Origin of the sequence: Actinomadura litoris (assembly GCF_009733595.1) — a bacterium.
GTDB classification, from domain to species: domain Bacteria; phylum Actinomycetota; class Actinomycetes; order Streptosporangiales; family Streptosporangiaceae; genus Spirillospora; species Spirillospora litoris.
Genome location: NZ_WOFH01000003.1, coordinates 626362 through 681242, shown reverse-complemented (window position 1 = coordinate 681242; position 54881 = coordinate 626362). Strand labels below are relative to the sequence as shown.

The 54881-nt window shown below is 72.4% G+C and carries 60 protein-coding genes and 2 riboswitches (2 of these 62 only partly in view); of the genes, 27 read left to right on the top strand and 33 right to left on the bottom strand.

The window, feature by feature from the left end:
- Nucleotides 1-1410 carry the 3' portion of a glycoside hydrolase family 3 protein gene (locus GNZ18_RS10850; RefSeq protein ID WP_156216094.1) on the top strand. The gene continues 345 nt to the left of window position 1, outside the view, so 1410 of the gene's 1755 nt are visible here — the last part of the coding sequence; its start codon lies off the left edge, out of view; its stop codon occupies nt 1408-1410.
- 77 nt (nt 1411-1487) lie between these two features.
- The gene (locus GNZ18_RS10845; RefSeq protein WP_156216093.1) at nt 1488-1886 is read left to right on the top strand and encodes a VOC family protein; all 399 of its coding nucleotides are present in this window, start codon (nt 1488-1490) and stop codon (nt 1884-1886) included.
- Here GNZ18_RS10845 and GNZ18_RS10840 read toward each other — a convergent pair.
- Nucleotides 1883-2134: a hypothetical protein gene (locus tag GNZ18_RS10840; RefSeq protein WP_156216092.1), complete on the bottom strand. Its 252-nt coding sequence runs from the start codon at nt 2132-2134 to the stop codon at nt 1883-1885. The two genes, GNZ18_RS10845 and GNZ18_RS10840, sit on opposite strands and share 4 nt — an antisense overlap.
- 67 nt (nt 2135-2201) lie before the next feature.
- Here GNZ18_RS10840 and GNZ18_RS40800 point away from each other — a divergent pair, with 67 nt between their 5' ends.
- On the top strand, nt 2202-2615 hold the full coding sequence (locus GNZ18_RS40800; protein WP_312874423.1) for an MmyB family transcriptional regulator: 414 nt from the start codon (nt 2202-2204) through the stop codon (nt 2613-2615).
- On the opposite strand, the gene GNZ18_RS10830 is transcribed toward GNZ18_RS40800, so the two are convergent.
- Genes GNZ18_RS10830 through GNZ18_RS10820 form a run of 3 tightly spaced genes read right to left on the bottom strand, consistent with a single transcriptional unit; the run spans nt 2577 to nt 3584 of the window.
- Nucleotides 2577-2903, bottom strand: coding sequence for a MerR family transcriptional regulator (locus tag GNZ18_RS10830; RefSeq protein ID WP_156216091.1), 327 nt, complete (start codon nt 2901-2903; stop codon nt 2577-2579). The genes GNZ18_RS40800 and GNZ18_RS10830 overlap by 39 nt on opposite strands.
- Entirely contained in the window at nt 2900-3268 is a 369-nt protein-coding gene (locus GNZ18_RS10825; protein ID WP_156216090.1) for a hypothetical protein, read from the bottom strand. Before GNZ18_RS10825 ends, GNZ18_RS10830 begins: the two co-directional genes overlap by 4 nt.
- Before the next feature lie 7 nt (nt 3269-3275).
- Entirely contained in the window at nt 3276-3584 is a 309-nt protein-coding gene (locus GNZ18_RS10820; RefSeq protein ID WP_156216089.1) for a hypothetical protein, read from the bottom strand.
- 253 nt (nt 3585-3837) lie between these two features.
- On the opposite strand from GNZ18_RS10820, the gene GNZ18_RS10815 reads away from it, so the two are divergent.
- Both GNZ18_RS10815 and GNZ18_RS10810 read left to right on the top strand, forming a co-directional pair.
- Nucleotides 3838-4740 (top strand): helix-turn-helix domain-containing protein, encoded by a 903-nt coding sequence (locus GNZ18_RS10815; protein WP_156216088.1) that lies wholly within the window; start codon nt 3838-3840, stop codon nt 4738-4740.
- The gene (locus tag GNZ18_RS10810; protein WP_156216087.1) at nt 4737-5030 is read left to right on the top strand and encodes a DUF397 domain-containing protein; all 294 of its coding nucleotides are present in this window, start codon (nt 4737-4739) and stop codon (nt 5028-5030) included. The genes GNZ18_RS10815 and GNZ18_RS10810 overlap by 4 nt, the downstream gene beginning before the upstream one ends.
- Nucleotides 5031-5386: 356 nt before the next feature.
- On the opposite strand, the gene GNZ18_RS41145 is transcribed toward GNZ18_RS10810, so the two are convergent.
- The gene (locus GNZ18_RS41145) at nt 5387-5608 is read right to left on the bottom strand and encodes a hypothetical protein (protein ID WP_216651232.1); all 222 of its coding nucleotides are present in this window, start codon (nt 5606-5608) and stop codon (nt 5387-5389) included.
- A 1151-nt stretch (nt 5609-6759) separates the two neighbouring features.
- Complete coding sequence (locus tag GNZ18_RS10800; protein ID WP_156216085.1) at nt 6760-7128, bottom strand: VOC family protein; 369 nt, start codon at nt 7126-7128, stop codon at nt 6760-6762.
- Nucleotides 7129-7191: 63 nt separating this feature from the next.
- Here GNZ18_RS10800 and GNZ18_RS10795 point away from each other — a divergent pair, with 63 nt between their 5' ends.
- Entirely contained in the window at nt 7192-7644 is a 453-nt protein-coding gene (locus GNZ18_RS10795; RefSeq protein ID WP_156216084.1) for a MarR family winged helix-turn-helix transcriptional regulator, read from the top strand.
- An 11-nt stretch (nt 7645-7655) separates the two neighbouring features.
- Here the strand turns inward: GNZ18_RS10795 and GNZ18_RS10790 are convergent, their stop codons facing one another.
- From GNZ18_RS10790 to GNZ18_RS10755, 8 genes are all read right to left on the bottom strand, one after another.
- Nucleotides 7656-8153 carry a hypothetical protein gene (locus tag GNZ18_RS10790; protein ID WP_156216083.1) on the bottom strand — a complete coding sequence of 166 codons (498 nt, stop codon included), beginning with the start codon at nt 8151-8153 and terminating at the stop codon, nt 7656-7658.
- The gene (locus GNZ18_RS10785) at nt 8150-9550 is read right to left on the bottom strand and encodes a serine/threonine-protein kinase (protein WP_173390722.1); all 1401 of its coding nucleotides are present in this window, start codon (nt 9548-9550) and stop codon (nt 8150-8152) included. The genes GNZ18_RS10790 and GNZ18_RS10785 overlap by 4 nt, the downstream gene beginning before the upstream one ends.
- A gap of 21 nt (nt 9551-9571) precedes the next feature.
- Nucleotides 9572-10621: a family 2 encapsulin nanocompartment cargo protein polyprenyl transferase gene (locus GNZ18_RS10780; protein ID WP_156216081.1), complete on the bottom strand. Its 1050-nt coding sequence runs from the start codon at nt 10619-10621 to the stop codon at nt 9572-9574.
- Nucleotides 10622-10638: 17 nt separating this feature from the next.
- Entirely contained in the window at nt 10639-12009 is a 1371-nt protein-coding gene (locus GNZ18_RS10775) for a family 2B encapsulin nanocompartment shell protein (RefSeq protein WP_156216080.1), read from the bottom strand.
- The gene (locus GNZ18_RS10770) at nt 12006-14258 is read right to left on the bottom strand and encodes a terpene synthase family protein (RefSeq protein ID WP_312874422.1); all 2253 of its coding nucleotides are present in this window, start codon (nt 14256-14258) and stop codon (nt 12006-12008) included. The genes GNZ18_RS10775 and GNZ18_RS10770 overlap by 4 nt, the downstream gene beginning before the upstream one ends.
- Nucleotides 14258-15667 carry a family 2B encapsulin nanocompartment shell protein gene (locus tag GNZ18_RS10765; RefSeq protein ID WP_308165993.1) on the bottom strand — a complete coding sequence of 470 codons (1410 nt, stop codon included), beginning with the start codon at nt 15665-15667 and terminating at the stop codon, nt 14258-14260. Before GNZ18_RS10765 ends, GNZ18_RS10770 begins: the two co-directional genes overlap by 1 nt.
- A 286-nt stretch (nt 15668-15953) precedes the next feature.
- Nucleotides 15954-17339, bottom strand: a complete 1386-nt coding sequence (locus tag GNZ18_RS10760) for an MFS transporter (protein WP_156216079.1) — start codon at nt 17337-17339, stop codon at nt 15954-15956.
- Between the two features lie 76 nt (nt 17340-17415).
- Nucleotides 17416-17883, bottom strand: coding sequence for a hypothetical protein (locus GNZ18_RS10755; RefSeq protein WP_156216078.1), 468 nt, complete (start codon nt 17881-17883; stop codon nt 17416-17418).
- 328 nt (nt 17884-18211) lie between these two features.
- On the opposite strand from GNZ18_RS10755, the gene lpdA reads away from it, so the two are divergent.
- The 4 genes from lpdA (at nt 18212) to GNZ18_RS10735 (ending at nt 22495) form a co-directional block, all read left to right on the top strand.
- Nucleotides 18212-19615: a dihydrolipoyl dehydrogenase gene (lpdA, locus tag GNZ18_RS10750; protein WP_156216077.1), complete on the top strand. Its 1404-nt coding sequence runs from the start codon at nt 18212-18214 to the stop codon at nt 19613-19615.
- 217 nt (nt 19616-19832) lie between these two features.
- Nucleotides 19833-20693: a dimethylargininase gene (gene ddaH / locus GNZ18_RS10745; protein WP_376766265.1), complete on the top strand. Its 861-nt coding sequence runs from the start codon at nt 19833-19835 to the stop codon at nt 20691-20693.
- A gap of 10 nt (nt 20694-20703) precedes the next feature.
- Complete coding sequence (locus GNZ18_RS10740) at nt 20704-21723, top strand: transcriptional regulator (RefSeq protein WP_156216076.1); 1020 nt, start codon at nt 20704-20706, stop codon at nt 21721-21723.
- A 94-nt stretch (nt 21724-21817) separates the two neighbouring features.
- Nucleotides 21818-22495, top strand: coding sequence for a uracil-DNA glycosylase (locus GNZ18_RS10735; protein WP_156216075.1), 678 nt, complete (start codon nt 21818-21820; stop codon nt 22493-22495).
- Between the two features lie 193 nt (nt 22496-22688).
- On the opposite strand, the gene GNZ18_RS10730 is transcribed toward GNZ18_RS10735, so the two are convergent.
- On the bottom strand, nt 22689-23558 hold the full coding sequence (locus tag GNZ18_RS10730) for a hypothetical protein (protein WP_246249563.1): 870 nt from the start codon (nt 23556-23558) through the stop codon (nt 22689-22691).
- 138 nt (nt 23559-23696) lie between these two features.
- Between GNZ18_RS10730 and GNZ18_RS10725 the strand changes: the two genes are divergently transcribed.
- Together GNZ18_RS10725 and GNZ18_RS10720 are read left to right on the top strand one after the other, a co-directional pair.
- Complete coding sequence (locus tag GNZ18_RS10725) at nt 23697-24464, top strand: lysophospholipid acyltransferase family protein (protein ID WP_156216073.1); 768 nt, start codon at nt 23697-23699, stop codon at nt 24462-24464.
- Between the two features lie 84 nt (nt 24465-24548).
- Entirely contained in the window at nt 24549-25700 is a 1152-nt protein-coding gene (locus GNZ18_RS10720) for a DUF5925 domain-containing protein (protein WP_214617181.1), read from the top strand.
- A 317-nt stretch (nt 25701-26017) separates the two neighbouring features.
- Here the strand turns inward: GNZ18_RS10720 and GNZ18_RS10715 are convergent, their stop codons facing one another.
- On the bottom strand, nt 26018-26827 hold the full coding sequence (locus GNZ18_RS10715) for a DUF2470 domain-containing protein (RefSeq protein ID WP_216651231.1): 810 nt from the start codon (nt 26825-26827) through the stop codon (nt 26018-26020).
- 67 nt (nt 26828-26894) lie between these two features.
- Between GNZ18_RS10715 and rpsD the strand changes: the two genes are divergently transcribed.
- Nucleotides 26895-27500: a 30S ribosomal protein S4 gene (gene rpsD, locus GNZ18_RS10710; protein ID WP_156216072.1), complete on the top strand. Its 606-nt coding sequence runs from the start codon at nt 26895-26897 to the stop codon at nt 27498-27500.
- Between the two features lie 13 nt (nt 27501-27513).
- On the opposite strand, the gene GNZ18_RS10705 is transcribed toward rpsD, so the two are convergent.
- Entirely contained in the window at nt 27514-28041 is a 528-nt protein-coding gene (locus tag GNZ18_RS10705) for a MarR family winged helix-turn-helix transcriptional regulator (protein WP_156216071.1), read from the bottom strand.
- Nucleotides 28042-28217: 176 nt separating this feature from the next.
- Between GNZ18_RS10705 and GNZ18_RS10700 the strand changes: the two genes are divergently transcribed.
- Nucleotides 28218-29072 (top strand): aggregation-promoting factor C-terminal-like domain-containing protein, encoded by an 855-nt coding sequence (locus GNZ18_RS10700; protein ID WP_156216070.1) that lies wholly within the window; start codon nt 28218-28220, stop codon nt 29070-29072.
- A gap of 34 nt (nt 29073-29106) precedes the next feature.
- A complete protein-coding gene (locus GNZ18_RS10695) occupies nt 29107-29751 on the top strand; it encodes a TetR/AcrR family transcriptional regulator (protein ID WP_156216069.1) in 645 nt (214 codons plus the stop codon).
- Between the two features lie 9 nt (nt 29752-29760).
- Here GNZ18_RS10695 and GNZ18_RS10690 read toward each other — a convergent pair whose 3' ends face one another.
- On the bottom strand, nt 29761-30072 hold the full coding sequence (locus GNZ18_RS10690) for a hypothetical protein (protein ID WP_156216068.1): 312 nt from the start codon (nt 30070-30072) through the stop codon (nt 29761-29763).
- Between the two features lie 10 nt (nt 30073-30082).
- Here GNZ18_RS10690 and GNZ18_RS10685 point away from each other — a divergent pair, with 10 nt between their 5' ends.
- The 3 genes from GNZ18_RS10685 (at nt 30083) to GNZ18_RS10675 (ending at nt 33612) form a co-directional block, all read left to right on the top strand.
- Nucleotides 30083-30589, top strand: coding sequence for a hypothetical protein (locus GNZ18_RS10685; RefSeq protein ID WP_156216067.1), 507 nt, complete (start codon nt 30083-30085; stop codon nt 30587-30589).
- A gap of 397 nt (nt 30590-30986) precedes the next feature.
- Nucleotides 30987-31634, top strand: a complete 648-nt coding sequence (locus GNZ18_RS10680; RefSeq protein WP_156216066.1) for a TetR/AcrR family transcriptional regulator — start codon at nt 30987-30989, stop codon at nt 31632-31634.
- 10 nt (nt 31635-31644) lie between these two features.
- Nucleotides 31645-33612 carry a WD40 repeat domain-containing serine/threonine protein kinase gene (locus GNZ18_RS10675; RefSeq protein WP_156216065.1) on the top strand — a complete coding sequence of 656 codons (1968 nt, stop codon included), beginning with the start codon at nt 31645-31647 and terminating at the stop codon, nt 33610-33612.
- Here the strand turns inward: GNZ18_RS10675 and GNZ18_RS10670 are convergent.
- The gene (locus tag GNZ18_RS10670) at nt 33590-35059 is read right to left on the bottom strand and encodes a flavin-containing monooxygenase (RefSeq protein WP_156216064.1); all 1470 of its coding nucleotides are present in this window, start codon (nt 35057-35059) and stop codon (nt 33590-33592) included. The two genes, GNZ18_RS10675 and GNZ18_RS10670, sit on opposite strands and share 23 nt — an antisense overlap.
- Nucleotides 35060-35184: 125 nt before the next feature.
- On the opposite strand from GNZ18_RS10670, the gene GNZ18_RS10665 reads away from it, so the two are divergent.
- Both GNZ18_RS10665 and GNZ18_RS10660 read left to right on the top strand, forming a co-directional pair.
- The gene (locus GNZ18_RS10665; protein WP_156216063.1) at nt 35185-35760 is read left to right on the top strand and encodes a TetR/AcrR family transcriptional regulator; all 576 of its coding nucleotides are present in this window, start codon (nt 35185-35187) and stop codon (nt 35758-35760) included.
- A 91-nt stretch (nt 35761-35851) separates the two neighbouring features.
- Entirely contained in the window at nt 35852-36715 is an 864-nt protein-coding gene (locus tag GNZ18_RS10660) for an SDR family NAD(P)-dependent oxidoreductase (RefSeq protein WP_156216062.1), read from the top strand.
- A 415-nt stretch (nt 36716-37130) separates the two neighbouring features.
- Here GNZ18_RS10660 and GNZ18_RS10655 read toward each other — a convergent pair whose 3' ends face one another.
- Nucleotides 37131-37907, bottom strand: a complete 777-nt coding sequence (locus GNZ18_RS10655) for a hypothetical protein (RefSeq protein ID WP_156216061.1) — start codon at nt 37905-37907, stop codon at nt 37131-37133.
- A gap of 117 nt (nt 37908-38024) precedes the next feature.
- Between GNZ18_RS10655 and GNZ18_RS10650 the strand changes: the two genes are divergently transcribed.
- Nucleotides 38025-39566: an ATP-dependent DNA ligase gene (locus tag GNZ18_RS10650; RefSeq protein ID WP_312874421.1), complete on the top strand. Its 1542-nt coding sequence runs from the start codon at nt 38025-38027 to the stop codon at nt 39564-39566.
- 18 nt (nt 39567-39584) lie between these two features.
- On the opposite strand, the gene GNZ18_RS10645 is transcribed toward GNZ18_RS10650, so the two are convergent.
- Nucleotides 39585-40499: a hypothetical protein gene (locus tag GNZ18_RS10645; protein WP_246249562.1), complete on the bottom strand. Its 915-nt coding sequence runs from the start codon at nt 40497-40499 to the stop codon at nt 39585-39587.
- A 102-nt stretch (nt 40500-40601) separates the two neighbouring features.
- On the opposite strand from GNZ18_RS10645, the gene cds1 reads away from it, so the two are divergent.
- Nucleotides 40602-41705, top strand: a complete 1104-nt coding sequence (gene cds1 / locus GNZ18_RS10640) for an L-cysteine desulfhydrase Cds1 (protein ID WP_156216060.1) — start codon at nt 40602-40604, stop codon at nt 41703-41705.
- Nucleotides 41706-41711: 6 nt separating this feature from the next.
- Here the strand turns inward: cds1 and GNZ18_RS10635 are convergent, their stop codons facing one another.
- A complete protein-coding gene (locus GNZ18_RS10635) occupies nt 41712-43010 on the bottom strand; it encodes a M50 family metallopeptidase (protein WP_156216059.1) in 1299 nt (432 codons plus the stop codon).
- A gap of 241 nt (nt 43011-43251) precedes the next feature.
- Nucleotides 43252-43347: riboswitch (glycine riboswitch) on the top strand.
- A gap of 4 nt (nt 43348-43351) precedes the next feature.
- Nucleotides 43352-43443, top strand: a riboswitch (glycine riboswitch).
- A gap of 74 nt (nt 43444-43517) precedes the next feature.
- Here GNZ18_RS10635 and gcvT point away from each other — a divergent pair.
- The 4 genes from gcvT to GNZ18_RS10615 are packed head-to-tail and all read left to right on the top strand — an operon-like array spanning nt 43518 to nt 47749.
- Nucleotides 43518-44621 (top strand): glycine cleavage system aminomethyltransferase GcvT, encoded by a 1104-nt coding sequence (gene gcvT, locus GNZ18_RS10630; protein WP_156216058.1) that lies wholly within the window; start codon nt 43518-43520, stop codon nt 44619-44621.
- A 20-nt stretch (nt 44622-44641) separates the two neighbouring features.
- The gene (gcvH, locus tag GNZ18_RS10625) at nt 44642-45046 is read left to right on the top strand and encodes a glycine cleavage system protein GcvH (RefSeq protein WP_214617188.1); all 405 of its coding nucleotides are present in this window, start codon (nt 44642-44644) and stop codon (nt 45044-45046) included.
- Nucleotides 45047-45048: 2 nt separating this feature from the next.
- Nucleotides 45049-46320: a serine hydroxymethyltransferase gene (glyA, locus tag GNZ18_RS10620; protein ID WP_214617189.1), complete on the top strand. Its 1272-nt coding sequence runs from the start codon at nt 45049-45051 to the stop codon at nt 46318-46320.
- A gap of 55 nt (nt 46321-46375) precedes the next feature.
- Nucleotides 46376-47749 carry an L-serine ammonia-lyase gene (locus GNZ18_RS10615; RefSeq protein ID WP_156216056.1) on the top strand — a complete coding sequence of 458 codons (1374 nt, stop codon included), beginning with the start codon at nt 46376-46378 and terminating at the stop codon, nt 47747-47749.
- Between the two features lie 15 nt (nt 47750-47764).
- On the opposite strand, the gene GNZ18_RS10610 is transcribed toward GNZ18_RS10615, so the two are convergent.
- From GNZ18_RS10610 to GNZ18_RS10560, 11 genes are all read right to left on the bottom strand, one after another.
- A complete protein-coding gene (locus tag GNZ18_RS10610; RefSeq protein WP_156216055.1) occupies nt 47765-48211 on the bottom strand; it encodes a winged helix-turn-helix transcriptional regulator in 447 nt (148 codons plus the stop codon).
- Nucleotides 48212-48396: 185 nt separating this feature from the next.
- Nucleotides 48397-48645 (bottom strand): hypothetical protein, encoded by a 249-nt coding sequence (locus GNZ18_RS10605; protein ID WP_156216054.1) that lies wholly within the window; start codon nt 48643-48645, stop codon nt 48397-48399.
- A 566-nt stretch (nt 48646-49211) separates the two neighbouring features.
- Entirely contained in the window at nt 49212-49778 is a 567-nt protein-coding gene (amaP, locus tag GNZ18_RS10600) for an alkaline shock response membrane anchor protein AmaP (protein ID WP_156216053.1), read from the bottom strand.
- The gene (locus GNZ18_RS10595; protein WP_156216052.1) at nt 49778-50344 is read right to left on the bottom strand and encodes a DUF6286 domain-containing protein; all 567 of its coding nucleotides are present in this window, start codon (nt 50342-50344) and stop codon (nt 49778-49780) included. The genes amaP and GNZ18_RS10595 overlap by 1 nt, the downstream gene beginning before the upstream one ends.
- Nucleotides 50341-50712: an Asp23/Gls24 family envelope stress response protein gene (locus GNZ18_RS10590; RefSeq protein WP_156216051.1), complete on the bottom strand. Its 372-nt coding sequence runs from the start codon at nt 50710-50712 to the stop codon at nt 50341-50343. The genes GNZ18_RS10595 and GNZ18_RS10590 overlap by 4 nt, the downstream gene beginning before the upstream one ends.
- Complete coding sequence (locus GNZ18_RS10585) at nt 50709-50906, bottom strand: hypothetical protein (RefSeq protein WP_156216050.1); 198 nt, start codon at nt 50904-50906, stop codon at nt 50709-50711. Before GNZ18_RS10585 ends, GNZ18_RS10590 begins: the two co-directional genes overlap by 4 nt.
- A 5-nt stretch (nt 50907-50911) precedes the next feature.
- Complete coding sequence (locus GNZ18_RS10580) at nt 50912-51193, bottom strand: hypothetical protein (RefSeq protein ID WP_156216049.1); 282 nt, start codon at nt 51191-51193, stop codon at nt 50912-50914.
- Complete coding sequence (locus GNZ18_RS10575) at nt 51190-51660, bottom strand: Asp23/Gls24 family envelope stress response protein (RefSeq protein ID WP_156216048.1); 471 nt, start codon at nt 51658-51660, stop codon at nt 51190-51192. The genes GNZ18_RS10580 and GNZ18_RS10575 overlap by 4 nt, the downstream gene beginning before the upstream one ends.
- 145 nt (nt 51661-51805) lie before the next feature.
- On the bottom strand, nt 51806-51970 hold the full coding sequence (locus GNZ18_RS10570) for a hypothetical protein (RefSeq protein ID WP_156216047.1): 165 nt from the start codon (nt 51968-51970) through the stop codon (nt 51806-51808).
- A gap of 61 nt (nt 51971-52031) precedes the next feature.
- Nucleotides 52032-52703, bottom strand: coding sequence for a response regulator (locus GNZ18_RS10565; RefSeq protein WP_156216046.1), 672 nt, complete (start codon nt 52701-52703; stop codon nt 52032-52034).
- Nucleotides 52700-54325, bottom strand: coding sequence for a sensor histidine kinase (locus tag GNZ18_RS10560; protein ID WP_312874420.1), 1626 nt, complete (start codon nt 54323-54325; stop codon nt 52700-52702). The genes GNZ18_RS10565 and GNZ18_RS10560 overlap by 4 nt, the downstream gene beginning before the upstream one ends.
- Before the next feature lie 150 nt (nt 54326-54475).
- Between GNZ18_RS10560 and GNZ18_RS10555 the strand changes: the two genes are divergently transcribed.
- A protein-coding gene (locus GNZ18_RS10555; protein WP_214617200.1) for a cation:dicarboxylate symporter family transporter crosses the window boundary here: on the top strand, nt 54476-54881 show its 5' end (the start). It continues 962 nt past the right edge of the window; only the first 406 of its 1368 coding nucleotides appear in the window; the start codon lies at nt 54476-54478; its stop codon lies off the right edge, out of view.

The following is a 54881-nucleotide window of genomic DNA, read 5'->3' as shown; positions in this document are numbered from 1 at the left end:
CTGCCGCTGCTGATGTCGGGCGACTTCGAGTTCGGGACGACGCACAACGTCCGCGAGGGCACGACGCCCCTGCCCAACGCGATGGGCCTCGGCGCGGCCCGCGACGCCCGGTACGCGCGGGAGGCGGCGGCCATCACCGCCGCCGAGGCGCGCGCGATGGGCTTCCACTGGAACTACGCGCCGGACGCCGACGTCAACACCAACCCCGCGAACCCGATCATCGGCGTCCGCTCGTTCGGGGAGCGGACCGAACTCGTCCAGGAGCTGGTCGAGGCCCAGGTGCGCGCCTACCGCCGGGCCGGGCTGATCTCCACGCCCAAGCACTTCCCCGGGCACGGCGACACCAAGACCGACAGCCACCTCGGCCTGCCCGCCGTGGAGTACGACCGCGCGACGCTCGACCGCGTCCACCTCCCCCCGTTCCGCACCGCGATCACCGCCGGCGTCGAGTCGATCATGACGGCGCACGTCGTCGTGAAGGCCATCGACCCGGACCTGCCCGCGACGCTCTCCGCGAAGGTGCTGACCGGCCTGCTGCGCGGCGACCTGGGCTTCAAGGGCCTGATCGTCACCGACGCGATGGACATGGACGCGATCGCGAAGAACTGGGGCGTCCGCGAGGCCACGGTCATGGCGGTCAACGCGGGCGCCGACATCATCATGTCGACCGGCGAGTTCTCCACCCACGTGGACGCGGTCGGCGCGCTGCTGGACGCGCTGCGCGCGGGCAGGCTCTCCCGCGCCCGGGTGGACGAGTCGGTCCGCCGCATCCTGGCCCTGAAGTGCGACTACGACGTCTTCGACCACCGCTACGTGAGCCCCCGCGCGGCCGAGCGCGTCTGCGGGAACACGGGCTTCCATAGCCGCGCCCTCGCGATGGGCGTCGCGGGCACGACCCTCGTCCGCAACGAGGACGGCGTGCTGCCGTTCGACCCGGTCGCCCGCGACCACACGTTCGTCGCGGGCGCCGCGCAGGTCGAGCCGTTCGCGAAGGAGGTGGCCGCCGCGTCCGCGGGCGCGGTGACCAGTTGGCAGTCGGCGACGACAAACCCGTCCGACGCCGAGATCACCGAGGCCGTCCGCCGCGCCGAGGGGGCCGACCGCGTCCTCGTCGCGACGTACTCCTCGGGCGAACTCCCCGAGGGGCAGGCCAAACTCGTCCGCGCGCTCCAGGCGACCGGCAGGCCCGTGGCCGCGATCGCCATCGGCCTGCCCTACGACATCAGGTCCTATCCGCACGTCAAGGCGTACGTGGCGACCTACGGCACGACGGCCCGCATCCTGCGCGTCGACCAGACCATGCACGAGGCCGCGGCCAAGGTCGTCTTCGGCACCCAGCCCGGCGGCCGCCTCCCCGTCACCATCGCGGGCCTCTACTCCTACGGCCACGGCCTCCGCTACGAAGGCTGAGTGCCAGCGCTCGTCCCGGTGGGGCCCGCCTCCGGCGCCCCGCCGGGCGGCCGCGGCCGCACTAGAGTCGAGCCACGATGCCCGATCTCCACGGAATCAACCACGTGACGCTGTCCACGACCGACCTCGACCGGCTCGTGGCGTACTACACCGATCTGCTCGGAGCACGGCTCGCGTTCGAGCGCGCCGCGACTCCCCCCGACCCCCGGGTCGCGGTCCTCGACGTCGGCGAGAACGACCACCTGATGATCGTCGAAACCGCCACCGCCCCCACCACGGGCCTCGACCCCCTGAGCAGAGCGGGCTGGGGACTGCGGGTCGGAACCTACGAAGAACTCCATGAGGTCCGCGAGCGGATCCTGGGCTCCGGCAACCCGGTCGCGGAGATCGAGACACTGCCCACGCAGTGGACGATGACGGCCCGCGACCCCGACGGCCGCCCCGTGGACATCCGAGCCCACCGCCCCCGCCGCTAGGGCCAGCGGAAGTCCGCGCCGAGGGACGGCACATGGTGCGGCAGGTAGCACTTGGTCGTCACATGCTCGTCCCGGCAGGCGAGGCACAGGTACGTGCGGTGCCCGCGCAGCCCCCGGCCCCGTCCGGAGCAGGGCGGGCACACGCACGGCGACCACCCGACGATGACCCGTCCGGCCTCCAGCCGGTGCCCCCGCGGGCACAGGAACGGAACGTGTTCGCGGGTGCCGCCCGCCCCTTTGACCAGCACGACAGCACACCCTACTCGAACACACGATCGACCGCGTCGGCCGCACGGATCACCGATACCGGGGACCGTGGATCGTGCACGGCAGCTCAGCGAGTTCCTCAAGACCCGGCGCGCCCGCCTGCGTCCCGACAGATTCGGGGGCCGGCGGCGGGTACCCGGCCTGCGCCGGGAGGAACCGGCGCTGCCCGCCGGGGTCAGCGTCGACCACTACACGCGGCCGGCGGCCTTGGTCGGCGAGTTGTCCCAGCACAGCGCCGACTTCCGCCGCCTGCGGGCCGACCACGGCGCGCATGGCAAGACCCGCGGCCGCAAGCGCTTCGCCCACCCGCGACTCGGCGAACTCTCCCTCGACCACGTCGCCATGCGCGCCCCCGACGGCCCCGACCCGACCATGATGATCTACAGCGCCCCCACCGGCTCCGACACCGCGGCCTCCCTCCGCCTACCGGCCGACCTCTCCGCCACCTCCCCTTCGCCCTGACCTGCGCACGTGTCGGCGGAGGGCGTAGATCGTCGGAGGGTCCCCGTCGACGCCCAGGCCGGACACCACCAGCAGTTCCTCCCGGAGGTAGCGGCGGTGGGCGCCGGGCCTCCGCTGCTGGTACGACAGCAGGCCGACGGCGGCCCACCGGTTGAGCCGGGTGGGATTCACCCCGACCAGCATCGCCGCGAAACGGGGCGTCATCCATGCGTCCGCGTCGATGCCGCTGGCCTGAGCGACCAACCCGTATTTCTTGACGGGATACTCCTCGGCTTCCTGCCCGATCACGCCGCCACCACCGTTTCCATTTGTGTTCCGATCTCCCGCGCCGTCGCGGCCAACTCGTTCGCGGGACGGATGATCTGATCCGCCCGAACGTCGTAGAACCACCACTGGCCCTGCTTATAAACACACCCGACCGTCCTTGCCCCCCGGGGCTGTCGCACCGGAATGACGCGGAGGACCACGAACCCGTCAATGACGGCGAAGACGGCCATCAACCCGTGCAACCGCTCGAACAGCTGCGCCAGATGGAACAGATAGCTGAGCCGTTCGCGCTGCGGAATGAAGGTCACCGGGCCGCGCCCCCTCTCCACGTCACGCGGAGGCGACGCGGCCTGACGGGTTCCCGGCACCTTCGCGTGCGTCCCCACGGCGCGGTCACATCCTCGGGCGGACGACCTTGCCGATCGCCTTGGCCGCGACCTGCGGGTCCCCGTCCCCCTCGATGTCCTCGCCCCACGACCAGACGCCCCGAAGCCCCGCCCCTTCCCGCCGGACGCGGATGACCTCGGCGAGCCGAGGGCCTTCGTCACCCACGACGTCGAGAAACGGCCCCGCTTCGCCGTACGGCCGGTGCAGCGACAGCTTGAACCCGCCGACCACCTCCAGCGCCCTGACCACGTCCCGAAGCCACGCGACCGCCCTCCCGTCCGGCGGCGGAGCGCTTCTTGGGGTGTCGTTGCCCATGTGCGTGTCCTTTGCGTGTTGGGACAAGGTCCACATTTAACGGCGAAACGGACTCGCGAGCCCGGTCTGCCGACTTTCCATTCGATCGTGGAAAGTTCGAAATCGCCTCCGTGCCGAATCCGAGTAGAGCACCATGAAAGCGAGACGAGCAAGGGGTCACGCGGAATCTCACCTACGAATTTCCGCAGGTCAGAGGCCCATTGCAAATCGCGCGGGCAGATGCTTTCATTTCGAGTGAAAGGCTGCCCCCGAGATGGAGGTGGTGCAGGTGCAGGAAGCCTCTACGGGTTCGACCGTGCCCCGGAGACAGCTCGGTCGGTATCTCCGCGAGCTTCGGACAAAAGCGCGCCTAACGGTGCAGGCTGCCGCGATGGCCCTGGAGTGGTCCGAGGCGAAGATGTGGCGGATCGAGACCGGGCAGACGTCGCTGAGGTCTCACGACGTCGAGACCATGTGCCGCGTGTACGGGGCACCCGACGGCCTGAAAGAGGCTCTGATGGGTCTCGCCAAGGAGACCAAGGGGAAGGGCTGGTGGCACGCCTACGGCGACGTCATCCCGGGCGGCTTCGATCTGTACATCGGTCTGGAGGAAGCGGCGGCGACCCTGGAGGAGTACTCGCCCGAGCTGATCCCCGGCCTGCTCCAGACGAAGGACTACCACCGCGCCCTGCTCAGGAAGAGCAGGCCCGACCTCCAGGCGGAAGAGATCGAGCGCCGCGTGCAGCTGCGCGTCCAGCGACAGATCCTGGTCACCCGCAGCCTGGATCCGCCTGTCCTCCGGACCGTCCTGAACGAAGCCGTCGTCCGCCGCCCTGTCGGCGGCCCCTCGGTCATGGCGGCCCAGGTCGACCGGCTGGTCGAGGTGAGCGCGCTCCCCAACGTGTCCCTCCGCGTCCTCCCCTACACGGCGGGCGAGCACCAGGGGCTCAACACCGGACCGTTCATCCTCATGCGGTTCCCGGTCAGGGGCGACGGACGCAGCCACGAACCACCCGTCGTTTACGTGCAGGGCTTCACCGGGGCGCTCTACCTGGACAAACCCCACGAGATTCACCGCTACGCGGAAGCGTTCGCGGAGATCTGGGACGACGCCCTGCACGAGGAGCAGAGCACAACGATGTTCCGGCAGATCGCAAGGGAGATGAACGGACCATGAGAGCCGACTTCACCGCCGCCACCTGGCGCAAGAGCAGCCGCAGCAACGCCGAGCAGGAGTGCGTGGAGGTGGCCCAGGCACCGGCCATCATCGGAACCGAAGACACTGCCGCCACCTGGCGCAAGAGTAGGCGCAGCAACGCCGAACAGGCATGCGTGGAGGTGACGCAGACATCGGCCGCCATCGGCGTCCGAGACAGCAAGAACCCCGAGGGTGGCCACCTCACCCTCGCCCCCACCGTGTTCGCCGGGCTGCTCGCCCGCGTGAAGTCAGGCGACCTGGACCTCTGAGCGAGCGGCGCGGTGGCCCCGGCGGCTGATCCCGCCGGGGCCACCGCCCTGCCCTCAGGTCCCTTTTCCCGCGCCGAAGCGAAGCGCAAGGTCATCCATGTCGCGCCCCTTGAGAGCGTTGATCCCGTCGGCATCGCCTACCCGCGAGCGACTCCGAGCACCACCTCTTCGGGTGCGCCCTCGCGCATGGACGATCGATCACTGCGTCACTCGGCGGGTCGCGCACGGGCGGCCGGGGCGGGGATGATCGTCCGCAGCCGACCCCGCCCCGCATGCGGCCTCCTCGGCGGCACGACCAGCGCGGGTTGCGATCGGCTCGTCGCTCCGGCCCGGCCGCCGCCGTGCTCCAGGCGCCGTCAGCCCGTTTGGGTCACGGGGATGCATACGGCATAGACCGTGTAGGAGCCGCTGGTGCTCGCCGAGTTGTTGAAGGACACCGTCCACGTGTCCCTGGCGGACGGGAAGGACTCATACTGCTGGACGGTGAGGTTGTTGCCTCCCAAAGGCGTCACCAGTCCGCCGCCCGTGATGACGGTTCCCGACGGGCAGGTCGCCGTTCCCGTGTTGAGCCCGGCCACCAGTGTGTGGGTCTCCTGGACGATCTGGGTCGGCCGGGTCGGCCCCGCTGGCCCCGCTGGCCCCGCTGGCCCCGCCGGTCCCGCCGGTCCCGCCGGTCCCTCAGGACCTGCCGCCCCTGCCGGTCCCGCAGGTCCCTCAGCCCCCGCCGGTCCTGCCGCCCCTGCCGGTCCCGCCGGCCCCTCAGGACCTGTGGCCCCCGCCGGCCCAGCCGCCCCCTGGGGCCCCGCCGGGCCCGCCGCCCCCGCCGGGCCCGCCGGTCCTGCCGGCCCTGCCACCCCCTGGGGCCCCGCCGGGCCCGGAGGTCCTGCCGGTCCGGGAGGCCCCGGCTTCCCCTGTGGGCATTTTTCCTGGCAGTGGCCCGTTTTGTCGCCGTTACCGCCGCCGGTCGCCGCCTCCCCCGGCGATGCGGCCCCCATCACCAGCGCCGAGGCCAGCGCCGGTAGGGCAGCACTCCGTAGCAGGGTTGCACATTTTCGTCTCATTCCACTCTCCTGAGCCGCTCGCCTTTCGTTCCTTGCTCGCAAACGAATCGATCCCCAGGCCGCCCCGGCCCTGACGCCTTCGCTTCAACGATCCTGCGGCGGACGGGGAGACCGACCTGTCACGTCGAGTATGAGAGAGCACGAGCAAATCGATCGAAAAGACTCAGGCACGGCAACTTCCCCTATCCCCAAGACCGAGCATTTTTCCTTCCAGCCCCCAATCCACCTCTGACCGCTGTCTTTAGCGACAATTCACCCGATACACCTTCAGAGATATAAATAGGAGGATTCGGGCTGATATCGCCCAAGTTGCGGGTTTGACCGCCCGGCGGCGCGCACGTGCGGTCCGGGCCGGAGCGCCGAGCGGGTTGAGATCATCTGGCTCGACCTCGTGGACCACTTCGTCGCGGGGGGCGGCTCCCGCCGTCGTTGCGCCTGTGAGCGACAAGATCGGCGCCTTGGGGAGCGCCGCGTCCTGGCTCCACCGGCGCTGGGATCTTCCTCGCCGATCTCGACGTTCGCTCGATCCGCCGCGCGGTCGGCGCACCCGCTGGACGCCGGTTGACCGCCCGGTTGCGCACGCCGGGCCGAACTACACAGGCCGGCCTGCCATCGACTCGTTCTACGCGCCGTTCCAGGCCGCCGACTCGGGAGCGAGTGACGGTTGGTCAGGGGCGGTCGTGGAGGGTGATCCGGTAGCCGTCGGGGTCGGCGAAGGTGAACGTCCGGCCGAAGGGGCCGTCGATCGGTGCGGAGACGATCGTGTGGCCGTCGGCGACCAGGGCGTCGTGAATGGCTTGGACGTCTGTGGCGTGCAGCCAGATCGCGGCGCCGACGCCGGGCCAGGCGGCGGACCCGAGATCGGTGCCGGGGACGACGGCGCGGAGCGCGAACGCGATCGGCTTCGTCTCGAAGACGACGGCGTGCGGAGGCCCGGTCTGCGAGCGGACGAGGCCGAGGTAGCGCTCGTAGAACGCCTGCGACGCGTCGAGGTCGCGCGCCTGGAGCGAGATGAAGTCGGGGCCGGTGGCGGGCATGGCGATACTCCTTCGGTTCGTGTCAGTTTCCTGACACGAACGACGCTATGTCAGAATACTGACATGAGTCAAACCGACGGCGGCGTCGACCTGCGGACGTCACTGGGCTACCTGCTGAAAGAGGCGTCGAGCGCCCTCCGCGCGGCCATGGAGGAGGTGCTGCGGCCGCTCGGGATGAGCGTGACGCACTACTCCTGCCTCGAACTGCTGGCCCAACGGCCGGGCCTGTCGAACTCCGAGCTGGCGCGGGGCGCGTTCGTGACCCGGCAGACCATGAACGTGCTGCTCCAGACCCTGGAACAGGACGGCTACGTGACCAGGCCCGCGGAGGCGCCCGTCGGAAAGGCGCTTCCCGCGAGGCTCACCCCCCGCGGCCGGCGGAGCCTGGAGAAGGCGACCGCGGCGGTCCGGTCCGTCGAGGTCAGGATGCTGGCGGGCATGACCGAGGCCGAGCAGGCGGACGCGTTCCGTCTCCTGAAGGGCATGATCCACTCCCTGCGCGACGGCACGACGTAGGTCCGGACGGGCTAGCCGAGGGCGCAGTTGGTCTGTTTCAGGCAGGCTTGGTGGACCAAAGTGACCAGTTCCTTCTTGGGGCGTCCCCATCCGCCGTCCCACTCGTCGCGGAGTGTGTAGAGGGAGCCGAGGGGCGGCTCTAGGTAGTCGTCCCGTTCGGAGCCGACCACGAGTGCTTCGACCTCGGTGAGCAGGCGGCCGGTGTCGATCTTGGCTGCGAGGTAGAGGACGGCGAGGTCGTCGTAGATCCGCATGGCGGCGTTGGGGTCGTCCGGCATGGGGGCCTGTGCGTCGTCGAGGGCGGCGGGGAGGATGTCGTAGACCTCGCGGCTGTCGGTTCCGTCCAGTCCGGCCAGCATTCGGAGCGTTTCGCCGTCCATGCCGTCGGCGATCCAGTGCGCCGCCCAGAGCGGTACCTGTTCCGCATTCAGGACGTGGGCCTTGAACCAGGCCGCGACCAGGCGTGGCGGAGGGATGGTTCCGCCGGGGCCGTAGTGGGGGATCCTCATTGGGTGGGTTTCGTTGTGTAGCAGTAGTTGGACTTGCCCTTGAAGTAGTGGCGGGCGCGGGGGTCGGTGAAGCGCCAGCGGCAGCCCGCGTCCAGTTGGGGTCCTGTCAGGCGCATGGTGGCACCCTTGCGCTTTATGCAGTACGCGCCGGGGGTTGGCGTCTCGCGATATTCAACCCATTCCCAGCCTAGTTTCACGCAGTACGCACTGAAGTGGCCGGGGCCCAACTCCACACGTGTGAGTTTGGGTCTGCGAGCCGGTGATTCCGACGGAGAAGGTGAGGAGGACGGGCGCGACGTTCGCGGTGTCGCGCTCGGTGCAGGTCTCGCGGTTCGCTTCGTCGGTGTGGCGGACGGGCGGGCCGCCGCCGCTGCGCCGCTCGGGCTTTGTGGAACCACCCTGGCGGTGTCGTCCGGGGAGTCGCCGCCTGCCAGGCGAGCCACCACGAGGACGATCGCGGCCGTCGCTATCGCCGCCGCGATTCCGGCGGCGACCAGGGGCTTCTTGCGTTTGCTCGGGGCGGGGCCGTGGGGGGTCGTCGTCGCGTCCGGCGACACGGGGGCGGAGGACGGCGCCATGGGGACGGGTGGCGGTGACGTGCTGCCCGCGGGGCGGACCAGGCGGTCCAGGAGTTCGTGTGCGGAGGGGCGGTCCGCGGGGTGCTTCGCGAAGCAGGAGGTGAGGAGGCTTCGGAGAGGCTCCTCGATGGTGCCCAGGTGTGGGGGCTCGTGGGCTATCCGGTTGAAGACGATCGGGATCGACTCGTTGCCGAACGGGGGACGGCCGGTCGCGGCGAACACCATTGTCGACGCCCACGCGAAAACGTCCGCCGCCGGGCCCAGTTCGCCCGGCTGGAGTTGTTCCGGCGCCATGTACGCCGGGGTGCCCACCGCGCGGCTCACCATCGTCTGGGCGCCGGTGAGGGCGCGGGAGATGCCGAAGTCGATGACGCGTGGGCCGTCCGCGCCGATCAGGACGTTCTGCGGCTTGAAGTCGCGGTGGACGACGCCCGCGTCGTGCAGGGCGACCAGCGCGGTGGCGGTCGCGATGGCCAGGCGGTCGAGGGTGCTGCCCGTGCGCGGGCCCTGTTCGGCGACGATCCGGCTGAGCGGGGGCCCGTCGATGTACTCGCTGACGATGTAGCGGCGGCTCCCGATGGTGCCGGAGTCCAGCACCTGGGCGGTGCAGAAGCGCGCGACCTGTTTGGCGGCCTCCATCTCGCGGCCGAACATGTCGTCCGGGTCGTCCGGCGGCTGCGTGTGGAACAGCTTGACGGCCACCTGCGGGCCGCCGTCGGTGTGCCCGAGGTAGACGACGCCCTGGCCGCCCTCCCCGAGCCGCGCGGTGAGCTTGTAGACGCCCAGCCGCCGGGGGTCGGTGGGTTCCAGGGGCGGCACGCCCAGCAGTGTAGGGGCGTGTCAGTGGTCGCGGTGGGTGATGAGGTGGGCGAGCGTCCGCAGTTCGGCGTCGGCGGCGGGTGCGGCCTCGGCGGCGTCGAGTTCGGCCAGGGCTTCGGCCAGCAGCTCCCCGGCGCGGGTGGTCGCCCAGGCGCGGCCGCCCGCGTCCTCGACCAGGGACGCGGCGCGGGCGGCGGCGGTGTCGGTCAGCGGGTCGTCGCGCAGGTAGAGGGCGGCCAGTTCGGCGCCCGCGGGGGTGCCGGAGGTGAGGGCGGCGACGACCGGCAGGGACTTCTTGCGGCTGTGCAGGTCGGAATGGACGGACTTGCCGGTGACGGCGGGGTCGCCCCAGATGCCGAGCAGGTCGTCCACGAGTTGGAAGGCCAGGCCGAGGCGCTCCCCGAACGCGCGGAGCCGGGCCGTGACGGCCGGGGACGCGGCGGCGTGCACGGCGCCGAGCGCGCAGGCGCCGCCGAGCAGCGCGCCGGTCTTGTGGGCCGCCATCGCCAGGCACTCCTCCAGCGTGACGTCCGCGCGGTTCTCGAACGCCAGGTCGGCGCTCTGCCCTTCGACCAGGTCGAGGACGGCGCGGCTCAGCACCCGCACGCCCGCGGCCGGGGCGGGCCCGGCGGCGAGCGCCTCGAAGGCGGCGGCGAGCAGCGCGTCCCCGGCGAGGATCGCGGCGTTCACGCCGAACACGCTCCACGCGGTGGGACGGTGCCGGCGGGTGCGGTCGCCGTCCATCACGTCGTCGTGCAGGAGCGAGAAGTTGTGCGCGAGTTCGACCGCGACGGCGGCGGGCAGCGCGGACTCGGCCGCGGCGCCCGCCGCCTCGGCCGACAGCAGCGTCAGCGCCGGGCGGATCGCCTTGCCGCCCGCCCCGGCGTCCGGACGGCCGCGCTCGTCCCGCCAGCCGAAGTGGAAGGCGACGATGCCGCGCATCGAGTCGGGCATGGTGTCGACGGCGAGCCGCAGCGCGGGATCGAGCAGCCCGCGGCTCCAGGCGAGGATCTCCGCGGCGGACGGCTGGGCCTCGTCCCGGATGGAGTGGCTTGATCGTGCGACGGCCATGTCCGTCCCTCCTCTCGTCAGCGGGCGATCTCGACGTTCTCCAGCACACCGAGCGCGTCGGGCACCAGCACGGCGGCCGAGTAGTAGGCGCTGACCAGGTAGGTCGCGATCGCCCGCTCGTCGATGCCGGTGAAGCGCACCGACAGGCCCGGCCGCACCTCGTCGGGGATGCCGGTGCGGTGCAGCCCGATCACGCCCTGGTCGTCCTCCCCGGTGCGCACCACGAGGATCGAGCTGGTCCCCGCCGCGGTGACCGGGATCTTGTCGGACGGGTAGATCGGCACGCCGCGCCACGCCGGGACGCGGCGCCCGTCCCGCTCGACGCCGGAGAAGTACACGCCGCGCCGGGTGCACTCGCGGCCGAACGCCGCGATCGTCTTCGGGTGCGCGAGGAAGAACCGGGACTTGCGGCGCCGGGAGAGCAGCTCGTCCAGGTCGTCGGGGGTGGGCGGGCCGCCGCGGGTCTGGACGCGCTGGCGCGGATGGCAGTTGTGCAGCAGGCCGAAGTCGCGGTTGTTGAGCAGCTCGTGCTCCTGCCGCTCCCTGATCTCCTCGATGATCAGGCGGAGCTGCTGTTCGAGCTGGTCCATCGGCTGGTTGTAGAGGTCGGTGACGCGGGTGTGGACGTTCAGCAGCGTCTGCGTCACGGCCAGCTCGTACTCGCGGGGGGATGCCTCGTAGTCGACGAACGTGCCGGGGATGAGCGGCTCGCCCTCGTGCCCGGACGCCAGCTCGATCTCCGCCTCGCCGTGCCGGGTGCGCGGCGGGACGGGCGCGTCGCGGTAGGCCGCCAGGTGGGCGCGCAGCGCGTCGTCGCGGCCTGTCAGCTCGCCGATCGCCTCCCGCGACAGCGCCAGGACGGTGACGGGCGTGACGGCGCGGAAGGTGTGCTCCCATACGGCCGCGTCGTCGACCAGCGCCCGCTCGCCGAAGAAGTCGCCGCCGTCGAGGATGTCGAGTTGGGCGTCGGTGTCGTAGCGTCCGGGGGCGGTCTGGGTGACCTTGCCGTAGGCGATCAGGACGACCCGGTCGAGCGGGGCGCCCGCCTCGGCGATCGCGTCGCCGGGCTCGTAGCGGCGCTGGACGAACCGTCCGGCGATGCCCTCCAGCAGCTCGGGCTCCCCGAGGTGGCGCAGCGGCGGCAGCTCGGCCAGCTCGGGCGGGACGACCCGCACGTCGTCGCCCTCGTTGAGGAACGACACGACGCCGTCGCCGAGCTGGTAGGTGAACCGGCGGTTGACGCGGTAGACGGCCGCGTCGGCGCGGACCCAGGGCAGCAGCGACAGCAGCCACCGGGGGGTGATGCCCCGCATCTGCGGGACGGACTTGGTCGTGGTCGCGAGGTTGCGCGCGGCCGAGGTGCTCAGGCTCAGCGGCTGTTCGGTCATGTGCGGCTACCTCCTGTGGTCGCTCGGGGCGGCCTCGGCCGGGCGGCGGAGGTGCCGAGCCCGGTCGGGCCGATCGTGAGCCGGGGTGTGGGGATGCGGGAGGGATCGACCGGTGCGGCGTTCGGCGCGGCGGCGGGCTCGGCGGCGGGCTCGGCGCGCCGGTAGCGGCCCGTCGTGGTGGACCAGCGCAGGTCGCCGGCCAGCCAGCGGCGCAGCCCCTCGACATGGCGGGTGAGTGCGGCGCGCCCGGCCGCGTCGAGCCCGTACCCGTCGGCGAGGGCGGGCAGCTCGATCTCGGCGACGCGGTCGAACTGGCGGGTGCGCGCCCTGACCAGGTCGGCGACGATCTCGGCGGCCCGCGCGGAATCGGTGTCGAGGAACCGCTGGACGGCCACGACGGCGTTGTTCAGCTCCCCCTCGTCCTCGATCTCCTTGCGGTAGGACAGCAGGTCGTTGCGGAGGCCGACGATGTCGCCGAACGCCTCGTGCAGGGCCCGCGCCTGCTTGGACGCCAGCACCTCCGCCGGGACGCCCGCGCCGAGCGCGTACCGCACGAGGCTCGTGGTCAGCGCGGTTCCGCTGGTGTCACGGCGCATCTCGATGTAGTCGACCGGGTCGGGGACGCGGTTCTGGGCGAGCCCGGCCAGTTCCCAGAGCGCGCCCTCCAGGAACTGCGCGACCCCGGCGGCGAAGTCGCCCCGGACGCCGTCGGGCATGGCCGTCGCGGTGCGCTCCCACAGGTCGGCCAGGGCGCGCTCCACGGGATCGGACGGCGTCGCGCCGCGTCCGGCCAGGAACTCTCGGAGGCGGCCCACGTACGCCTTGGCGCCGAGGAGGTCGCGGGGCCGCTTGAACCGCTCGACGAAGAGGTCGTCGAAGGCGAAGACCCACAGGTTCCAGTCGTTGACCAGCTCCAGTTCGGGGCCGGACGCGGCGGGATGGGTCAGCGCGGCGAACAGCGGGTAGTCGGCGGCGGCGAACGCCTCGGGCGTCCACACGCCGGGCGGGCCTCCGCCCACCAGGCCCGTCCGCGACGCCCACGCGGAGGCGTGCGTGCGCAGCGCCGGCAGGCGCGGGTTGAGCAGCGGCTCATGGGACGCCGCCAGCTCGGGCACCTCGAACGCGGTGTCCGGGGCGGGCCCCGGCGGGCGGGTCAGCGACCGCAGGCGCACCGCCGACGTGCCGACCCCGAGCAGCCGGGCCAGGTCGGGAAGCCCGGACGGGGTGAGCGGCGACCCCGTCACCGCGCCCTCGTTCATGTAGCGGCTGGAGCGCAGGTGCCACTCGTGGCCGCCCGACTGCCAGTCCTGGAGGCCGCGCGCGTACCGCAGCACGTCGAGCCGCTCGGACGGGTCGAGCCCGAACTCCTCGAACAGCGGCGGCAGCTCGGTGAAAACGGTGTTCTCGAACTGCTGCATGCGCGAGGTCAGCAGGTCTCCGGTGATGTCGGCGGCGCGCTGCGGATCGGTGCCGAAGAACCGCTCCATCACCAGGACGCCGTTGTTGACCTCGCCCTCGCTCTCGGTCTCGCGCTGGTAGGAGAAGATGTCGTTGCGCAGGTGGACGGCGTCGGCGAAGGTGTCCTTCAGCACCCGCAGCGGGCGGGTGCCCGCGACCGCCGGCGGCACCTCCGAGCCGATCGCGACCTCCACCAGGTCGGCCGACCAGGGCGCGCCGCCGACCTTGCGGCGCATATGGATGTAGTCGATCGGGTTGGGGACGCGGTCGTCGGTGATGTTCTCCAGTTCCCAGAGCGACTCCTGGAGCAGGTTGTGCGTGCTCACGGCGAACCGCTCGCGCCACTCCCGCGACATGAGCGGAACGGTCCGCTCCCAGAGGTCGGCGAGGCCCCGCTCGACCGGGTTCGTGGGCTCGGGACCCGGCCCGGCTCCGAGGTCCACGGGCATGAAGGCGGGGAGCCGCGCGAGGTACTCCCGGGCGCCCTCGATGTCGCGCGGCCGCTTGTACCTCTCCAGGAAGTGGTCGTCGAAGTAGAACACCCAGACGTACCAGTCGTTCACCAGGTCCAGGACGGGGCCGGGCGCCTCCGGGTGCGTGTAGGCGGTGAGCAGCGCGTAGTCGTGCGCGTCGTAGTCGGCCTCGTCCCAGACCTCGGGGCCGGTGGGGTCGGGGCCGAGGATGCCCGTCTCGTAGGACCACGCGAGCGAGTGCTCACGGGTCTGGTCGACGTGCGGGTTCAGCCGGGCCGGATGCGCGATGTAGAACTCGGGGAGCCGGAACGGCTGCACTACGCCGCACCACCGTGCGCGATCTCGACGGACTCCAGCATGCCGAGCGCGTCCGGCACGAGCACGGCGGCCGAGTAGTAGGCGCTGACCAGGTAGGAGATCAGGGCCTTCTCGTCGATGTTCATGAAGCGGACCGACAGGCCCGGCTGGTACTCGTCGGGCAGCCCGGTCTGGTGCAGCCCGATCACGCCCTGGGACGCCTCGCCGGTGCGCATCAGCAGGATCGAGCTGGTCCGGGTCTTGCTGACCGGGATCTTGCTGGAGGGGAAGATCGGCACGCCGCGCCAGGCCGGCACCTTGTTGCCGCCGACGTCGACGCTCTCGGGATACAGCCCGCGGGCGCTGCACTCGCGGCCGAACGCGGCGATCGCCTTCGGGTGCGCGAGGAAGAACGCCGGGTCCTTCCAGACGAGGGAGAGCAGCTCGTCCATGTCGTCGGGGGTGGGCGGGCCGCTGCGGGTGTGGATGCGCTGCGACAGGTCGGCGTTGTGCAGCAGCCCGAAGTCGCGGTTGTTGAGCAGCTCGCTCTCCTGCCGCTCGCGCAGCGCCTCGATCGTCAGCCGGAGCTGCTGCTCGATCTGGTCCATCGGCTCGTTGTAGAGGTCGGCGACGCGGGTGTGCACGCGCAGCACGGTCTGCGCGACGCTCAGCTCGTACTCGCGCGGGGAGCCCTCGTAGTCGACGAACGTGCCGGGCAGGACGGGCTCGCCGTCGTGTCCGGAGGCCAGCTCGATGGCGGCCTCGCCGTGCGGGTTGGTGGCGCGGTCGGGGCCGGAGCGGAACTCGGCCAGGTGCGCCTGGAGCGTGTCGGTCCGGTCGAGCGCCTCCTGGAAGTCGGCCTGGCTCAGTATCAGCACCGTGACCGACGTGACGGCCCTGACGGTGTAGTCCCACTCGTCCGGCTCGTCGCCGGGGACGAGGATCTGCTCGCCGAAGAAGTCGCCGTCGGCGAGCGTGCCGTGCACGGCCTCGGTGCCGTACTCGCCCGCGCCGATCCGGCTGAGCTTGCCGTGCACGACCAGGACGACCTGGTCGACGGGGCTCCCCTGCTCGACGATGACGTCGCCCGGCTCGTACTCGCGCTGGGTGAAGCGGCCCGCGAGTGCGTCCAGCGCGGGCTCGTCGTCGTAGCCGCGCAGCGGCGGCAGCTCGCCCAGCTCGCGCGGGATCACCCGGACGTCGGCGCCGGTGGTCACGAAGGTCACCCGGCCGTCACCGAGCGTGTAGGTGAGGCGCCGGTTGACCCGGTAGGCGCCGCCCGACGCCTGGACCCAGGGCAGCAGTTTCAGCAGCCACCGGGAGGTGATGCCCTGCATCTGCGGGACGGACTTGGTCGTGGTCGCCAGGTTCCGTGCCGCCGAGGTACCGAGGCTCAACCGCTGGTCCGAGGCCTGGGGCTGTTCCGTCACGTCCACACCACCGATTCGTCGCTGTATGCCAGTTGTGCGCTGCGGCAAAGACAAAAGGAAAGGCGGAGAAGAAAACGCCGATGATTCGGGGGATTCACCCCCACATGCCCCGTCGTCTTGCCATCGGTGACGCTACCTACGGTAATCGGCGGAGTGCAATGTGCGATCACCCGCACCTCTTCTTTGCCTGCGGGCCACACAAGTCCAACCCGCGCGAGATACCGCTCGGAATCGTCCCTGTACAGAGAGCCGCCAAGGGGCGATGGACTACATTTCCGGCCCGCCGTCAGGCGCCGGAACCGGCCGCTTCCGGCGCCTGCGGGGTGCCGATCCGGTCGATCGGCACCTTCGCCGTCTCGGGGATCAGCCTGATCGGCACGAGCGCGACCAGCGCCACCAGGACCAGGTAGTAGGCCGGGACGTAGTTGGTGCCCGTCACCGTGATCAGCGAGCCGACCAGCACGGCGGCGGTGCCGCCGAACAGCGACGTCGAGACGTTGTAGCCGATCGCGAACGCCCCGTACCGCACCTTGGTCGGGAACATCGCCGGGAACGTCGCACCGATCACCGCCAGGATCAGCACCAGCAGCCCGCCGATGATGGCGTAACCGAGCGCGACGCCCGCCGGGTGCCCGGTCTGCATGAGCGCGAACGCCGGGAAGGACAGCAGGGCGAAGCCGATCGCGGCCGTGGTCAGCAGCGGCTTGCGGCCGATCCGGTCCGACAGCGCGCCGAGCGGCACGATCACCGCGATCATCACGGCCTCGACCCCGATCGTGATGAGCTGCGCGGTCACGTCGTCCATGTCGAGGAAGTCGACGAGGTAGGAGGGCATGAACGTCAGCAGCGTGTAGTCGGCGACGTTCAGCAGCAGGACGATCCCGATGAGCGTGACGATCGTCCGCCAGTGGTGCTCCAGCGTCTCCTTGAGGGGCGAGCGGGCCTTCTCGCCCTCCTCCTCCATGCGCTGGAAGGCCGGGGTGTCCTCGATCCGCGTCCGGACGTAGAGCCCGACGAGCCCGAGCGGCAGCGCGACCAGGAACGGCAGCCGCCAGCCCCAGTCGTGCATGCGGTCCTCCCCCAGGCCGAGGTCGACCAGCAGCACCAGGCCGGCGCCCATGATGTACCCGGCGAGCGTGCCGAGTTCGAGGAAGCTGCCGAAGAACCCGCGCCGGTCCGTCGGCGCGTACTCGGCGATCATCGTGGCGGCGCCGCCGTACTCCCCGCCGGTCGAGAACCCCTGCGTCAGCCGGACCAGGAGCAGCAGCAGCGGTGCCGCCACGCCGATCGTGCCGTATCCGGGCAGGATCCCGATCACGAACGTCGAGCCCGACATCAGGAGGATCGTGGCGGCCAGCACCTTCTTGCGGCCGATGCGGTCGCCCAGCGGCCCGAAGAACATCCCGCCGAACGGGCGGGCGATGAACGCCGCCGCGATCAGGGCGAACGAGCGCAGCGTGGCGCCGCCCGACTCCCCGGACGGGAAGAAGACCGTGCCGATGATCGAGGTCATCACCCCGGCGCTGAACACGCCGAAGTCGAACCACTCGATGCAGTTGCCCATCGCGGAGGCGAGCACGGCCTTGCGGACGGTCGGCAGGTCGACCTCGTCCTTGGCGAGTGCCGCTCCCGCCCGCTCGTGCCCCGGTGCCGCTCCCGAGTGCGCGCTCATCGACCACCACCTCCGGGGTCCGATCTCCCCCAAGATCGGCGAGGCTAACGCCCGGTGATCACATGACCGCCCCCGGCTAGGCGCGGCGGTGGTTCTTCGCGGTGTCCTCGTCCTCGTCGGCGGCCTTGCCCGCGTCCTCCTCCAGGAGGTCGTCGATCAGCTCGGGGAGCGCGGCGGTGCCCTGCGGGTCGCCGTCGAGGATGTCCTCCTCCTCGGGGATGGCGACGAACGCCTGCGTCTCCTGCGCCTCCCGCGTGATCACCCCGCTGGCGAGGACGGTGTTGCGGTGCCGGAGCGCCCCGTTCTCGCGGAGCAGGTCGTCGACATCGGCGCGGACGCGGGCGACCCGCTTGCTCATCCGGACGTGCACGAGGAACCCGCCGACGGCCAGCCCGACGATGAACCCGGCGACCGGGAGCCCGACGAGCGGCGGCGCGAGCATGGCCAGCAGGGCCACGGCGACGAGCGCGACGACCACCGCGAGCGCGACGAAGTGCTTCTCCATCCAGTCCAGGACGGTGTTGACGCGCCTCGGGATCCTCACTCGCCTTCTCCTCCGCTTTCGCTTGTGACGGGACGGGCCGATCTGCCCTCAACGATCGCGCCGGGGCGCCGTGTTCCGGGACGGAGGCCGCCGGTTCCTCGGGCCGCCGCCGGCGCGGGCACCGCGCGGGCACCGCCGCCGCGTCGCGCGCCCGCCCGGCCGGGCGACGCGCCGGGCGGCCCGCCGCTCGCGCGCCGCCGCGCCCCCCGGGAAAGGATCACCGGCGGGAGGCCGCTCGAAACCCTAACAGGATGTGACGGGTGACCCGAAGCACGCCGGGGCGGTCCGGGATGCGAGCACGGGGCGGCGACGAATATCGTCCATGGATATGAGCGAAAACTTTGACGTCGTGGTCCTGGGCTCGGGCCCGGGTGGATATGTCGCCGCGATCCGGGCGGCGCAGCTCGGGCTGAAGACCGCGATCATCGAGGAGAGGTACTGGGGCGGGGTCTGCCTCAACGTCGGCTGCATCCCCTCGAAGGCGCTGCTGCGCAACGCCGAGCTGGCCCACATCTTCACCAAGGAGCGGAAGAAGTACGGGATCAAGGTCGAGGGGGAGGTGACCTTCGACTACGGCGAGGCGTACCAGCGCAGCCGGCAGGTCTCGGACAAGCTCGTCAAGGGCGTCCAGTTCCTGATGAAGAAGAACAAGATCACCACCTTTGACGGGCGGGGGACCTTCACCGACCCGAACACCCTCCAGGTCGCGGGCTCCGACGGGTCCAGCACGACGGTCACGTTCGGTAGCTGCATCATCGCCGCCGGGGCGCACACCAAGCTGCTGCCCGGCACGTCCCTGTCCGAGCGGGTCGTCACCTACGAGGAGCAGATCCTCAGCTCGGAGCTGCCGGAGAGCATCGTCATCGCGGGCGCGGGCGCCATCGGCGTGGAGTTCGCCTACGTCCTGCACAACTACGGCGTGAAGGTCACGATCGTCGAGTTCCTCGACCGGATGGTCCCGAACGAGGACGCGGACGTGTCCAAGGAGCTGGCCAAGCGGTACCGCAAGCTCGGCGTGGACGTCCTGACCTCGACCCGCGTGGACGCGATCGACGACTCGGGCGAGAAGGTCAAGGTCACCGTCACCGGCAAGGACGGCGCGCAGCAGGTCATCGAGGCCGACAAGGTGCTCCAGGCGATCGGGTTCCAGCCGAACGTCGAGGGCTACGGGCTCGACAAGACCGGCGTCGCGCTGACCGAGCGGGGCGCGATCGACGTGGACGGCCGGTGCCGCACGTCCGTCCCGCACATCTACGCCATCGGCGACGTCACCGCCAAGCTGATGCTCGCGCACGCCGCCGAGGCGATGGGCATCGTCGCCGCCGAGACCATCGCGGACGCCGAGACGATGGAGCTCGACTACGTGATGATCCCGCGCGCCACCTACTGCCAGCCGCAGATCGCGAGCTTCGGCTGGACGGAGGCGCAGGCCAAGGAGCAGGGCTTCGACGTCAAGACCGCCAAGTTCCCCTACAGCGCCAACGGCAAGGCGCTCGGCATGGGCGAGGGCGACGGCTTCGTCAAGGTGATCAGCGACGCCAGGTACGGCGAGATCCTCGGCGCGCACCTGATCGGCCCGGAGGTCACCGAGCTGCTGCCGGAGCTGACCCTGGCCCAGCAGTGGGACCTGACCGTCCACGAGGTCGCCCGCAACGTCCACGCCCACCCGACGCTGGGCGAGGCCGTCAAGGAGGCCGTGCACGGCCTGGCCGGTCACATGATCAACCTCTGACCCGTGGCGGCGTGTTCGCCCGCCGGAGGGCGAACACGCCACGGCGGCGCAATGGTTCACGGGCCGCGCAATGATTCGCGGGCGCGCCGCCGGAACGCGCAACGAAACACCACGGCGGCGCAAGGTCGGCGGATTGGATTGCGGGCCCGGCGTTCCTAGGCTTTCGATCAGCACGCTTTCCCCCTCCGGAAGCCCTGTGGAGACGCGCATGACCGTCATGCCGGCAATGGAGCCGAGCGCCGTCCCTGAGCCGAGCCCCCTCCCCGAGCGGGTCGCGCTGCGGCGGCACTTCCTGATGTGCCGTCCCGAGCATTTCGCCGTGACCTACGCGATCAACCCGTGGATGGACCCGGCGGCGGGCGCCGACGCGGGACGGGCCGTCGCGCAGTGGGAGGCGCTGCGCGCCGCCTACCTCGCCCTCGGGCACGAGGTCAGCCTGATCGACCCGGTCGAGGGACTGCCCGACATGGTGTTCGCCGCGAACGGCGCGCTGGTCGTCGGCGGGCGCGTCTACGGCGCGCGCTTCGCCTTCCCCGAGCGGTACGCGGAAGGGCCCGCGTATGCGAGGTGGCTCAGGGACAACGGTTTCACCGACGTCCTTGAGCCGCAGTACACCAATGAGGGGGAAGGCGACTTCCTCACCCTGGACGACGTCATCCTCGCGGGCACCGGGTTCCGTACCGACATCGCCGCCCACCAGGAAGCGCAGGAATTCCTGGGGCGCCCGGTCGTGACGCTCCGGCTCGTCGACCCGCGCTTCTACCACCTGGACACCGCGCTGTTCCCGCTCGGCGGGCGCGACGTCGCCTACTACCCCGGCGCGTTCTCGCCGGGCAGCCGCGCGGTGCTGGAGCGCCTGTTCCCCCACGCGGTCATCGCCGGCGAGCGGGACGCGGCGGTCCTCGGCCTCAACGCCGTGTGCGACGGCCGCAACGTCGTCGTGAACGCCGAGGCGGCGGGCCTGATCGGCGCGCTGGCCGAGCGCGGGTACACGCCCGTCCCGGTCGACCTGTCGGAGTTGCGCAAGGCGGGCGGCGGCCCCAAGTGCTGCACGCTGGAGCTGCGCCCGGCGCCCTAGGGTGGGCGGCGTGAACGCCGAAGAGCAGCGGTGGCGGGACGAGCGGCGCGCGCTGAACGCCGGCCGCGCCCGGCTCGGTGAGGTCGCCGACGGGCTGTACCCCGGCGTGCCGCGCGTCGCGGGCACGCCGCTGCTGTGCCGGGACGGCTGGATCCCGGAGGCGCCGATCCCGCTGGAGGACGTCCGGCTGGAGTGGGAGGCCGACCCCGCCCCGCCGGCCGTCCGCGACCCGTCCGACGGGCTGCCCGCCGGATACCGCACCTACGCCGCGGCGATGGCGGCGCTCGCCAGGCCCGCGATCTTCGAGGACCGGCCGAGCCACCGGCTGCTCGCCGCCGCCCCGCCGCTCCTGCGCCTCGGCCCGGCGCGCTACTTCGACGCCGTCAACGTCGGCGAGGCCGCCGCGCACGAGCTGGCGGCGGGCGCGGAGGGGCTGCCGGTGCGCGGTCGGGTCGGGGATCCGCTCGACCTCGCGCGGCGGGCGGCGTTGCCCGCGATCACGACGGTGACCCTCACGGCGTCCGGCTCCTACGTCCTGCACTGGCGCGACCCGGCGAAGGTCGCGCACGCGGGCGGGCTCCACCAGGTGATGCCGGTCGGGGTGTTCCAGCCCCTCGACGGCGAGCGCGGCCTGAGCCTGTGGAACTGCATGGTCCGCGAGTACGCCGAGGAGTTCCTCGGGCGCGGCGAGGACTACGGCCCCGGCTTCGTCCAGGACGAGTGGCCCTTCCACCGGGAGCTGACCGGGGCCCGCGAGAACGGGGACGTCCGCGCGCACTTCCTCGGGCTCGGCGTCGACCCGCTCACGTTCGCGCTCGACCTGCTCACCGCAGTGGTGTTCGAGGACGCGGCGTTCCGCGCCCTGTTCGGCGGGCTCGTCGCCGTGAACGCCGAGGGCGAGGTGTCGATGGCGCCGTTCGACGGAACGGTCCCCGAGCCGATGCAGCCCGCCGGCGCCGCCGCGCTCCGGCTCGCGTGGCGGCACCGGGCGGCGCTCGGCGTCACCCCCGCACATTTCGGCCGACCTTGACAGCCGCATCCATGGATCGTCCTGATGTGGTCAGGGAAGTCCGCTACCGTGATCAAGGAACGGGCGCAAGATCATGCCGTTAGTGTGGTGCGCCATGACCGCACGACCGCTCCCGGAGATCGTCGAGGCGGGCTGGGCGTCCGCGCTGCAGCCCGTCGCGGGCACGATCGCCGCCGCGGGCGACTGGCTGCGCGCCGAGGTCGCCGCCGGACGCCGCTACCTGCCCGCCGGAAACCTCATCCTGCGGGCCTTCACCCAGCCCTTCGCCGACGTCCGCGTCCTGATCGTCGGCCAGGACCCCTACCCGACGCCCGGCCATCCCGTCGGGCTCAGCTTCTCGGTCGCGCCGGACGTCCGCCCGATCCCGGCCAGCCTCGTCAACATCTTCCGCGAGTACTGCGACGACCTCGGCCACCCGCAGCCCTCCAACGGCGACCTCACGCCGTGGGCCGAGCAGGGCGTCCTGCTGCTGAACCGGGCGCTGACCGTCATGCCCGGCAAGCCGAACTCGCACCGCGACAAGGGCTGGGAGGAGGTCACCGAGCAGGCCATCCGCGCGCTCGCCGCGCGCGGCGGGCCCCTGGTCGCGATCCTGTGGGGGCGCAACGCCCGCAACCTGCGGCCGATGCTCGGCGACGTCCCGTGCATCGAGTCGCCGCACCCGAGCCCCTACTCCGCCGACAGCGGCTTCTTCGGGTCCCGGCCGTTCTCCCGCGCCAACCAGCTGCTGGAGCAGCAGGGCGGGCAGCCCATCGACTGGAAGCTCCCCTGATCCCCGGCCCCACCACCTAGGGCACCTCTCGCGGTGGCCTCAACCACCGCGCGGGCGCGTTGGCTGAGCGGTGGGGCGAAGCCGGAGGCGAGCCCCACCGGGAAGATCGCGAAGCGATGCCGCGCCCGCCAAGGCACGGTCAAGGCACGAGCCGCCAGGCGAGTGCCTTGGGCCGGGACTGCGGGAACACGCCCTAGGAGTCGGCCGGGAGGCGGCGCAGGAGGGCGGAGAACTCGTCCGAGCCGCCCGAGCCCTCGGGCAGGGACGTCGCGCTCAGCGGGGTCAGGCGGCGCTCGCCGTGGCTCCAGTAGACGCCGGGGGCGCAGGGGTCCTCGGCGGCCTCGTGCATCTCCTGGACGACGTCGGCGAAGACCGGGAGCACCTCGCGGACCGCCACCGAGGTGATCGGGTAGAGCAGCAGCGTGCTGTGGCAGGGGACGCCGACGAGGGCGCCGTGCCGGTTCGGCCCCGGCAGGAACTGGTCGACCTCGCTGAGCAGCGCCGACACGTACCGGCTGCCCGGCTTGGTGACGACGCGGACGTCGCGTCCCGGCAGCAGCGGCTGGTCGCGGACGGCGACGTCGGCCAGCTCCCGGTCGTGGGTGTTGGTCATCACGTAGCCGAGCTTGCGCAGGCCGAGCAGGCCCGCGCGGGCCTTGGTCAGGGGGCCGCCGTAGCGGGGGTGCTCGATCATCACCATCGCGTCGAAGTGGTCGCCCGCGGGCACCACCACGAGGCCCTCGCGGTCGCGGGGGGCGAGCTTCGGCACGATCCGCAGCCGCAGCAGCTCGCGGACGTCGCCGAACAGCTCCATCTCACCGACCGCGAGGAACGCGCGGTCGGTGACCTCGCGGACCCACTCGTCGACGACCTTGGGCCACGCCGAGCGGGGCTCGCGGGCGCAGCGCTCCAGAACCGTCCAGCTGGACGCGCGGGCCTCCGAGCGTCCGACGGGCAGCACCACCTCGGAGGTGCCCGAGTCGAACCAGGCGCTGGGCGCGAGGTCGGGCAGCACGTCACGGATGAGCGCGTGTACGTCCGCCGCCGCGTCCAACGGTTCCATGCTCATCCCCTTTCACCGATCACGTCTTCCACCGATCACGTCACCACCCAACCTTCTCAGAGTTCCGGCCGGTTGTGTGATCCATCGCGATCCTGCGCCGTACTCGCTGATCACGGGCGGCTCAAGTACGGTGCTTGCATGTCCGAAATCGTGTACCCGCCGGTGATCAAGACGGCTCTCGGTGTGTTCAAGGCCCTGAACCTCAAGGTCCGGCTGGAGGGGGCCGACCAGATCCCCCGTACCGGCGGCGCGGTGCTGGTCAGCAACCACGTCAGCTACCTCGACTTCATCTTCGCGGGGGCGGCGGCGCACCCGGCGGGGCGGCTGGTGCGGTTCATGGCCAAGAAGGAGATCTTCGACAACCGGATCGGCGGGCCGCTGATGCGGGGCATGCATCACATCCCGGTCGACCGCGACGCGGGCGCCTCGTCCTACGCGGCGGCGCTGAAGGCGCTCAAGGGCGGCGAGATCGTCGGGGTGTTCGCCGAGGCGACGATCAGCCGCTCGTTCACGGTGAAGGAGATCAAGAGCGGCGCGGTGCGGATGGCGGTGGCGGGCAAGGTGCCGCTGATCCCGCTCACGATCTGGGGCCCGCAGCGGCTGTGGACCAAGGGGCACAAGCGGCGGCTGCTCCAGCGCAACGTCCCGGTGACGATCCTGGTGGGCGAGCCGATGCACCCCAAGCGCGGCGACGACTACGACCAGGTCACGCGCGACCTGCACGCCACACTCTCGGACATGCTGGAGCGGGCGCAGCGCGAGTACCCCGACGTCCCGCGCGCGGACGAGACCTGGTGGCAGCCCGCCTACCTCGGCGGGTCGGCGCCGACGCCGGGCCAGGCCGAGAAGATGGACCTGGAGGAGAGCGAGGCGCGCAGGGCCGACCGGGGCGGCGCCGCGTCCTGACGAGCGGTGACGAGCGATGACGAGCGGGGCGCGACGGGCTAATTGGGTGGACGGGGCGCCGCGGCGGCCCTGATCATCGAAGTCATGACCATGCCCAAGGACGTCCTGCGCCTCGTCGAGCCACGGGAGAACGTGACCGATCTGGAGGCGGGCTCACCGGTGCCGGTGGTCTTCAACCTGAACGACAACAACTCTCCGGCGGACGTGCTGGACGTGTTGAAGCTGCGTCCGTTCGCCACCGGCGAGCAGCCGTGGTCGCGCTCGACGCGGCTCGACCACGTCCGCCCCGAGGCGCCGCTGCGCCCGGACGCGTGCCGGCTCGTGCGCGTCGCGCGCGAGAAGGGCAAGGAGTCGGTGCTCGCCGAGGGCGAGGGCTGGACGCTGCTGACGAACCGGTGGAGCAACGGCAGCGCCTACGTGGAGGTGTCGGCGGTCAGCGAGGAGTTGGCCGACAGCGTCCTGGAGGAGTCGGTCAAGGACGCGACCGACCCGCCGAAGACCGACGAGACCAACGTCGAGATGGGCTTCTGGCACATGGGCTCGCACGGGCCCGTCCGCACCGAGCGGGCGATCTCCGCCGACGCGTGGGCGGAGATCCGGCGCAACTACACCGCCCCGGTCGCGGAAGCGCTGGAGGAGGTCATGGCCCTCACCCGCGAGGAGGTGTCGGGGCGGCTCCTGCTGCTGCACGGCCCGCCCGGCACCGGCAAGACGACCGCGCTGCGGGCGCTCGCCCGCGCGTGGAACGGCTGGTGCCAGGCCGACTGCGTCCTCGACCCGGAGGCGCTGTTCGGCACGCCCAGCTACCTGATGGAGGTCGCGGTCGGCGACGAGGAGGAGAAGGACCGCCGCTGGCGGCTGCTCATCCTGGAGGACTGCGACGAGCTGATCCGCGGCGAGGCCAAGCAGTCGACGGGCCAGGGCCTGTCGCGGCTGCTCAACCTCACCGACGGGATGCTCGGCCAGGGCCGGGACGTCCTCGTCGCGATCACCACCAACGAGGACCTCGCGCGGCTGCACCCGGCGGTCGTGCGCCCGGGGCGCTGCCTGGCGCAGATCGAGGTCGGCTCGCTGACCCGGGACGAGGCGACCGCGTGGCTCGCCGACTCCGAGGCCCCGGCGGCCGAGATCGGCCCGGACGGCGCGACGCTCGCCGAGCTGGCCGCGATCCGCAAGGGCGAGAAGCGTCCGGAGGGGCAGGGCGCGCCCTCGTCCGCGACCGGCTTCTACCTGTAGGGGTCCGCCCGTAGGTACGCGCCACCACGTGGGTCCCGGATTCACGGCCAGTGGCCCGGACCGCGCCCCCCGTCAGTGCGCACACCGCGGCCGGGCCACCGGCCCGACCGGGGACCCCGCCGCCCCGCCGCCTGGTCCGTCTCCCGTCCACCGGCTCATCCACCCCGCGAGGATGAGCCGGCGGCCGGGTCGTCTCCGGGCGGTGCGCGGTCGGCGTCCCACGGCCGGAGACCCGAGCATCGCCCGTGAGGGGCGGCGGGCACCATCCGTGAGATCACTGGCATCTTCCGGACGACCCGGAGCACGACCCCTAGGGGCTAGGGAGTCGCGGCGGCGAACAGGCGCCGGTAGACGCAGCGGAGCCCGTGCAGATCACTGACAGGCTGGGCGAACGTGAGCCGGACGTCGACCGGGTCGGGCGCGGCCGGCGGCGGAGCGCAGCGGCGCAGCCACAGCCCGTACCGGTCCAGGGCCAGCGGGTGCACGACCGGCTCCGGTGTGTTCTCGGCCACAGCCGCCGGGGACAGCAGGCGCGCCAGCTCGTCGCGGTGGCAGGAGTCCAGGTGCGTGAGCATGCCCGCCTCGACCGCGACGAACGGGTCGGGGGCGCCGGCGGCGTACTCCTCGGGTTCGAGGATCGCGCCGCCCCACGCGTCCTCGATCTCGGCCTCGGCGACCTCCAGCGCGAGCACCGTCCACTCGCGGCGGCCGTTCCCGTCGGCGAGGTCGAGCAGCTCGGGGCGCGGATGCGGGCGCGACAGCCGGATCGCGGCGGCGCGCAGCTCGCCCAGCGGGAGCTCGGTGAGCCAGCCGTGGATCCAGGCGCGCCCGCGCATGCGGTCGGCCATCGCGACCGGCGCGACGTCGCTGATCCGCAGCGTCCCGACCAGGTCCGCCTTGCCCGCCAGCGCCGCCACGATCGGCGAGGCCCGCTCGACGAGCAGCAGCGGGCGGCCGTCGCGGTCCGTCGTGTACGCCGGGACGGGCTGGTAGGGGACGCCCGGCACCGCCAGCGCACCGTCCGCCATGCCGTAGGCGAGGGTGCGCGCCCGCTCCGCCGGTCCGGGGCCGCACACCCGCCCGCACGCTCGCCCCTCGTCACCGCCGTGCCCGATCTCCGCACCCACCCTGACCTCCTTGACGTTCCAAGTTAGGCTTACCTAACTTAGGTTTACCTAACCACTGAGGAGCGCAATGAACAACCCCCGGCCGAAGGTCCGCCTGTCCCGGGCGCTCGGCATCCCGCTCACGCCGAAGAGCGTGAAGTACTTCGAGGCCCGCCCGTACCCGCCCGGCGTCCACGGGCGCGCGCGCAAGCAGGAGTCCGACTACAAGGTGCGGCTGCGCGAGAAGCAGCGGCTGCGCGCGCAGTACAACATCCGCGAGGCGCAGCTCCGCAACGCCTTCGCGAAGGCGGCCAAGGTCGAGGGCAAGACCGGCGAGGCGCTGATCGTCGACCTCGAACGCCGGCTGGACGCGCTCGTCCTGCGCTCCGGGTTCGCCCGCACGATCTACCAGGCCCGCCAGTTCGTCGTGCACCGCCACGTGCTGGTGAACGGGCGCCGCGTGGACCGCCCCTCGTTCCGGCTCCGCCCGGGGGACGTCATCACGGTCGCCGAGCGCAGCCGCGCGATGGTCCCGTTCCAGGTGGCGGCGGCCGGAGGGCACGCCGAGAACGTCCCGCCCTACCTGGAGGTCCGGCACGACGCGCTCGCCGCGCGGCTGGCCCGGCTCCCCGAGCGCCGCGAGATCCCGGTGGTCTGCGACGAGCAGCTCGTGGTCGAGCACTACTCGCGCTGACGCCCCCCGCGAGTCAGTGCAGGGCGCCGAGCTCCTCGCGGGCGGTGGTGCGCAGGGTGGCCAGCGCGTCCACCAGCAGGTGCCGCTGCTCCTCGGTGAGCGGCCCGGCGAAGTGCCGGCGCAGGGTCTCGGCGTGCACGCGCAGCGCCTCCTCCAGCTTCGCGCGCCCGGCGCCGGTCAGCTCGACGAGCTGGCGGCGCCGGTCGCCGGGGGCGGGCTCGCGGCGGACGAGGCCCGCGTCCACCATCCGGTCGACCAGCCGGGTCATGCCGCCGCTGGTGAGGATCAGCTCGTCGGCGAGGCCGCCCATCGAGCGCGGGCAGCCCGCGTCGGCGAGCCGCAGCAGCACCTCGAACACCGCGTGCCGGATGCCGCAGCGGCGCTCCAGCTCGCGGCCCGCGATCCGCTCCAGCAGCTCGGCGGCGCCGAGCAACGTCCCGAACTCGTGGACGAGCGCGTCCGGCAGCCCGTCCGGCACGGCGACGCCGTCGCGCGCGCCGTGCTCCCCCAGGTGCTCCCCCGGTTCCGTCACCGTGCTCATCTCGATCCCCGGTCCGCCGTGCTCGTGCGAGCCCCGCTCCGCTCCGTGATCTCCAAGACTAGTTCGTGGGGCGCCGTCCTCGGGTCCGGGTGGCGGCCGGTGAACCGAGCGTCACCGCGCGCCCGTACGACTGGCGTGGACGATACAAACCCCGGGCGATGAGGCAGTCTTCTCCTATGCCACAGAGTCACGGCACGCACGGACGTCCCAGCGGCTCCTCGCGACGCGCGGGTTCCCGCCGGTCGCGCGGCGACCGGAGACGCGGCGACGACCGCCGCGTCCCGCCGCCGCGCCCGGCGCCCGACGACGCCCCGGCCGCCGCCGGGCCGCTCGGCGGCGACCCCCGCGACACGGGGTTCGCGCCCGACCGGCCGAGCAAGAGGCGGCGGGTGTGGCGGTTCCTGACGCACAACGTCACCATCACGGTCACGGCGATCTGCGGGCTCGTCGCCGCGCTCGTCCTGGTGGACACCGACGTCTTCGGCGGCGAGGCCAAGCCGCCGAAGATGGCCGCCCCCGGCATGTCGACCGGCGACATGGTCGCGCGGCTGACCGGCTCCGACATGGACCCGATCGCCGCCGACACGATCGCCGCCGCCAAGAAGCGCGCCTACGAGGAGCACAGGCGCGAGATGGCGGAGCTGAAGGAGAAGGCCAAGCGGGACGCGGCGGCACGCGCGAAGCTGAAGGAGGAGCAGGAGCGCGAGCGGCTCGCCAAGTCCAACCCCAGCGCCGGGCAGAACCGCAGATATGGCCGCAAGATGAGCGCGCTGAAGGGCTGGGACCGGTGCTGGCCCTCGCTGCTGACCCTCTGGAACCACGAGAGCGGCTGGAACGAGCGGGCCGTCAACCCCTCCAGCGGCGCGTACGGGATCCCGCAGGCGCTCCCCGGCTCCAAGCTCGCCAGCTCCGGGGCGGACTGGCGCACCAGCTCCCCCACCCAGATCGCCTGGGGGCTCGGCTACATCAAGGCGCGCTACAAGGACCCGTGCGGCGCGTGGTCCTGGTGGCAGGCGCACAACTGGTACTGAGGGGGCCGCGTCCGCGACCTGAGACGATGGGGTGATGCGGACGAGCAGGCCACACGAGGAGGGCGGCGCCGGAGAGGGGCACGCGGGCGGACGGCAGTGGGCGCGGGCCGACGCGACCCGGCACGCGCTGCTGGCCGCCGCGCAGCGCGTGTTCGCCGACCGGGGCTACGCCGACGCGGGCATCGCCGAGATCGTCGAGCGCTCCGGCATCAGCGTCGGCAGCCTCTACCACCACTACGGCGGCAAGGCCGGGCTGTACGTGGCGCTGTGGGAGGAGCTGACCGCCGAGCAGGAGGAGAGCGCGGCGCGCGCCGTCTCCACCGCGCGCAAGGCCGGCGAGGACGACCCGATCGCGCTGTTCATCGCGGGCGCCCGCGCCTACCTCCAGGTGTGCTGGGAGCGGCGGGAGGCGGCGCGGCTGTTCCACGGCGGGGAGGGGCCGTCCGGCTCCTCGCTGATGCGCCGCAGCCGCGCGCAGCGGTGGATGGCGCAGAACACCAAGCTGCTGCACGGCACGTCCGGCGCGGCCCCCGCTGGGCGCGCCGGCCAGGTGCTGAGCCTCGTGCTGACCACCGTGATCGGCGAGGCGGGACGGGAGATCGCCACCGCCGAGAGCGAGACCGAGGCCGCCGAGATCATCGACGAGGTGTGCCGGATCCTGATCCGGCTGGCCCGCTGACGCCGCCCCTCAGCGGCGGTGCGCGCCGCGCGGCGGGCGCGCCCGGCCGGCCCGCAGCCTGAGCAGCAGCAACGCCACCGACGAGGCGAGCGCCGCCAGCGCGCCCGCCTGGAGCGCGCCGACGTCCTCGATCGCGGCGGCGCCGTCCCCGGGGACCGCGCGCAGCCCCGCCACCGGGGCGGGCTCCCGCTGGGCGGGCGCGACCTCCGGCGCGGCGACGGGCGGCGCGACCTGCGGGGCGCGCAGGTCGGTGACCGCGCCGCTGTTGACGAGCGGCGGCAGGACGCTCGTCGCGGGTTCCCCGTCGCCCGCCGAGGGCACGTCGGTCGGGGTGCGCGCGCCGCTGCCCGCGCGGCTCAGCGCCGTGGACGGCTTGGCCGACCCCGTCGGCCGCGAGGACCGCGACGTCTGCGCTGACCCGCGCGGCTTCGGCCCGCTCGACTGGCCCGGCTTCGGTTTGCCCGGCGTCGCGGACGGCTTCTGCGTCGGCTTCGGATCGGGGCTCGTCTTGGTCGGTACCGGCGTCGGCGTGGAGGTCTCCGTGTCCGAGGGCGTCGGGGTCGGTGTCGGCGACGGGCTCGGCTCGGACGTCTTGGTCGGCGTCGGGTCCGGGCTCGTCTTGGTCGGCGTGGGGGTCGGGCTCGTCGAGGACCCGCCGGAGGAGGACGGCGTGGGCGAGGGCTTGGCGGCGACCGGGGACGCCCCGGACACGGCGATGACCGCCGCCACGCCCGCACCCGTGAGCACCCTGCCGCCGATCGACCGTGACCGCACCGCCTTCACCTCCGTCATCCCGGTACGTCTCGTCCTAGAAGGGGATGAAACACGTGATGAATAGCGATTTCAAGCCCGGCGGACGATATTTCTGCTGAATGCTCGACCCGCATCACGTTGACCAGGCTGATCAGCAACCGGACCGGATTACGGCCCCGTCCTCGATCACGATTGAGCCTCTGACCTGCGGCGCGGCCGCCGAATCGCGCCATATCACGACCACATAACACGCATACGGTAGATCCCCGGCGCCAGGCGGCACGCTCCCCGCCCGCCGCGGTGCCGGCGACGGTGCCCGCAATACCCTATTCGCCGGACTTCATTCGCCCCCCGGACGCTCCCGGCGGAGCCCCTCCCGGCACACCGCGAGACCCGGGTGATGTTTTGGGTCACACGGGACGCCACGGACCGTTATCCTGACCTCTGGGTTACCGGTTCCTGACGGAAAGTCGAAGGGGTCCATGCCAACGTCCACCTGGTTCCGGCTCAACGTCGCCAAGCGCGAGCGGGTGCTCGAAGTGGCGATGCGCGAGTTCGGTGAGCACGGGTACTCGACCGGCAGCCTGAACACCATCGCCCGCGAGGCCGGCATCGCCAAGGGCTCCCTCTTCCAGTACTTCAGCGACAAGCTGGAGTTCTTCGCGTTCGTCTGCGACGAGGCGTCCCGCAGCATCCGCGAGGAGATGGAGCGCCGCATCGCCCGCCTCGACCTCGACCAGCCCTTCGACGAGTGGCTGTTCGACGTCCTGTGCGACTGGACCGAGTACATGGCCGACCACCCGCTCCAGCGCGCGGTCACCGCCGCCACGAACTTCGAGCTCGACAACAGCGTCCGCTCGGTCATCCGCGAGACCGCGAACCAGCACTACCTCCAGGTCATCCACCCGACGCTGAAGCTGTGGCAGGAGCACGGCGACATCCGCGAGGACGCCGACCTCGACGTCCTCGCCACGCTGATCCTGACCATCCTGCCCTTCCTGGCCCTCGCGCCCTACTACGACGGCCTCGACCCCATCCACGACCTGCGCGGCCGCACCCCCGCCGAGCAGCGCCCGGTGATCCGCCAGATCATCTCCGGCATCAAACCGATGTTCGCCCCCACGAAATAACGCGGCCCCCATGACCGAAGACGCCCCGGTCGGCGGCCGATACCGCCTGTTGGATGCGATCGGGCGCGGCGGGATGGGCGTGGTGTGGCGGGCCCATGACGACGTCCTCGACCGCGAGGTGGCGGTCAAGGAGGTCCTGACCCCGCCCGGCCTGGCGGCGGACGGCGAGTGGTACGCGCGGACGCTGCGTGAGGCCCGCTCGGCGGCGCGGCTCCGGCACGCGTCCGTCATCACCGTGTACGACGTGGCCTGGCATGACGAGCGTCCGTGGATCGTGATGGAGTTCGTCCCCGGCCGCACGCTCGCCGACGAGATCGCGGGCGGGCCCCTCCCGCCTGAGCGGGTCGCCCAGATCGGCGCGCTCATGCTGGACGGTCTGCGCGCGGCGCACGCGGCGGGCGTCACGCACCGCGATGTGAAGCCGGGGAACGTCCTGCTGGACGGCGACCGGGTGATCCTGACCGACTTCGGCATCGCCGCCGCCGAGGGCATGACGGCGCTGACGGCGTCCGGCGCGATCCTCGGCACGCCCTCGTACATGGCGCCCGAGCAGGCGCGCTCGGGCGCGGCGTCCCCGGCGAGCGACCTGTGGTCGCTGGGCGCGACCCTCTATGCCGCGGTCGAGGGCGAGCCGCCGTTCCGGGGTCCGACGGCGATGGCGATCCTGTCGGCGCTGCTGACCGAGGAGCCGCGCCCGCCGGTCAACGCGGGGCCGCTCCGTCCCGTCCTGGACGGCCTGCTCCGCAAGGACCCGGCCCTGCGCATCGCCGCGGAGGAGGCCGCCGCCCTGCTCGCGCCCACCGCCCGCGAGCGGCGGGCGTCACCACCCCGGCGGTTACGCCCGCCGACGCCCATCGCGCATCTTTCGCCGGACACCCTGTCGCTGGACGCCCTTCCGTGCGTCGTCAGCGACTTGGCGTTCTCCCCCGACGGCCGTACGCTCGCCACCGCACTGCCCGACGAGCCCGGGCTCCCGGCGGCCTGGCTCTGGGACGTGGCGTCGCGGCAGATGGTCCACTCCGTGAGCCGCTCGAAGAACGGGCGGGACGCCGCGCGCGTCCGCTTCCTGCCAGGCGGTGGCCTCCTGGTCAGCGACGGCGCGGTCTTCACCCTGACCCGACCCAAAGTGCCCTCGCGGAGGTTGCTGGCCGCGCACGAACGGTTCGCCCAGTACGCGATGGGCTCCCGAAGCGGCGAGCCGATCTTCGCCACGAAGTCGGCGGACTCGCCGGGCGTGCTGCTGTACCGGTTCGGCGAGGCCGGCATCGACCTCGGCCGCGACAACGGCGGGTTGGGCTCCGGCGCCATGGTGTTCGACCCGGACGGCGTACACCTCGCGGTGGTGACCCGGGAGCGCGACCTGGACGACTCCCGCGCCGTCGGCTACAAGATCGAACTGTGGGACGTGGCGCGCGCCAGACTCGTCAACGTCCTCACCGGGCATCGCGGGGAGCCGCGCGCCATCCTCTTCGCCCCGGACGGGTCACGCTTCCTCTCCCGTGCCCCTGGAGAGCAGCCAAGGCTCTGGGACGTCCTGCGCAGGTTCCGCAGCCCGCTCCTGACGACGCTGGACACCCATGCGCGGCTGAGCGGGCCGCAGGCGTTCGACCGGCGCGACCGCCTGGCCATCGCGGACGGCGACACGCTCCACCTGTGGAAGGTCAACCGTGACCCGCGCCGGGTGGCGTCGCTCCACGGCCACACCGGCGGCATCAACGACATCGCGTTCGGGTTGCGCGACCAGGTCACGGTGACGGCGGCCGACGACGCCGCCGTCCGAGTGTGGGACACGGCCACCGCGCTTCACGGCGCGTCCGGTCCGCACGGTCGATCGGAAGCCGCGAGCGTCGCCGTGCTGACCGGGCATGATGGGCCCGTGCTGAGGGTCGTCGCGAACCGGGACGGAACGGTTCTCGCGTCGGCGGGTGGTGACCGTTCCGTACGGCTGTGGGAGCTCAGTCGGCGCGGTCGAAGGTGAACTCGGTGGGGTTCGCCTTGCGGGTGGTGTGCCAGAACTCGAAGGTGTGGCCCGGCCAGAGGGTCCGGTTGACGCCCTGGGCGTCCAGGTACCAGCTGCGGCAGCCGCCCTCGTTCCACACCAGGCGGCGCAGGCGGCGCTGGAGGCGGTCGTTGAAGCGGCGGGACGCCTGCGGCTTCGGCTCGATGGTGTCGGCGCCGCGTTCCTGGAGGAGGCGCAGGCAGCTCAGGACGTGCTGGATCTGCACCTCGATCATGAACACGACCGAGTTGTGGCCGAGGCCGGTGTTGGGGCCGAGGAGCATGAAGAAGTTGGGCAGGCCCGGGATCGTGGTGCCGCGGTGCGCCTCGATGCCCTCCGCCCAGATCTCCTGGAGCTTGACGCCGCCGCGGCCGGTGACGCGCAGGTCGGTGAGGGCGTCGGTCACCTTGAAGCCGGTGCCGTAGATGACGCAGTCGACCTCGTACTCGCGGCCGTCCCGGGTGAGGACGGAGTGCTCGCGGACCTCGGCGATGCCGGAGGTCTCCACCCGCACGTTCGGGCGCGCGAGCGCCGGATAGTAGTCGTTGGACAGCAGGATCCGCTTGCAGCCGATCCGGTAGTCGGGGGTCAGCCTGGCGCGCAGTTCCGGGTCGGGGACCTGGTGGCGGAGGTGCCAGCGGGCGATCCGCTCCTGCGGGGCCGACAGGCGCGGGTCGAGGGTGAAGCCGACCGCGCGCGCCTCCAGCGTCCAGTAGATGCCGTCGCGGAACGCGCGGGCGGCGCCCGGAACCTTCTCCAGCAGGGCGCGCGTCCTGGGAGAGAACGCGCGGTCGGGCTTGGGCTGGAGCCAGGGGGCGGTCCGCTGGAAGACGACGAGGTCGTCCGCCTTCCGGGCGACCTCCGGGACGAACTGGATCGCGGACGCGCCCGTGCCGACGACGGCGACGCGCTTGCCGGTGAGGTCGTAGGAGTCGTCCCACTCGGCGGAGTGGAACGCGGTGCCCCGGAAGCGCTCGATGCCGGGCAGGTCGGGCACCGAGGGGATGTGCAGGGCGCCGACGCCGGTCACGACGGCCCTCGGGGTGAGCACGCTCCCGTCGGCGAGCGCGAGGTTCCAGCGGCGGGCGGCGTCGTCGTACTCCATGCTCTCGACGGCGCTTCCGAAGCGGATGTGGTCGCGCACCCGGTAGGCGTCGGCGGTGCGCTCCATGTAGGCGCGGATCTCGGGCTGCGGCGCGAACATCCGCGTCCAGCCGGGGTTCAGCGCGAAGGAGAAGGAGTACATGTGCGAGGGGACGTCGCACGCGCAGCCGGGATAGGTGTTGTCGTGCCAGGTCCCGCCGAGGGCGTCGCTCTTCTCCAGCACCACGAAGTCGTGGAAGCCGGACCGCTTGAGCCCGATCGCCATGCCGAGCCCGGCGAAGCCGGAGCCGATGATCACGATCGCGGGGGTGCGCTCAGCCATGTCCATCCTTCCGGGGTAACCTACTAGCAGTAAGTTACCGGCAGTAGGTTACTGACGGTAGGTCCAACAGTGAGGATTCTGCTGTGAGCGGCGCCACACCCCCGTCCCCGCCACGCCGTCGCCGCATGTCACGGGCCGACCGCGAGCGCCAGATGCTGGACGTGGCGGAGCGCGTCTTCGGGGAGCAGGGCTACCAGGCCACCTCGATGGACGAGATCGCCGAGCGCTGCGGGGTGTCCAAGCCGATGCTGTACGAGTACTTCGGCTCCAAGGACGGCCTGCTGCTGGCCTGCATCAGCCGCTCGAAGGCCGAACTGCTCGACGTCACCCAGAAGGCCATGGCGGGCGCCTCCGACCCCGAGGACGTCATGTGGCGCGGGATGGTCGCCTACTTCGGGTTCATCGACGCGCACAGCAGGTCGTTCGCGATGCTGCTGCGCGAGCCGTTCGCCGCGTCCCCGGAGGCGGTCGAGGCCGTCGAGGCGACGCGGCGGCAGCAGAGCACGCTGATCGCGGGGGTGCTCGCGACGTTCGCCCCGGCCGCGCCGCCGGAGGCGGTGGAGGCGTTCACCGAGATCATCATCGGTGCGAGCGAGCGGCTCGCGCAGTGGCGGACGCGGCGTCCCGAGGTGTCGGTCGAGGACGCGGCCCGCTACATGACCGACTTCTGCCGCCAGGGCCTCGGGCCCTATCTCGCCTGAGGCGCGAGACGCCCGCGTCCGTATGCCGGTAAGCACGCGAGACGCGGCGCGGGGCTGAGTACGGTTGGATCATCCCACCACGGAGGTCTCCATGCCCCTCGCGTACTTCGACGGCGCGCTCGCCGTCGTCACCGGAGCCGGCGGCGGACTCGGCCGGGCGACCGCGCTGGCCCTGGCCGGACGCGGCGCGACGGTGATCGCGGCCGACATCGACCTGGCCGCCGCCGAACGCACGATCGCGCAGGCCAAGGCGCTCGGCCCCGGCGGCGCCGCCCACCGGGTCGACGTGGCGGACCGGGCGGCCATAGAGGCGTTCGCCGCGCGGGTGCGGGAGGAGCACCGCGTCCCGGACATCGTGGTCAACAACGCGGGCATCGTCGTGGCGGGCCCCTTCCTCGACACCGCCGCCGAGGACTGGGACCGCATCCTCGGCGTGAACCTGTGGGGCGTCATCCACGGCTCCCGGCTGTTCGGCAAGCAGATGGTGGACCGCGTCAACGCGCTGCCCAACAAGCCCGACAAGCCCAACTTCGGCGGGCACATCGTCAACATCGCGTCCGCCGCCGCCTACGCCCCCTGGCGGGGCATGCCCGCCTACTGCACGACCAAGGCCGCCGTGCTGATGCTGAGCGAGTGCCTGCGCGCCGACCTCGCCGGGTCCCGGATCGGCGTCACCGCCGTGTGCCCCGGCTTCGCCGGCACCGACATCGCCGCGCACGGCACCTACGTGGGCGGCGACGCGGCCTCGCGCGAGCGGCTGCGCGGCCAGGCCCAGCGAATGCTGCGGCTCCGCGACTACCCGCCCGAGCGGGTCGCCGAGCAGATCGTCAACGCGATCATCAAGAACAGGCCGGTGATCCCGGTGAACTTCGAGGGCCGCCTGCTGCGCACGCTGTCGCGGGTCTCGCCGGCGTCGCTGCGGCTGCTCGCGCGGATCCCCCTCGCGCAGAGCTGACTGGCCGCGCCGGGGCGGGTCTCGCGGCCGCGAAGATGGGTCGGCCCGCATTTATCACGATGTCAAACTTCACATATACGATCCCGCATACAGCACTTTAGAGGAAAAGTTTCAAATACTGGAGGGTGTCGCAAATTGGACTGCCACCGGGAAAGGGACGGGCCGCGAAGCGAGGTCCACTCCGCGGCCCCTGTTATCGAGAACCTGTGGCCTGACCTGGGCTTTTCTACACCCAGGACACACCGACCAATCGAACGGTCACGGCGACGACCTCCTCCTCCCCAGGCACTCAGTACGCCGAACACCGATCGCTCGCGGGAGCGTGTTCGACATACTCCTCCCCTTTTTCTGTCATCACCCTAGAAGGTGTTGACAGAAAATATGCCATGATCGGCCGATTCAGGTCAGGAATGATTTAGCGCAGTGCGCCCAGCGCTTCCCTGGCGACCTGAGCGGCCTTCGACAGGCACGAGCGCTCCGCCCCGTCCAGACCACCCTTCGCGGGCGCCTTCTCGCTGTAGCTGACCGTGACCACGGCGTTGCGGACCCGCGCGGTCACCTGGCCGACCACCGTCGGTTGGCCCTTGTCGGCCTTGAACCAGCGGTATGCCTCGTCGCCGAGACCCGGCTCCCGCTCCAGGGTGATCGTCCGCGTGAGCGGCGCGTCGTGTGCCTGGTTCCACTGCGTGCGGTAGGAGCTCGTGGCGTCCTTCACCGGATCGGCGCTGTTCCCCGGAGCGTACAGGTGAGTCTCCACCCGCAGCCAGCGAAACGCCTGACTCGCCGAAGAGTAGGTGCAGGTCGTCAGCGTGGTGTTGGCGCTCTGCCGCCGCCGCGCGCCCGGCACGGCCGCGCCGACGGTGCCGGCGGACACCATCCCGCAGGGCTGGGGCAGCGCGGTGATGGGCTCCTGCCCGGGAGGCGCGGAGGGTGCCGACGACGGCTGCGGCGACGGCTCCGACGACGGCTCCGAGGGCGTGGCCGTCGCGGACGGCGACACGGCGGCGGACGGCGTGCGGCCCGGACGGTCCTTCCCGCCCAGGGGCAGCACCAGGAGCACCACGACCGCGGCGGCGGCGACCGAGGCGATCGCCACCAGCAGGATCAGGCGTCGCGGACGGCGGGCCGGGGCGGGCGGCTCCGGCGCCGAGTACACGCGATCGAACGGTTCCGACGGCCGCGGAAGCCTCACTCCCCGCTCCTCACTCCCCCGGTCGGCGCCACCTCCAGATCACGGTAGCCAGGCTCACCCGCCCTCACCAACCCCCCGGCGGGTCCCAATGTCGGACCGGGCGGACACAATGGAACCGTGCGTGTCACCGAGCTGACCGAGACGTCTCGGGTGGTGGCGGGCACCTCGGGCCGCAAGGCCAAGGTGACCGCCCTCGCCGAGTGCCTGCGCGCCGCGGAGCCGGAGGAGGCCGCGACCGTGGTGGCCTACCTGTCCGGTGAGCTGCCGCAACGGCAGATCGGTGTGGGGTACGCGGCGCTGCGCGACCTGCCGCCGCCCGCCGTCGAGCCGTCGCTGACCGTCCCGGAGGTGGACGCCGCGTTCACCGAGATCGGCGCGGTGTCGGGGGCGGGCTCGGTCGCGCGGCGCCGCGAGCTGGTCGCGGCCGTGCTCGGCCGCGCGACCCGTCCCGAGCAGGACTTCCTCGTCCGGCTGCTGGCGGGCGAGCTGCGGCAGGGCGCGCTGGACGGCGTGATGGCCGAGGCGATCGCCGCCGCGGCCGGCGTCCCCGCGGCGGCGGTGCGGCGCGCGGCGATGCTGCGCGGCGCGCTCGGCCCGGTCGCCACCGCCGCGCTCGCCGAGGGAGCCCCGGGGCTGGACGCCTTCACGCTGGAGGTCGGGCGCCCGATCAAGCCGATGCTCGCGGCGGCGGCCCCGTCCATGGACGAGGCGTTCGCCAAGCTCGCCCCCGCCGGCTCCGGCAAGGAGGTCGCGGTGGAGTGGAAGCTCGACGGCATCCGCGCGCAGGTGCACGTCTCCGGCGGCGAGGTGCGGGTGTTCACCCGGACGCTCGACGACATCACCGTCCGGCTGCCCGAGGTGGCGGAGGCGGTGCGCGGGCTGCCGGTCCGCGACGCGGTGTTCGACGGCGAGCTGATCGCGCTGCGCCCGGACGGCCGCCCCCACCCGTTCCAGGTCACCTCCGCCCGCACCGCCACGCGCACGACCAGGTCCGCGGAGCCGGTGCCGCTCTCGGTGTTCCTGTTCGACGTCCTGCACCTGGACGGCGCCGACCTCCTCGACGCGCCGGGCGCCGAGCGGGGCGCCGCGCTGGCCGGGGTCGTCCCGGCCGAGCTGCGCATGCCGCGCCTCGTGACCGGCGACGCGGCGCGGGCCGAGGAGCAGTTCGACGAGGCCGTGGCGCGCGGCCACGAGGGCGTCGTCGTGAAGTCCCTCGACACGCCCTACACGGCCGGGCGGCGCGGCGCCGGGTGGGTCAAGGTCAAGCCCCGGCACACCCTCGACCTGGTCGTCCTCGCGGTCGAGTGGGGGCACGGCCGCCGCCGGGGCCTGCTGTCGAACCTGCACCTCGGCGCCCGCGACCCCGAGACCGGCGGCTTCGTCATGCTCGGCAAGACCTTCAAGGGGCTCACCGACGAGCTGCTGGCCTGGCAGACGCGCAGGCTCCGCGAGCTGGCCGTCCGCGAGGACTCCTGGACCGTCCACGTCCGGCCCGAGCTGGTGGTCGAGATCGCGTTCGACGGCGTCCAGCACAGCCCGCGCTACCCCGGCGGCATCGCGCTGCGGTTCGCCCGCGTCCTGCGCTACCGGCCCGACAAGTCGGCGGCGGAGGCCGACACGATCGACACGGTCCGCGCGGTCGCGCCCGTCCTGGACTGACCGGCGGGCGCCGAGGGGTCAGTGGTCGCTCTTGGAGTGCCGCGCCCGGAGCTCGACGCCCCGGCGGCGGGTGCGGGAGACGGCGTGCCGCCGCGCGCGGGCGACCGCCTTGCGCTGGGCGCGGGCGACCTTGCGGCGGCGGGCGCGCTCGGCGGCGGTGCGGCGCTGGAGCAGCTCGGGCGTGATGTGGTCGTGCCGTCCGGCGATGAACTCCTGCACCCAGATCTTGGCGCGGATCAGCGGGCGCCGGAACCGCTTCTCGTTGCGGACGGCCCGGCTGTGCTTGCGCGACCCCGGCGCGTACCGCCAGCGCGCCCAGGGCGAGCCGGGACGCGCCAGCCGGAGCACGCCGACGATCAGCAGCGCGGGCACGAACAGGCCGATCAGGCCCGTCCAGATCTTGCCCTTCAGCAGCGTCAGCACGGCGAGCACCAGGTTGATCACCAGCGACGTCACATACAGCCCGCTCAGCGTCGAGGCGCCCGGGTCGGGGGTGATGCCCCCGAAGCCGAACGGGTGGATCCCGAGCAGCAGCAGCCCCGTGACGGCGATCGCGACGAACACCGCGTCCAGGGACGCGCGGCCCTTCTCCGTCCAGTACACGTCGCTGAGGTGCAGGATCAGCGCGAACTCGTCCAGCACGAGCGCCGAGCCCATGCCGAAGACGACCGCCGCCGTCAGGTCGAGCCCGACGTAGGCGTCCGGCGCGGCGAGGCTCGCCACCCCGCCCATGAGCATCAGCACCACGCCGAACACGACGTGGTGGATGTGCAGGTCCCCGGCGGTAACGTTGCGGAACCACCAGCGGACGTCGGCGCGGATGAGCCGTACGTTCACCCGCGTGAGCACGAACGTCACGATGAACGCGACGAAGAAACCGAACAGCGGCAGCCGTCCGGTGTCCATGATGCGCTGCCTGAACAGGTCGATCATCTTCCCCCCGTGGGCTCCATCATGCCCTGTGACGTGCGGGGATATCGTGGGGTTTGCCGGGGATCGATGCCAATCGAGGCGAAAAGCGAGGGAAATGCCACAATGAGCCGTGTCGTGGACCGCTGCGATCCCGCCTGCCGGGCGTGGATCGCCGAGGCCATCCGCAAGGTCGAGGCCGACGCCAACCGCAGCGCCGACACGCACCTGCACGTCTTCCCGCTGCCGCCCGAGTGGGGCGTCGACCTGTACCTGAAGGACGAGTCGGTGCACCCGACGGGGTCGCTGAAGCACCGGCTCGCGCGGTCGCTGTTCCTGTACGCGCTCGCCAACGGCTGGATCCGGGACGACACCACGATCATCGAGGCGTCCAGCGGGTCCACGGCGGTGTCGGAGGCCTATTTCGCGCGGCTGCTCGGGCTGCCGTTCGTCGCGGTGATGCCCGCCACGACGAGCCCGGAGAAGATCGGGCTGATCGAGTTCCACGGCGGGCGCTGCCACCTGGTGGACGACCCGTCCTCGATCTACGACGAGTCGCGGCGGCTGGCGGCGGCGTGCGGCGGCCACTTCATGGACCAGTTCACCTACGCCGAGCGCGCGACCGACTGGCGCGGCAACAACAACATCGCCGAGTCGATCTTCGAGCAGCTCCGGCTGGAGCGCTTCCCCGAGCCGGCGTGGGTCGTGGTCGGCGCGGGCACGGGCGGCACGTCCGCGACGATCGGCCGCTACGCGCGGTACCGGCGCTTCCAGACGCGGCTCGCCGTGGTCGACCCGGAGGGCTCGGCGTTCTTCGGCTCGTTCGCCGACGGGGACCCCGAGCGGACGGCGGCGGGCTCGCGGATCGAGGGCATCGGGCGGCCCCGGGTCGAGCCGTCGTTCCTGCCGTCGGTGATCGACCGGATGATCCAGGTGCCGGACGCGGCGTCCGTCGCGGCGATGCGCTGGACGAGCGAGGTCACCGGCCGCAGCGTCGGCGGCTCCACCGGGACCGCGATGTGGGGCGCGGCCGGGCTGATCGCGCGGATGCGGGCGGCGGGCGAGCGCGGCAGCGTCGTCACGCTGATCTGCGACGGCGGCGAGCGGTACGCGGGCACCTACGGGTCGGACGCGTGGCTCGACGCGCAGGGCCTGGACATCCGCCCCTACCTCGCGGCGCTGGACGCCTTCCTCAAGACCGGCGAACTCCCGGAGCCGAGCCTCCCCTAGGGCCCGTCAGCCGTTGAAGCGGACCGGGTTCACGAGGTCGGCGTAGATCAGCAGCCCGCCCATGACGATCAGTACGGCCGCCATCACGTAGGTGACGGGGAGCGCTTTGGCGACGTCCACGTAGCCGGGGTCGGGACGCCGGAACACGCGGGCGAACCCCTTCTTGAGCGCCTCCAGCAGGGCCCCGGCCATGTGCCCGCCGTCCAGCGGCAGCAGCGGGACGAGGTTGAACAGCCCGACCGCGAGGTTCAGCGAGCCGAGCAGCATCACGAAGTAGGAGACCTTCTCGCCGCCGGTGAGCTGGTCGGAGGCGGCGACGTCGCCGCCGATGCGGCTGACGCCGACGACGCCGATCGGGCCGTTCGGGTCGCGCTTGTCGCCGCTGAAGGCGGCGTTCCAGATGCCGACCATCTTCTGCGGCATCCGCACCAGCGCGCCCACCGTGTGCCCGGTGAGGTCGCCGATCGTCGAGGCGACCGCGCCGGGGCCCTCCCGCTCGACCTTGGTGGTCGGCGTGATGCCGAGGAACCCGACCTCGACGATCTTGTTCTGGTCGTCCAGGTCGCGCATCTGGTTGCGGGTGATCGGCACGTTCAGCGTGAGCCGCCGCCCCCCGCGGTCGACCACCATCGGGACGGTCCTGCCGGCCGAGTCGCGGATCTGCTTCTGGAGCTGCTTGTAGTCCTCGACGGCCCGGCCCTCATAGGAGACGATGCGGTCGCCCTCCTGGAGCCCGGCCTGCTTCGCCGGGGTCGGCGTCGCGCCCGCCGGGCAGTGGTCCACGCTCGCCTGGCTCTTGGGGACCATGCAGGGCGAGACCTCCGCGATCACCGGCTGGGCCTGCTGCATGCCGATGCCCATCAGCAGGATCGCGAAGAAGACCACGGCCAGGATGAGGTTCATCGCGGGCCCGCCGAACATGATCAGCAGCTTCTGCCACCACTTCTTGTTGTAGAACACGCGGTTCTCGTCGCCGGGCCTGACCTCCTCCAGCGCCGCGCCGCGCGCCGACTCGATGAGGCCCTGCCAGGGGCCGGTGCTGATCCGCCGGACCTGGCCGGGGGCGTCGCCCCGGCGCGGCGGCAGCATCCCGATCATCCGGATGTAGCCGCCGAGCGGGATCCACTTCACGCCGTACTCGGTCTCGCCCTTGCGGCGCGACCACATCGTCGGCCCGAACCCGACCATGAACTGCGTCGTGCGGACCCCGAACAGCTTGGCGAACGAGAAGTGCCCGAGCTCGTGCAGCGCGATCGACGCCAGCAGGCCGAAGAACAGGATCAGCACTCCCGCCAGCCAGCCCATGCGTGCCCCTCCGGTCGTGCACCCCGCACCGGGGGGTGGTCTCCAGCAATCCCCTCAGACTACGTCACACACCCCCCGCCGCGCCCCGCCATGGCCCCGTCCGGCAGGGCCGGGCGGACGGTCGAGGCACAGCGGGACGGACGGTCGAGGCGCGGCCGGGCGGACGGTCGAGGCGCGGTCAAGAACGGGTCGCGGCGCCTGGTCGCGAGGGTGACGGCGCTGCTAGCCTGGGCAAAGCCGATGATCCCGTGCGGGAGAGTCCCCGGCCGCCAGCGGGGGACGCCGAAGGAGCAAACCCTCCCCGGAACCTCTCAGGCCCACGGACCGCACGGACCAGGCGACCTCTGGAAAGCGGGGACTCCGCGTCCCCCGCCGAAGGTGAAAGCCCGCAGTGAACGGAGCGGGTGAAGCTCTCAGGCGCCGATGACAGAGGGGGAGGCACCGAGACGCACGGTGCGCGAGTGGGACGATGTGACCACGCGCGCCCGCGACGAAGGAGCCGAACCGATGTCCGCCGAACCGACCGCGAGTAGCGCGAAGAAGACGCCTCTGCACGACGTCCACCAGGACCTCGGCGCGAACCTCGTCGACTTCGCGGGCTACCTGATGCCGCTGCGCTACGCGAGCGAGACCGCCGAGCACCAGGCCGTCCGCACCGGCGCCGGGCTGTTCGACCTGTCCCACATGGGGGAGATCTTCCTGGACGGGCCGGGCGCGGGCGCCGCGCTCGACCACGCTCTGGTCGGCAACCTGTCGCCGATGGCGGTGGGCAAGGCCCGCTACACGATGATCTGCGACCCCGACGGCGGCGTGCTGGACGACCTGATCGTCTACCGGCTGGCGGAGGCGACCTGGATGGTCGTCGCGAACGCCGCCAACGCCGCGACCGTCCGGGAGGCGCTGGTCGAGCGCGCGGCGGGCTTCGACGCCGCCGTCTCGGACCGCTCCGACGACTACGCGCTGATCGCCCTCCAGGGCCCGCGCTCCCAGGCGATCCTCGAAGGGTTCACGGCCGCGCCGCTGGCCGGGCTGAAGTACTACGCGATCCTGGCGGCCAAGGTCGCGGGCGTGGACGCGCTGGTCGCCCGCACCGGCTACACCGGCGAGGACGGCTTCGAGCTGTTCGTCGACTCCGCCGACGCCGTCGCGCTCTGGCGGGAGCTGGCGGAGGTCGAGGGCGTCGTCCCGGCGGGCCTGTCGGCGCGCGACACGCTCCGGCTGGAGGCGGGCATGCCGCTGTACGGCAACGAGCTGACCGCCGAGACCAGCCCGTTCGAGGCGGGCCTCGGCCGCGTCGTCAAGCTCGACAAGCCCGCCGACTTCGTCGGGAAGGCCGCGCTGGCGGCGCAGGCACAGACGCCCGTGGGCCGTAGGCTCGTCGGGTTGGTGGCCCGGGGGCGTCGCGCGCCCCGCAAGGGGTACCAGGTCGTCACGTCCGACGGCACGCCGTGCGGAGTCGTGACGAGCGGCGCCCCGTCGCCCACACTGGGCAGGCCGATCGCCATGGCCTACCTGGACGGCGGCGCCGGGGAGAGCGGCCTCGCCGTGGACGTCCGCGGCAGGCCCGAGCCGGTCGACGTCGTCGACCTGCCGTTCTACAAGCGTTCCTGAGACCTGGAGAGAGAATAACCGTGAGCGTTCCGGAGCAGCTCCGCTACAGCGAAGAACACGAGTGGGTCGCCGGGCTCGACCCCGCGGGCCAGGTGCCCGAGGACGGCATCGTCACCGTCGGGATCACCGCGCACGCCGCGGAGGCGCTCGGCGAGATCGTCTACCTGGAGCTCCACTCGAACGAGGGCGACGCCGTCGAGGCCGGCGAGCCCTGCGGCGAGGTCGAGTCGACCAAGTCGGTCAGCGACCTGTACGCCCCGGTCAGCGGCGAGATCACCGCGATCAACAGCGCCGTGGTGGACGAGCCGAAGGTGATCAACGACGACCCCTACGGCGAGGGCTGGATCTTCAAGGTCCGCATCTCCGGTGAGCCGGGCGACCTGCTCGACGCCACCGACTACAACAAGCTCGTCGAGGAGGGCTGACCGTGGCATCCGACACCCTCGGCCTCAACGACTCGCTGGCCGCGGCCGACCCCGAGGTCGCCGAGGCCGTCGCCGCCGAGCTGCGGCGCCAGCAGGGCACGCTGGAGATGATCGCCTCGGAGAACTTCGCGCCGGTCTCCGTGCTGGAGGCGCAGGGCTCCGTCCTGACCAACAAGTACGCCGAGGGCTACCCGGGCCGCCGCTACTACGGCGGCTGCGAGTACGTCGACGTCACCGAGCAGCTCGCGATCGACCGGGCCAAGGCCCTGTTCGGCGCCGAGCACGCCAACGTCCAGCCGCACAGCGGCGCCCAGGCCAACACGGCGGTCTACTTCGCGCTGCTCCAGCAGGGCGACACGATCCTCGGCCTCGACCTCGCGCACGGCGGGCACCTCACCCACGGGATGCGGCTGAACTACTCCGGCAAGGTGCTGAACGTGGTGCCCTACCACGTCCGCGCCGAGGACGGCCTGGTCGACATGGACGAGGTCGCCGCGCTCGCCGCCGAGCACCGTCCGAAGATGATCGTCGCGGGCTGGTCGGCGTACCCGCGCCAACTGGACTTCGCCAGGTTCCGGGAGATCGCCGACTCGGTCGGGGCGCTGCTCATGGTCGACATGGCGCACTTCGCGGGCCTGGTCGCGGCGGGGCTGCACCCCTCGCCCGTCCCGCACGCCGACATCGTCACGACCACCACGCACAAGACGCTCGGCGGCCCGCGCGGCGGTCTGATCCTCGCCCGCGAGGAGTACGGCAAGAAGATCAACTCAGCGGTGTTCCCGGGCATGCAGGGCGGCCCGCTGGAGCACGTGATCGCGGCCAAGGCGGTCGCGCTCAGGTTCGCCGCCTCCGACGGGTTCCGCGCCCGCCAGCAGGCGACGCTGGAGGGCGCCCGGATCCTCGCCGAGCGGCTGCTGGCCGACGACTCGGCCAAGGCCGGGGTCAAGGTGCTGACCGGCGGCACCGACGTCCACCTCGTGCTGGTCGACCTGGTCGACTCCGAGCTGACCGGACGCGACGCCGAGGACCGGCTGCACGAGATCGGCATCACCGTCAACCGCAACGCCGTCCCGAACGACCCGCGCCCGCCGATGGTCACCTCCGGCCTGCGGATCGGCACGCCGGCCCTCGCCACCCGCGGCTTCACCGCCCCGGACTTCACCGAGGTCGCCGACGTCATCGCGCTGGCCCTGCAACCCTCCCCCGACCTCGCCGCGCTCGCGGCGCGGGTGAAGGCCCTCGCGGACAAGCACCCCCTGTACCCCGAGCTCTAGAAACGCCAGCCGCCCCCTCCGCCCACGGCGGAGGGGGCGCTACGAAGAGGTAGCAATGGCCATCAGCGTTTTCGACCTGTTCAAAATAGGAATCGGCCCCTCCTCGTCCCACACCGGCGGCCCGATGGCGGCGGCGCACCGCTTCGCCCGCGGCCTGCACCGCGACGGGCTGCTGGAGAAGACCGCGTCCGTCCAGGTGACCCTCTACGGGTCGCTCGGCCTCACCGGCAAGGGACACGGCAGCGACAAGGCCGTCATCCTCGGCCTGGAGGGCGACAAACCCGAGGCGGTCGATGTGGACACCGTCGACGACCGCCTCGCCGCCATCCGCGAGCGCGGCACGATCACGCTCTTCCACGACCACGAGATCCCGTTCGCGGTCGGCGAGCACCTGGTCTTCGAGCGCAAGGAGTCGCTCCCCGGCCACCCCAACGGGATGCGCTTCACCGCGTTCGACGAGCGGGGCGGCGAACTGCGCGCCAAGGTCTACTACTCCGTGGGCGGCGGCTTCATCGTGGACGAGAACGCCACCGGCGCCGACCGCATCAAGCCCGACGACACCGTCCTGCCCTACCGCTTCGACACCGCCGCCGAACTCCTCGAACGCTGCCGCGAGACGGGCCTGTCGATCTCGGCGCTGATGATGGAGAACGAGAAGGCGTTCGGCCGCTCCCCGCAGGAGGTCCGCGAGGGCCTGCTGGAGCTCTGGCACGTGATGCGCGCCTGCGTCACCCGGGGCTGCACCCGCGAGGGCCTGCTCCCCGGCGGGCTCAAGGTCCGCCGCCGCGCGCCCCAACTGCACCGCCAGCTCTCTGCGGAGAAGCCGTCCGACCCCCTGCACGCCATGGACTGGGTCACCCTCTTCGCCCTCGCCGTGAACGAGGAGAACGCCGCCGGCGGACGGATCGTCACCGCCCCCACCAACGGCGCGGCGGGCATCATCCCGGCCGTCCTGCACTACTACGACCGCTTCGTCCCCGGACGCGACGACGAGGGCGTCGTCCGCTTCCTGCTGACCGCCGGCGCGATCGGCGTCCTGTTCAAGCAGAACGCCTCCATCTCCGGCGCCGAGGTCGGCTGCCAGGGCGAGGTCGGCTCCGCCTGCTCGATGGCCGCCGCCGGCCTCACCGAGGTCCTCGGCGGCACCCCCGAGCAGGTCGAGAACGCCGCCGAGATCGGCATCGAGCACAACCTCGGCCTCACCTGCGACCCGGTCGGCGGCCTCGTCCAGGTCCCCTGCATCGAACGCAACGCCGTCGGCGCCATCAAGGCCATCAGCGCCGCCCGCATCTCCCTGCGCGGCGACGGCCGCCACTTCGTCTCCCTCGACAAGGCCATCCGCACCATGCGCGACACCGGCCGCGACATGCTGGACAAGTACAAGGAGACCTCGCGCGGCGGCCTCGCCGTCAACGTCATCGAGTGCTGACCCCGAGCCCCGGCGTCAAGGCGTGCGGATGCCTCGGCCGGTCGGGGAGTGGGTGCCGGTGCGGGCGTCGTCGCCGCAGTGGGCGCAGATCACGCGGGGGGCCACCGGGTGGCCGCAGGAGTGCTGCCAGCGGACGGGCGGGTCGTCGGCGTTCAGGTGGCGGTCGCCCCAGCGCATCAGGACGAGCAGGACGTCGCACAGCTCGGCGCCCGCCGGGGTCAGGTGGTACTCGTGGCGGACCGGGTGGTCGCTGTAGCGCTCGCGGCGGATGACGCCGCCCGACTCCAGCTTGCGCAGCCGGGCCGTCAGGATGTCGCGGGACGCGCCCGTGTTGTGGACGATCTGGTCGAACCGGCGCACCCCGTAGCTGAGCTCGCGGATGGCGAGCAGGCTCCAGCGTTCGCCGACCAGGTCCAGGGTGTCGGCGATGGAGCAGTCGCGCGGTTCGGCGTCCCTCGGCATACCGGGAAGCCTAACCGCCGCCGCTGACGGCCTCGTCCGGCGCGCGAGCGGAGCCCGGCCGCGGGTGGCCTCCATACGGCGACGGCCCGCGAGGGACCAGCACGTCGGACGGGGGCGCCGCCGCTCGGGCGTCCTCGTTCGCCGCCATGCCGATCGACCTCGCGGGCCGGGTCACGCGTCCCTGACTACTCGATGCCCTGGACGACGCACTGCCCGACGTTCTGGTTGCCGCCGTTGAGGACGGGGACCGGAATCGAGACGACGGGGATGTTCGAGCCGCACAGGCCGATCGGGATGTTCACGGCGCTGTTGCCGTTGGACTCGATGTTGCCCGAGTCGTGGGGGCCGTCGGCCGAGGCCGCGGTGGCGGGGGCGAGGGAGAGCAGGGCGGCGCTGGCCAGTCCGCCTACGACGATCGAGACACGGCGCTTCATGTCAATCACTCCTTGTAATTGGTGGGACACCTGACGCTACTGCCCCATGAAGTATCACTGAAAGTGACTTGGGAGTGACCGCCTGCTGTCTCTCGGTTAGGTGGCCGTGGCCCGATTTCGGACCTGAATCGGCCACGGCGGCGGCGGCATTGCACTAGGTTTCGCGCCCCTCGTTCCGCCGGGGGCCCGCCGCTTCGGTATCGAGCGGTTCGCGGGAGGTGAGAGGTGCCGAATTTCGCCGGTGAACACATTTCTTGATGCGTTGCCGATTCTTTTCCGGCTCGGCGTCGCGGCGCCGCCATCCTGGCGTCTACCAGTGGATACACAGAAAAACCCGGGGCCGCGACTTCGTGTCGCGGCCCCGGGCCATCGGGCCACTCTACGGAAGGGGCCCATGCCGTGGTCCGTCAGTTCCCTCCATGCGTCGACGGGCCCCACAGCGGAGCCGCCCGGTGCTGATGCTCGGCCAACTCTGCCTCCCTTGCCCTCGACAACACGGACACTTCACATATTAGTCATGCACCCCGAAATATGCCTTCAATCGCCACCAAAACCGTCGTCAAACGTCAGAGACGGTCGCCCGGGACGAGGCGGAGCCGCACGGTCGCCCGGACCCGGTCGCGTTCGAGCGCCGTGCACAGCCGGCGGAGCGCCTCGTCGGCGATGCGGCGGCGGAGGTCCGGCAGGTCGGCGCGCCCGCTGTAGGCCACCTTCAGCCGCAGCTCCGGGTGGCGCGAGGTGCCGAGCAGCCGTGCGCGGGCGCTCCGGACGCCCGGATAGTCCTCGATCTCCGATTCCAGCGCCTCGGTCACGGCCTTGGCCGGGAGCCGGGTCGTGCCGCCCGCGCCGTCCGGTTCCAGGGAGAGGGCCGCCAGCTTGGCGGAGCGGCCCTGCGCCAGCAGCCACGCCAGGCCCAGCAGCGCCAGGACGATCGCCGCCGCCGTCACCGCGGGCCAGAACCAGGAGTGGTCGTCGACGTAGCGGTGGACCTGGCCGGACAGGAGCGGCGCGGACGCGCGGTCGTCCCCGAACAGGCCGAGCCCGCGGGCGAGCGCCGCGGCGCCCAGCAGCGTGAGGACCAGCCCGAGCAGGACGAGGCCGGTGCGGTTGAGGTGGGCCGGGCGGCGGTCCATCACACCTCCCGGTGCTTGAGCCGCACCGACACCGACCGGTCCGGCAGCGGGCGGAGGCGGCCGAGCCGGTCGCCGACGGCCGCGCCGACCCGCTCGTCCAGGTCCGCCGAGTCGCGGACGGGCGTCACCGCGACCACCTTGACGCGCCGCGGCCGCAGCCGGACCCGCCGCACGCCGGACACGCCCGGCGCGTCCCCCGCCGCCGCCGCGACGGCGTCCTTCAGCCCGCGCCTGGTCACGCCCATCAGCAGGTCCGGGTCGTCCCCGTGCAGCGGGACGAGGCGGGACCTGCCCGGCAGCAGCCCGGCTCCCAGGAAGAGCAGTCCGAGCAGCGTCAGGCCGCTCGCGGCGGCGAGGGCCTGCCAGTCCTTCCATGCCGTGTCGTCGGCCCAGTCCCGGACGCGTCCGTAGGCGACGATGTGCGCGGGGTGCCCCGCCCAGGCGGAGATGACCTCCACGGCGGTGATCGCCGCGGCGGCGGTGAGCAGCAGCGCCGCGATCAGGCCGGGCCAGACGCGGCGCGAGCGGAACGCGTGCCGGGCGGCCCGGTCGGCGGGCGTCCTCATGCCAGTGCCCTGCCCGTGGGCCGCTCCAGTTCGGCGACCTCGATGTCCACCTGCCGGACGCTCAGGCCCGTCAGCTCCTCCACCCGTCCGCGCACGCTCTCCCGGACGCGCCGGGCGACCTCCCGCACCGGGCGCGGGTAGGTCACCGAGATCGCCGTCCGGATGGTGACGATCTCGGCGTCCACCCGGACGTCGGTGCGCGAGCCGCGCCGCCCGCGCAGCGGCACGCCGAGCATCGTCCTGGTCATCGCGTCGGAGTCGCCCGCCTCGTCCAGCACCCGCGCGACGATCCGCTCGACGGCGCGGTCGCTGATCCGGGTCGTGCCCCGCGACCGGACGGCTTGATGCGGCGGCGCGGTCACCGTCATCGCGGACGCCGGCCCTCGTTGAAGGACGAGAACAGCCGGCCGAGGTCCAGGTCGCCCTCGATCGCGCGGCCGGCGAGGAAGCCGAGGGCGCCGAGGAACAGCACGATGAAGAACGCGCCGAAGCCGCCGAAGGCCCCCGCGAAGCCGAGGGCGGTGCCGAAGGTGAGCCCCACCAGGGGCCAGACAGGTCGCATGGCGATCACTCCACGTCGCCGATCATGATGTCGATCGGAAGGTCTCGGGCGAGGGGGCGCAGCCGCCGGCGGACGTCCTCGGCCGTCTCGGCGAAGGGGCGGGCGCGGCGGGCGACGATCCCGACCTCGATCCGGTCGGGGTGGACGGCCACGCCGGGAAGGGGGAGGCCGACGCGGTAGGTCACGATGCGGGCGTGCGGGCCCGCCGTGAGGGCGGGGACGTCCGGGCACGCCAGCGCGGCCTCGGCGATGCGTTCGGCCTCGTCGGCATGCGCGGGTCCGGTCATCGGACCCGGGGCTCCCCCTGGTCGTCGTCGTGCACGTCGTCGCCGGGGACGTGGACGTCCTCGACGGCGATGTTGACCTCGACGACCTCCAGCCCGCACATGTGCTCGACCTCGCCGATGACGTTGGAGCGGACGGTGCCCGCCAGTTCGGGGATCGAGACCCCGTAGTCCACGACGAGTTCGAGGTCGACGGCGGCCTGCCGCTCGCCGACCTGCACCGACACGCCCCGGTTGGGCGAGCCGCCGGGAAGGCGGTCGCGGACGTTGTCCAGGGCCCCGGTCGAACCCATCGCGTGGACGCCGCCGACCTCGCCCGCCGCCATGCCCGCGATCTTCGCGACGACGTCGTCGGCGATCCGGGTGCGGCCGCCCGAGGTCACCAGCTCCCCCGACCCGCCGTGCTGCTGTCCGACCGCTGTGTCCTGACTCACGACATCCCCCCGATGCGTCCCTATTGCGCCGTTCATGCTCACAGGGGGTGAAAGCGAAACTCTCGCGCAGGTCAACGCGGCTTTGCCCGGCGCGGTCGGCAGGGTGCCGGACAGGGCGGTCGGCGCTGCTTCGCCAGGGCCCGGCCGCCGCGTCCCGCCTGCGGCCGGGCCCCCGAGCGCCCTACTTCTCGAACATCGCCCGCATCTTCCTGGCGGCGTCGCTCAGCTTCCTCTTGTCGTCGCGGGCGCCCTTACCGGTGGGACCCTCACGCCGGTCCCCGCGCGGCTCCTCGCGCTCCGGTCTCTCCTGAGCCCGTTCCGTCTCGCGGTCCGCCTTGTCGTTCACGACAACTCCCCCGTGTCACTGACGAATCGTTCGCTCCGTAACTACCCCGTGACGTGCCGCTCTACCCGGGGTAGAAGCGGACCTCGGGCCGTCCGACCTGCCCGTAGTGGGGACGGCGGCGTGCCAGTCCGCTCTCCGCGAGGTATTCGAGGTAGCGCCGGGCGGTGACACGGGAGACGCCGGTGAGGCTCGCGGCGGCGGCCGCCGACAGCCCCTCCGGCGCGCCGGCGAGCGCCTCGGTGACCGACTGGAGCGTCTCGGCGCTCATCCCCTTCGGCAGCGAGCGGTGGCCGGGGGCGCGCAGCGTGGCGAGCATCCCGTCCACGTCGGCCTGCCCGCTGACCTCCCCGGCCCGCGCGGCCTGCTCCCGGAACCGCGCGTACCGGTCGAGCTTGTCGCGCAGCGAGGCGAACGTGAACGGCTTGAGCAGGTACTGGACGACACCGACCGCGACGGCGGAGCGGATCACCGCGAGGTCCCGGGCGGAGGTCACGGCGATCACGTCCACGTCCCGGCCCGCCGCGCGCAGCGCCCGGCAGACCGTCAGCCCGTGGGTGTCGGGCAGGTAGAAGTCGAGCAGGACGACGTCGACCCCGGCCCGCTCGCAGAACCGCAGCGCGTCCGCGCCGGAGTGCACGACCCCGGCGACCGTGAACCCGGCGACCCGCTCGACATAGTCGCGGTGCGCCTCGGCGGCGACCGGGTCGTCCTCGACGACCAGGACCCTGATCATCGCGCGTCCAGCGGCAGCCGGACGGTGAACACCGCGCCCGGCCCCCCGCCGACCGTGATCTCGCCGCCGCCGCGCCGGACGGCCTGCCCGACCAGCGCGAGCCCGAGGCCGTGCCCGGCAGGCCCGCCGGAGGACTTGGTCGTCCAGCCGCGCCGGAACATGTCCGGGACCGTGCGCGGGTCCACGCCGGGCCCGCTGTCGGCGACCACGAGGACGAGGTCGCCGTCCTGCGCGCGGGCGCTGACCGTGACGCGGGGCGGGCGCCGCGCCGCGCCCTCGATCGCGGCGTCCACCGCGTTGTCGATGAGGTTGCCGAGGATCGTGACCAGGTCGCGGGCCGGGACGCCGCCCTCGACCGCCGTGTCCTCGGAGACGACGAGGTCGACGCCCCGCTCGGCCGCCTCGGCGGACTTGCCGAGCAGCAGCGCGGCCAGCACCGGCTCGCTCACCGAGCCGACGACCCGGTCGGTGAGCCGCTGCGCGCTCTCCAGCTCGGCGGTGGCGAACGCGACGGCCTGGTCGGGGCGGCCGAGCTCCACCAGCGACACCACGGCGTGCAGCCGGTTGGCGGCCTCGTGCGCCTGCGAGCGCAGCGACTCGGCGAACCCGCGGACCGAGTCCAGCTCGCCGGTGAGCGCCTGCAGCTCGGTGTGGTCGCGCAACGTGACCACGTTGCCCATCGCGCGGTCCCGCGAGCGGACGGGCGCGGTGTTGACCACCAGCACGCGGGTGTCGCCGATGTGGATCTCGTCCGCCCTCGGGTCGGCGGAGGCGAGCGCGGCGGCCAGCTCGGCCGGCAGGCCGAGCTCTGCGGCGGGGCGCCCGCGCGGGTCGGCGGCGAGGCCGAGCAGCTCCCGGGCCGCGTCGTTGCACAGCACGACCCGTCCGGCGCGGTCGAGCAGCAGCAGCCCCTCGCGGACCGCGTGCAGGATCGCCTCGTGGTACTCGAACATCTCGCGCAGCTCGCCGGGCGCCACGCCCCGGGTCTGGCGGCGCAGCCGCGCGGCCACCAGCGAGCTGCCCGCCACGCCCGCCGCCAGCACCGCCGCGGCGACCGCGACCAGCGAGGCCAGCCGCCCGCGCAGCTCGGCGGAGATCGCCCGGACCGTGATGCCCGCCGCGACCAGCGCCACGACGCGGTGCCCGTCCCCGAAGACCGGCACGACCGTGCGGACGGACGGCCCGAGCGTGCCGGTGTAGGTCTCGGTGAAGGGCCGTCCGGCCAGCGCGGGCGCGGTGTTGCCGATGAAGCGCTGCCCGATCCGCGCCGGGTCGGGGTGGGTGTAGCGGATCCCGGCCGGGCTCATGATCGTGATGAAGTCCACCCCGGTGTCGTGCCGGACGCGCTCGGCGTAGGGCTGGAGCACGCGGCTCGGGTCGGGGGCGGCGAGGGCGGCGCGCACGTCCGGCGCGGCCGCGATGCTCGCCGCGACCGCCGTCACCGTCCCGGTGGCGCCGTCGTCGACGGCTCGGCGCGCGTCCAGGAAGGCGAGCGTCGCGCCCACCACCACCAGCAGCCCGACGAGCGCCGCCTGGAGGACGAGGAGCTGCCGCGCCATGCTCCACCGGCTCGGGGCGCGCCACCACGGCCGGGCGGGGCTCTCACTGGTTCGGGGGGTCACGGGTCCTCGTCGTCCTCGGAGTCGCGGGCCGGCGAGCCCGGCCGTGAACGCAATGTACACAAACGTGACCGGCGTCACAGATGCCGCCATAGTCGCTGATGTGCGGCGGCCCGCGCCGCGCCGCCGCCCGATCCGCGAGGGAGCCCGCCCGTGCCCGCACCGAGAGCAGCCGGTGCCGCGCACGATCGCGTCCACTACCTGTACCTGGCGGTCGTCGCGGCCGTGCTCCTCGGCATCGCGGTCGGGATCGCCGCTCCGGACGCCGCGGTCGAGCTCAAGCCGCTCGGCACCGGCTTCGTCAACCTGATCAAAATGATGATCTCACCGATCATCTTCTGCACGATCGTGCTCGGCGTCGGCTCGGTGGCGCGGGCCGCCAAGGTCGGCAGGGTCGGCCTCGTCACGATCGGCTACTTCCTCGTGATGTCGACGTTCGCGCTCGCCATCGGGCTGACGGTGGGCAACGTCCTGCATCCGGGGGACGGCGTGCACCTGGACCCGGCCTCGGTCGCGACGGCGCACGAGCAGGCAGCGGACGCAGAGGGGACGACCGACT

Coding starts and splice junctions, on each gene's coding strand:
- GNZ18_RS10705 (WP_156216071.1), bottom strand. CDS start 28,041: ATGAGCACGGTGACGGAACCGGGGGAGCACCTGGGGGAGCACGGCGCG.
- GNZ18_RS10645 (WP_246249562.1), bottom strand. CDS start 40,499: ATGATCGACCTGTTCAGGCAGCGCATCATGGACACCGGACGGCTGCCG.
- GNZ18_RS10695 (WP_156216069.1), top strand. CDS start 29,107: ATGCGGACGAGCAGGCCACACGAGGAGGGCGGCGCCGGAGAGGGGCAC.
- GNZ18_RS10680 (WP_156216066.1), top strand. CDS start 30,987: ATGCCAACGTCCACCTGGTTCCGGCTCAACGTCGCCAAGCGCGAGCGG.
- GNZ18_RS10675 (WP_156216065.1), top strand. CDS start 31,645: ATGACCGAAGACGCCCCGGTCGGCGGCCGATACCGCCTGTTGGATGCG.
- GNZ18_RS10565 (WP_156216046.1), bottom strand. CDS start 52,703: ATGATCAGGGTCCTGGTCGTCGAGGACGACCCGGTCGCCGCCGAGGCG.
- GNZ18_RS10780 (WP_156216081.1), bottom strand. CDS start 10,621: ATGGCCGTCGCACGATCAAGCCACTCCATCCGGGACGAGGCCCAGCCG.
- cds1 (WP_156216060.1), top strand. CDS start 40,602: ATGAGCCGTGTCGTGGACCGCTGCGATCCCGCCTGCCGGGCGTGGATC.
- GNZ18_RS10735 (WP_156216075.1), top strand. CDS start 21,818: ATGACCGCACGACCGCTCCCGGAGATCGTCGAGGCGGGCTGGGCGTCC.
- GNZ18_RS10815 (WP_156216088.1), top strand. CDS start 3,838: ATGGAGGTGGTGCAGGTGCAGGAAGCCTCTACGGGTTCGACCGTGCCC.
- gcvT (WP_156216058.1), top strand. CDS start 43,518: ATGTCCGCCGAACCGACCGCGAGTAGCGCGAAGAAGACGCCTCTGCAC.
- ddaH (WP_376766265.1), top strand. CDS start 19,833: ATGCCGGCAATGGAGCCGAGCGCCGTCCCTGAGCCGAGCCCCCTCCCC.
- GNZ18_RS10610 (WP_156216055.1), bottom strand. CDS start 48,211: ATGCCGAGGGACGCCGAACCGCGCGACTGCTCCATCGCCGACACCCTG.
- GNZ18_RS10585 (WP_156216050.1), bottom strand. CDS start 50,906: ATGCGACCTGTCTGGCCCCTGGTGGGGCTCACCTTCGGCACCGCCCTC.
- GNZ18_RS10605 (WP_156216054.1), bottom strand. CDS start 48,645: ATGAAGCGCCGTGTCTCGATCGTCGTAGGCGGACTGGCCAGCGCCGCC.
- GNZ18_RS10810 (WP_156216087.1), top strand. CDS start 4,737: ATGAGAGCCGACTTCACCGCCGCCACCTGGCGCAAGAGCAGCCGCAGC.
- GNZ18_RS10820 (WP_156216089.1), bottom strand. CDS start 3,584: ATGGGCAACGACACCCCAAGAAGCGCTCCGCCGCCGGACGGGAGGGCG.
- GNZ18_RS10670 (WP_156216064.1), bottom strand. CDS start 35,059: ATGGCTGAGCGCACCCCCGCGATCGTGATCATCGGCTCCGGCTTCGCC.
- GNZ18_RS10575 (WP_156216048.1), bottom strand. CDS start 51,660: ATGAACGGCGCAATAGGGACGCATCGGGGGGATGTCGTGAGTCAGGAC.
- GNZ18_RS10845 (WP_156216093.1), top strand. CDS start 1,488: ATGCCCGATCTCCACGGAATCAACCACGTGACGCTGTCCACGACCGAC.
- GNZ18_RS10800 (WP_156216085.1), bottom strand. CDS start 7,128: ATGCCCGCCACCGGCCCCGACTTCATCTCGCTCCAGGCGCGCGACCTC.
- GNZ18_RS10720 (WP_214617181.1), top strand. CDS start 24,549: ATGACCATGCCCAAGGACGTCCTGCGCCTCGTCGAGCCACGGGAGAAC.
- GNZ18_RS10700 (WP_156216070.1), top strand. CDS start 28,218: ATGCCACAGAGTCACGGCACGCACGGACGTCCCAGCGGCTCCTCGCGA.
- rpsD (WP_156216072.1), top strand. CDS start 26,895: ATGAACAACCCCCGGCCGAAGGTCCGCCTGTCCCGGGCGCTCGGCATC.
- GNZ18_RS10775 (WP_156216080.1), bottom strand. CDS start 12,009: ATGACCGAACAGCCGCTGAGCCTGAGCACCTCGGCCGCGCGCAACCTC.
- GNZ18_RS10790 (WP_156216083.1), bottom strand. CDS start 8,153: ATGAGGATCCCCCACTACGGCCCCGGCGGAACCATCCCTCCGCCACGC.
- GNZ18_RS10760 (WP_156216079.1), bottom strand. CDS start 17,339: ATGAGCGCGCACTCGGGAGCGGCACCGGGGCACGAGCGGGCGGGAGCG.
- amaP (WP_156216053.1), bottom strand. CDS start 49,778: ATGGACCGCCGCCCGGCCCACCTCAACCGCACCGGCCTCGTCCTGCTC.
- GNZ18_RS10730 (WP_246249563.1), bottom strand. CDS start 23,558: ATGGAACCGTTGGACGCGGCGGCGGACGTACACGCGCTCATCCGTGAC.
- GNZ18_RS10665 (WP_156216063.1), top strand. CDS start 35,185: ATGTCACGGGCCGACCGCGAGCGCCAGATGCTGGACGTGGCGGAGCGC.
- GNZ18_RS10635 (WP_156216059.1), bottom strand. CDS start 43,010: ATGGGCTGGCTGGCGGGAGTGCTGATCCTGTTCTTCGGCCTGCTGGCG.
- GNZ18_RS10660 (WP_156216062.1), top strand. CDS start 35,852: ATGCCCCTCGCGTACTTCGACGGCGCGCTCGCCGTCGTCACCGGAGCC.
- GNZ18_RS10595 (WP_156216052.1), bottom strand. CDS start 50,344: ATGAGGACGCCCGCCGACCGGGCCGCCCGGCACGCGTTCCGCTCGCGC.
- GNZ18_RS10795 (WP_156216084.1), top strand. CDS start 7,192: ATGAGTCAAACCGACGGCGGCGTCGACCTGCGGACGTCACTGGGCTAC.
- lpdA (WP_156216077.1), top strand. CDS start 18,212: ATGAGCGAAAACTTTGACGTCGTGGTCCTGGGCTCGGGCCCGGGTGGA.
- GNZ18_RS10590 (WP_156216051.1), bottom strand. CDS start 50,712: ATGACGGTGACCGCGCCGCCGCATCAAGCCGTCCGGTCGCGGGGCACG.
- GNZ18_RS10580 (WP_156216049.1), bottom strand. CDS start 51,193: ATGACCGGACCCGCGCATGCCGACGAGGCCGAACGCATCGCCGAGGCC.
- GNZ18_RS10725 (WP_156216073.1), top strand. CDS start 23,697: ATGTCCGAAATCGTGTACCCGCCGGTGATCAAGACGGCTCTCGGTGTG.
- GNZ18_RS10615 (WP_156216056.1), top strand. CDS start 46,376: ATGGCCATCAGCGTTTTCGACCTGTTCAAAATAGGAATCGGCCCCTCC.